This window comes from Pseudomonas sp. DCA-1 (genome assembly GCF_046523955.1).
Taxonomy (GTDB): domain Bacteria; phylum Pseudomonadota; class Gammaproteobacteria; order Pseudomonadales; family Pseudomonadaceae; genus Aquipseudomonas; species Aquipseudomonas putida_Y.
The window spans coordinates 225,243-278,511 of the sequence record NZ_CP169881.1 but is presented as its reverse complement, the minus strand read 5'-3'; the positions used below and the strand labels follow the sequence as shown (position 1 = coordinate 278,511).

At 55.4% G+C, this 53,269-nt stretch carries 64 protein-coding genes and 1 pseudogene (2 of these 65 only partly in view); 44 read left to right on the top strand and 21 right to left on the bottom strand.

The annotated features are described in order from the left end of the window. From ACE4QZ_RS01405 to ACE4QZ_RS01395, 3 genes are all read left to right on the top strand, one after another. A protein-coding gene (locus ACE4QZ_RS01405; RefSeq protein ID WP_410480469.1) for a heavy metal translocating P-type ATPase crosses the window boundary here: on the top strand, positions 1-1,632 show its 3' portion. 630 nt of this gene lie to the left of the window's left edge; only the last 1,632 of its 2,262 coding nucleotides appear in the window; the start codon falls outside the window, past its left edge; it ends in the stop codon at positions 1,630-1,632. A 113-nt stretch (positions 1,633-1,745) separates the two neighbouring features. Then, positions 1,746-2,015, top strand: a complete 270-nt coding sequence (locus ACE4QZ_RS01400) for a heavy-metal-associated domain-containing protein (RefSeq protein ID WP_410480334.1) — start codon at positions 1,746-1,748, stop codon at positions 2,013-2,015. Positions 2,016-2,029: 14 nt separating this feature from the next. Then, the gene (locus ACE4QZ_RS01395) at positions 2,030-2,473 is read left to right on the top strand and encodes a DUF411 domain-containing protein (protein WP_410480333.1); all 444 of its coding nucleotides are present in this window, start codon (positions 2,030-2,032) and stop codon (positions 2,471-2,473) included. A gap of 84 nt (positions 2,474-2,557) precedes the next feature. On the opposite strand, the gene ACE4QZ_RS01390 is transcribed toward ACE4QZ_RS01395, so the two are convergent. Both ACE4QZ_RS01390 and ACE4QZ_RS01385 read right to left on the bottom strand, forming a co-directional pair. After that, complete coding sequence (locus ACE4QZ_RS01390) at positions 2,558-3,931, bottom strand: heavy metal sensor histidine kinase (RefSeq protein WP_410480332.1); 1,374 nt, start codon at positions 3,929-3,931, stop codon at positions 2,558-2,560. Continuing rightward, positions 3,928-4,611 (bottom strand): heavy metal response regulator transcription factor, encoded by a 684-nt coding sequence (locus ACE4QZ_RS01385; RefSeq protein WP_410480331.1) that lies wholly within the window; start codon positions 4,609-4,611, stop codon positions 3,928-3,930. The genes ACE4QZ_RS01390 and ACE4QZ_RS01385 overlap by 4 nt, the downstream gene beginning before the upstream one ends. A gap of 349 nt (positions 4,612-4,960) precedes the next feature. On the opposite strand from ACE4QZ_RS01385, the gene ACE4QZ_RS01380 reads away from it, so the two are divergent. The 5 genes from ACE4QZ_RS01380 (at position 4,961) to copD (ending at position 9,917) form a co-directional block, all read left to right on the top strand. Next, a complete protein-coding gene (locus tag ACE4QZ_RS01380) occupies positions 4,961-5,491 on the top strand; it encodes a plastocyanin/azurin family copper-binding protein (RefSeq protein WP_410480330.1) in 531 nt (176 codons plus the stop codon). Between the two features lie 289 nt (positions 5,492-5,780). Beyond that, positions 5,781-7,604, top strand: a complete 1,824-nt coding sequence (locus ACE4QZ_RS01375) for a copper resistance system multicopper oxidase (protein WP_410480329.1) — start codon at positions 5,781-5,783, stop codon at positions 7,602-7,604. A 9-nt stretch (positions 7,605-7,613) separates the two neighbouring features. Beyond that, a complete protein-coding gene (locus ACE4QZ_RS01370; protein ID WP_410480328.1) occupies positions 7,614-8,525 on the top strand; it encodes a copper resistance protein B in 912 nt (303 codons plus the stop codon). 63 nt (positions 8,526-8,588) lie between these two features. Next, complete coding sequence (gene copC / locus ACE4QZ_RS01365; RefSeq protein ID WP_410480327.1) at positions 8,589-8,975, top strand: copper homeostasis periplasmic binding protein CopC; 387 nt, start codon at positions 8,589-8,591, stop codon at positions 8,973-8,975. Between the two features lie 3 nt (positions 8,976-8,978). Continuing rightward, positions 8,979-9,917: a copper homeostasis membrane protein CopD gene (gene copD, locus ACE4QZ_RS01360; protein WP_410480326.1), complete on the top strand. Its 939-nt coding sequence runs from the start codon at positions 8,979-8,981 to the stop codon at positions 9,915-9,917. 28 nt (positions 9,918-9,945) lie between these two features. Here the strand turns inward: copD and ACE4QZ_RS01355 are convergent, their stop codons facing one another. The 10 genes and pseudogenes from ACE4QZ_RS01355 to ACE4QZ_RS01310 all read right to left on the bottom strand — a co-directional run. Next, positions 9,946-10,263, bottom strand: coding sequence for a DUF2933 domain-containing protein (locus tag ACE4QZ_RS01355; RefSeq protein ID WP_410480325.1), 318 nt, complete (start codon positions 10,261-10,263; stop codon positions 9,946-9,948). A 98-nt stretch (positions 10,264-10,361) separates the two neighbouring features. Next, entirely contained in the window at positions 10,362-10,580 is a 219-nt protein-coding gene (locus tag ACE4QZ_RS01350; protein ID WP_410480324.1) for a hypothetical protein, read from the bottom strand. Next, a complete protein-coding gene (locus ACE4QZ_RS01345; RefSeq protein WP_410480323.1) occupies positions 10,577-12,760 on the bottom strand; it encodes a heavy metal translocating P-type ATPase in 2,184 nt (727 codons plus the stop codon). Before ACE4QZ_RS01345 ends, ACE4QZ_RS01350 begins: the two co-directional genes overlap by 4 nt. 25 nt (positions 12,761-12,785) lie before the next feature. After that, the gene (locus tag ACE4QZ_RS01340) at positions 12,786-13,055 is read right to left on the bottom strand and encodes a DUF5676 family membrane protein (RefSeq protein ID WP_410480322.1); all 270 of its coding nucleotides are present in this window, start codon (positions 13,053-13,055) and stop codon (positions 12,786-12,788) included. Next, entirely contained in the window at positions 13,052-13,735 is a 684-nt protein-coding gene (locus ACE4QZ_RS01335) for a methyltransferase family protein (RefSeq protein ID WP_410480321.1), read from the bottom strand. The genes ACE4QZ_RS01340 and ACE4QZ_RS01335 overlap by 4 nt, the downstream gene beginning before the upstream one ends. Before the next feature lie 312 nt (positions 13,736-14,047). Next, entirely contained in the window at positions 14,048-14,185 is a 138-nt protein-coding gene (locus ACE4QZ_RS01330) for a hypothetical protein (RefSeq protein WP_410480320.1), read from the bottom strand. Positions 14,186-14,357: 172 nt separating this feature from the next. Continuing rightward, complete coding sequence (locus tag ACE4QZ_RS01325) at positions 14,358-14,753, bottom strand: hypothetical protein (protein WP_410480319.1); 396 nt, start codon at positions 14,751-14,753, stop codon at positions 14,358-14,360. Between the two features lie 758 nt (positions 14,754-15,511). Next, on the bottom strand, positions 15,512-16,006 hold the full coding sequence (locus ACE4QZ_RS01320; RefSeq protein ID WP_410480318.1) for a hypothetical protein: 495 nt from the start codon (positions 16,004-16,006) through the stop codon (positions 15,512-15,514). 374 nt (positions 16,007-16,380) lie between these two features. Further along, complete coding sequence (locus ACE4QZ_RS01315) at positions 16,381-16,809, bottom strand: TetR family transcriptional regulator (RefSeq protein WP_410480317.1); 429 nt, start codon at positions 16,807-16,809, stop codon at positions 16,381-16,383. Further along, positions 16,806-17,228 (bottom strand): annotated as a pseudogene (locus ACE4QZ_RS01310) (integrase); the annotation flags it as partial. The pseudogene ACE4QZ_RS01310 and the gene ACE4QZ_RS01315, both read right to left, overlap by 4 nt. 55 nt (positions 17,229-17,283) lie before the next feature. On the opposite strand from ACE4QZ_RS01310, the gene ACE4QZ_RS01305 reads away from it, so the two are divergent. Further along, complete coding sequence (locus tag ACE4QZ_RS01305; protein WP_011911495.1) at positions 17,284-18,312, top strand: IS30-like element ISPsp7 family transposase; 1,029 nt, start codon at positions 17,284-17,286, stop codon at positions 18,310-18,312. An 11-nt stretch (positions 18,313-18,323) separates the two neighbouring features. Here the strand turns inward: ACE4QZ_RS01305 and ACE4QZ_RS01300 are convergent, their stop codons facing one another. The 3 genes from ACE4QZ_RS01300 to ACE4QZ_RS01290 are packed head-to-tail and all read right to left on the bottom strand — an operon-like array spanning position 18,324 to position 22,647. Continuing rightward, complete coding sequence (locus ACE4QZ_RS01300) at positions 18,324-19,820, bottom strand: integrase (RefSeq protein WP_410480316.1); 1,497 nt, start codon at positions 19,818-19,820, stop codon at positions 18,324-18,326. Further along, positions 19,817-21,499, bottom strand: coding sequence for a hypothetical protein (locus ACE4QZ_RS01295; protein ID WP_410480315.1), 1,683 nt, complete (start codon positions 21,497-21,499; stop codon positions 19,817-19,819). Before ACE4QZ_RS01295 ends, ACE4QZ_RS01300 begins: the two co-directional genes overlap by 4 nt. Next, positions 21,499-22,647, bottom strand: coding sequence for a tyrosine-type recombinase/integrase (locus tag ACE4QZ_RS01290; RefSeq protein WP_410480314.1), 1,149 nt, complete (start codon positions 22,645-22,647; stop codon positions 21,499-21,501). Before ACE4QZ_RS01290 ends, ACE4QZ_RS01295 begins: the two co-directional genes overlap by 1 nt. Positions 22,648-22,811: 164 nt before the next feature. Between ACE4QZ_RS01290 and ACE4QZ_RS01285 the strand changes: the two genes are divergently transcribed. The 18 genes from ACE4QZ_RS01285 (at position 22,812) to ACE4QZ_RS01200 (ending at position 34,066) form a co-directional block, all read left to right on the top strand. Next, positions 22,812-23,837 (top strand): DNA cytosine methyltransferase, encoded by a 1,026-nt coding sequence (locus tag ACE4QZ_RS01285; protein WP_410480313.1) that lies wholly within the window; start codon positions 22,812-22,814, stop codon positions 23,835-23,837. 153 nt (positions 23,838-23,990) lie between these two features. Continuing rightward, positions 23,991-24,149 carry a hypothetical protein gene (locus ACE4QZ_RS01280; protein WP_410480312.1) on the top strand — a complete coding sequence of 53 codons (159 nt, stop codon included), beginning with the start codon at positions 23,991-23,993 and terminating at the stop codon, positions 24,147-24,149. A gap of 102 nt (positions 24,150-24,251) precedes the next feature. After that, positions 24,252-24,575 carry a hypothetical protein gene (locus ACE4QZ_RS01275; RefSeq protein WP_041925835.1) on the top strand — a complete coding sequence of 108 codons (324 nt, stop codon included), beginning with the start codon at positions 24,252-24,254 and terminating at the stop codon, positions 24,573-24,575. 149 nt (positions 24,576-24,724) lie between these two features. Further along, positions 24,725-24,997 (top strand): hypothetical protein, encoded by a 273-nt coding sequence (locus ACE4QZ_RS01270; protein ID WP_064492235.1) that lies wholly within the window; start codon positions 24,725-24,727, stop codon positions 24,995-24,997. A 382-nt stretch (positions 24,998-25,379) separates the two neighbouring features. Next, positions 25,380-25,856 carry a hypothetical protein gene (locus ACE4QZ_RS01265; RefSeq protein ID WP_410480311.1) on the top strand — a complete coding sequence of 159 codons (477 nt, stop codon included), beginning with the start codon at positions 25,380-25,382 and terminating at the stop codon, positions 25,854-25,856. A 320-nt stretch (positions 25,857-26,176) separates the two neighbouring features. After that, complete coding sequence (locus ACE4QZ_RS01260) at positions 26,177-26,425, top strand: hypothetical protein (protein ID WP_137162096.1); 249 nt, start codon at positions 26,177-26,179, stop codon at positions 26,423-26,425. A 148-nt stretch (positions 26,426-26,573) separates the two neighbouring features. Then, entirely contained in the window at positions 26,574-26,813 is a 240-nt protein-coding gene (locus ACE4QZ_RS01255; RefSeq protein WP_410480310.1) for a hypothetical protein, read from the top strand. Between the two features lie 8 nt (positions 26,814-26,821). Next, positions 26,822-27,562, top strand: a complete 741-nt coding sequence (locus ACE4QZ_RS01250) for a hypothetical protein (RefSeq protein ID WP_410480309.1) — start codon at positions 26,822-26,824, stop codon at positions 27,560-27,562. Between the two features lie 2 nt (positions 27,563-27,564). Further along, positions 27,565-27,825, top strand: a complete 261-nt coding sequence (locus ACE4QZ_RS01245) for a hypothetical protein (protein WP_410480308.1) — start codon at positions 27,565-27,567, stop codon at positions 27,823-27,825. Then, complete coding sequence (gene lepB / locus ACE4QZ_RS01240) at positions 27,822-28,763, top strand: signal peptidase I (RefSeq protein WP_410480307.1); 942 nt, start codon at positions 27,822-27,824, stop codon at positions 28,761-28,763. Before ACE4QZ_RS01245 ends, lepB begins: the two co-directional genes overlap by 4 nt. A gap of 115 nt (positions 28,764-28,878) precedes the next feature. Then, positions 28,879-29,409, top strand: a complete 531-nt coding sequence (locus ACE4QZ_RS01235; protein ID WP_410480306.1) for a hypothetical protein — start codon at positions 28,879-28,881, stop codon at positions 29,407-29,409. Between the two features lie 141 nt (positions 29,410-29,550). After that, positions 29,551-29,796: a hypothetical protein gene (locus ACE4QZ_RS01230; protein WP_135002420.1), complete on the top strand. Its 246-nt coding sequence runs from the start codon at positions 29,551-29,553 to the stop codon at positions 29,794-29,796. Continuing rightward, entirely contained in the window at positions 29,797-30,417 is a 621-nt protein-coding gene (locus ACE4QZ_RS01225) for a hypothetical protein (RefSeq protein ID WP_410480305.1), read from the top strand. Between the two features lie 111 nt (positions 30,418-30,528). Then, complete coding sequence (locus tag ACE4QZ_RS01220; RefSeq protein WP_410480304.1) at positions 30,529-31,161, top strand: hypothetical protein; 633 nt, start codon at positions 30,529-30,531, stop codon at positions 31,159-31,161. Between the two features lie 263 nt (positions 31,162-31,424). Continuing rightward, positions 31,425-31,859 carry a hypothetical protein gene (locus ACE4QZ_RS01215; RefSeq protein WP_410480303.1) on the top strand — a complete coding sequence of 145 codons (435 nt, stop codon included), beginning with the start codon at positions 31,425-31,427 and terminating at the stop codon, positions 31,857-31,859. A 10-nt stretch (positions 31,860-31,869) separates the two neighbouring features. Next, positions 31,870-32,274: a hypothetical protein gene (locus ACE4QZ_RS01210; RefSeq protein WP_410480302.1), complete on the top strand. Its 405-nt coding sequence runs from the start codon at positions 31,870-31,872 to the stop codon at positions 32,272-32,274. A gap of 350 nt (positions 32,275-32,624) precedes the next feature. Further along, on the top strand, positions 32,625-33,419 hold the full coding sequence (locus tag ACE4QZ_RS01205; RefSeq protein ID WP_410480301.1) for a hypothetical protein: 795 nt from the start codon (positions 32,625-32,627) through the stop codon (positions 33,417-33,419). A 5-nt stretch (positions 33,420-33,424) separates the two neighbouring features. Beyond that, on the top strand, positions 33,425-34,066 hold the full coding sequence (locus ACE4QZ_RS01200; RefSeq protein ID WP_023383727.1) for a helix-turn-helix domain-containing protein: 642 nt from the start codon (positions 33,425-33,427) through the stop codon (positions 34,064-34,066). A gap of 416 nt (positions 34,067-34,482) precedes the next feature. On the opposite strand, the gene ACE4QZ_RS01195 is transcribed toward ACE4QZ_RS01200, so the two are convergent. The 4 genes from ACE4QZ_RS01195 to ACE4QZ_RS01180 form a co-directional block, all read right to left on the bottom strand. Then, positions 34,483-35,469: a ParB/RepB/Spo0J family partition protein gene (locus ACE4QZ_RS01195; RefSeq protein ID WP_023383728.1), complete on the bottom strand. Its 987-nt coding sequence runs from the start codon at positions 35,467-35,469 to the stop codon at positions 34,483-34,485. A 152-nt stretch (positions 35,470-35,621) separates the two neighbouring features. Next, positions 35,622-36,434: a hypothetical protein gene (locus ACE4QZ_RS01190; RefSeq protein ID WP_023383729.1), complete on the bottom strand. Its 813-nt coding sequence runs from the start codon at positions 36,432-36,434 to the stop codon at positions 35,622-35,624. A gap of 123 nt (positions 36,435-36,557) precedes the next feature. Beyond that, complete coding sequence (locus ACE4QZ_RS01185; protein ID WP_023383730.1) at positions 36,558-36,971, bottom strand: hypothetical protein; 414 nt, start codon at positions 36,969-36,971, stop codon at positions 36,558-36,560. A 59-nt stretch (positions 36,972-37,030) separates the two neighbouring features. After that, the gene (locus tag ACE4QZ_RS01180; protein WP_224459413.1) at positions 37,031-37,582 is read right to left on the bottom strand and encodes a site-2 protease family protein; all 552 of its coding nucleotides are present in this window, start codon (positions 37,580-37,582) and stop codon (positions 37,031-37,033) included. 154 nt (positions 37,583-37,736) lie between these two features. Between ACE4QZ_RS01180 and ACE4QZ_RS01175 the strand changes: the two genes are divergently transcribed. Both ACE4QZ_RS01175 and ACE4QZ_RS01170 read left to right on the top strand, forming a co-directional pair. Continuing rightward, complete coding sequence (locus ACE4QZ_RS01175) at positions 37,737-37,985, top strand: hypothetical protein (protein WP_122227892.1); 249 nt, start codon at positions 37,737-37,739, stop codon at positions 37,983-37,985. A gap of 25 nt (positions 37,986-38,010) precedes the next feature. After that, positions 38,011-38,667, top strand: coding sequence for a hypothetical protein (locus ACE4QZ_RS01170; protein WP_060495349.1), 657 nt, complete (start codon positions 38,011-38,013; stop codon positions 38,665-38,667). Positions 38,668-38,779: 112 nt separating this feature from the next. Here ACE4QZ_RS01170 and ACE4QZ_RS01165 read toward each other — a convergent pair whose 3' ends face one another. After that, the gene (locus tag ACE4QZ_RS01165) at positions 38,780-41,122 is read right to left on the bottom strand and encodes an autotransporter domain-containing protein (protein ID WP_410480300.1); all 2,343 of its coding nucleotides are present in this window, start codon (positions 41,120-41,122) and stop codon (positions 38,780-38,782) included. Between the two features lie 210 nt (positions 41,123-41,332). Here ACE4QZ_RS01165 and ACE4QZ_RS01160 point away from each other — a divergent pair, with 210 nt between their 5' ends. The 7 genes from ACE4QZ_RS01160 (at position 41,333) to ltrA (ending at position 46,976) form a co-directional block, all read left to right on the top strand. Then, the gene (locus ACE4QZ_RS01160; RefSeq protein ID WP_023383735.1) at positions 41,333-41,731 is read left to right on the top strand and encodes a hypothetical protein; all 399 of its coding nucleotides are present in this window, start codon (positions 41,333-41,335) and stop codon (positions 41,729-41,731) included. A gap of 13 nt (positions 41,732-41,744) precedes the next feature. Then, positions 41,745-42,044, top strand: coding sequence for a hypothetical protein (locus tag ACE4QZ_RS01155; protein WP_023383736.1), 300 nt, complete (start codon positions 41,745-41,747; stop codon positions 42,042-42,044). A 105-nt stretch (positions 42,045-42,149) separates the two neighbouring features. Continuing rightward, positions 42,150-43,004 (top strand): hypothetical protein, encoded by an 855-nt coding sequence (locus tag ACE4QZ_RS01150; RefSeq protein ID WP_023383737.1) that lies wholly within the window; start codon positions 42,150-42,152, stop codon positions 43,002-43,004. Positions 43,005-43,119: 115 nt separating this feature from the next. Next, entirely contained in the window at positions 43,120-43,812 is a 693-nt protein-coding gene (locus tag ACE4QZ_RS01145) for an N-6 DNA methylase (protein ID WP_023383738.1), read from the top strand. After that, entirely contained in the window at positions 43,809-44,297 is a 489-nt protein-coding gene (locus ACE4QZ_RS01140) for a hypothetical protein (protein ID WP_023383739.1), read from the top strand. Before ACE4QZ_RS01145 ends, ACE4QZ_RS01140 begins: the two co-directional genes overlap by 4 nt. 157 nt (positions 44,298-44,454) lie before the next feature. After that, positions 44,455-45,084 carry a hypothetical protein gene (locus ACE4QZ_RS01135; RefSeq protein ID WP_224459415.1) on the top strand — a complete coding sequence of 210 codons (630 nt, stop codon included), beginning with the start codon at positions 44,455-44,457 and terminating at the stop codon, positions 45,082-45,084. Positions 45,085-45,716: 632 nt separating this feature from the next. Further along, complete coding sequence (gene ltrA / locus ACE4QZ_RS01130; RefSeq protein ID WP_020190400.1) at positions 45,717-46,976, top strand: group II intron reverse transcriptase/maturase; 1,260 nt, start codon at positions 45,717-45,719, stop codon at positions 46,974-46,976. A gap of 117 nt (positions 46,977-47,093) precedes the next feature. Here ltrA and ACE4QZ_RS01125 read toward each other — a convergent pair whose 3' ends face one another. Then, positions 47,094-47,531 (bottom strand): hypothetical protein, encoded by a 438-nt coding sequence (locus tag ACE4QZ_RS01125; RefSeq protein WP_410480299.1) that lies wholly within the window; start codon positions 47,529-47,531, stop codon positions 47,094-47,096. Positions 47,532-47,949: 418 nt separating this feature from the next. On the opposite strand from ACE4QZ_RS01125, the gene ACE4QZ_RS01120 reads away from it, so the two are divergent. From ACE4QZ_RS01120 to ACE4QZ_RS01085, 8 genes are all read left to right on the top strand, one after another. Further along, positions 47,950-48,225, top strand: a complete 276-nt coding sequence (locus tag ACE4QZ_RS01120; protein WP_137162064.1) for a hypothetical protein — start codon at positions 47,950-47,952, stop codon at positions 48,223-48,225. Between the two features lies 1 nt (position 48,226). Further along, entirely contained in the window at positions 48,227-48,493 is a 267-nt protein-coding gene (locus ACE4QZ_RS01115; RefSeq protein WP_410480298.1) for a hypothetical protein, read from the top strand. Positions 48,494-48,633: 140 nt separating this feature from the next. After that, entirely contained in the window at positions 48,634-49,215 is a 582-nt protein-coding gene (locus ACE4QZ_RS01110; protein ID WP_410480297.1) for a hypothetical protein, read from the top strand. A gap of 19 nt (positions 49,216-49,234) precedes the next feature. After that, positions 49,235-49,417 (top strand): hypothetical protein, encoded by a 183-nt coding sequence (locus ACE4QZ_RS01105; RefSeq protein ID WP_410480296.1) that lies wholly within the window; start codon positions 49,235-49,237, stop codon positions 49,415-49,417. Positions 49,418-50,473: 1,056 nt separating this feature from the next. Beyond that, positions 50,474-51,166 (top strand): hypothetical protein, encoded by a 693-nt coding sequence (locus tag ACE4QZ_RS01100; protein ID WP_410480295.1) that lies wholly within the window; start codon positions 50,474-50,476, stop codon positions 51,164-51,166. 33 nt (positions 51,167-51,199) lie between these two features. Beyond that, positions 51,200-51,607, top strand: coding sequence for a hypothetical protein (locus ACE4QZ_RS01095; protein WP_410480294.1), 408 nt, complete (start codon positions 51,200-51,202; stop codon positions 51,605-51,607). A gap of 608 nt (positions 51,608-52,215) precedes the next feature. Next, complete coding sequence (locus ACE4QZ_RS01090; protein ID WP_410480293.1) at positions 52,216-52,725, top strand: hypothetical protein; 510 nt, start codon at positions 52,216-52,218, stop codon at positions 52,723-52,725. Between the two features lie 84 nt (positions 52,726-52,809). After that, positions 52,810-53,269: the 5' portion of a hypothetical protein gene (locus ACE4QZ_RS01085; RefSeq protein ID WP_410480292.1), read on the top strand. The gene runs 335 nt beyond the window's last position; 460 of the gene's 795 nt are visible here — the first part of the coding sequence; the start codon lies at positions 52,810-52,812; its stop codon lies off the right edge, out of view.

The following is a 53,269-nucleotide window of genomic DNA, read 5'->3' as shown; positions in this document are numbered from 1 at the left end:
CTGACCTTGTTGGGGCAGATGCTCGAACTCAAGGCGCGCTCGCAGACTTCGGCGGCTATCAAGTCGCTGCTGGGTTTAGCACCGAAGACGGCCCGGCGGATCAATACCGATGATAGCGAAGAGGACATCGAGCTCAGCCACGTGCATCTAGGTGACCGGCTACGCGTACGCCCCGGTGAGAAGGTCCCGGTCGATGGTCTGGTCGTCCGGGGCGAAAGCGCCGTCGATGAGTCCATGCTGACTGGTGAACCCTTGCCGGTGCTGAAGCGGGTGGGCGACACGCTCATCGGTGCAACCTTGAATACCCACGGTAGCCTGATTATGCAGGCGCAGAAGGTTGGATCGGAAACCATGCTTGCGCAGATTGTGCAGATGGTTGTGCAAGCGCAGCGCTCGAAGGCGCCGATGCAGCGCTTGGCTGACGTGATTGCTGGCTACTTCGTGATGGTAGTCATTGCGATCGCCTTGCTAACTCTGATTGGCTGGGGAATCTGGGGGCCGCAGCCCAGTTGGGTGTTCGGCCTGATAAATGCTGTGGCAGTGCTAATCATCGCCTGCCCCTGCGCCCTCGGCCTGGCGACCCCGATGTCGGTGATGGTCGCCACGGGCAAGGCCGCTGGCAGCGGAGTACTGTTCCGCGATGCGGCGGCTATAGAAAGTTTGCGCAAGATCGATACGCTGATCGTTGACAAAACCGGCACCCTTACCGAGGGGCGCCCGGCATTCCAGAGTGTCGAGGCAGTGGTCGGCTTCAGCGCTGAAGAGGTTCTGCGGCTGGCCGCCAGTCTAGACCAAGGCAGCGAGCATCCACTGGCTCAGGCCATCGTCGAGCAGGCGCGAGCGAAGAAGCTCACGTTCAGTACAGCGGATAACTTCGAAAGTGCGTCGGGAATTGGCGTTCGCGGCCAAGTCGACGGGTATCAGTTACTGCTGGGTAATACTGTGCTGCTTGCCGATGCTGGGGTGGACTACGCTGCCTTACAGGCCAGAGCCGAGCAGCTTCGCAGCGACGGCGCAAGCATCATGTATCTAGCGGTGGACGGCGCCCTAGCTGGTTTGCTGGCGGTCGCAGACCCAATCAAGCCTACCTCCAAACAGGCAGTGCAATACCTGCAGGACGTTGGTGTTAGGGTTATCATGGCCACTGGTGACGGTCTGACTACAGCTCGCTCGGTGGCCCGGCAGTTGGGCATCGAGGAAGTACACGGCGAGGTCAAGCCTCAGGATAAGGAGCGCTTGGCTGCCGATCTGCAAGCTGCAGGACACCATGTGGCAATGGCCGGCGACGGCATCAACGATGCGCCCGCCCTAGCGCGTGCCGATGTCGGTATCGCTATGGGTACCGGAACCGACGTAGCGATGAATAGTGCCCAAGTCACCTTGGTCAAAGGCGATCTGCTAGGCATTCTCCGCGCTCGCAATCTGTCAATGGCAGCGGTGCGAAACATGCACCAGAACCTGGCTTTCGCCTTCGCCTACAACGCTATGGGCATACCACTGGCAGCTGGGTTGTTCTATCCGCTGACCGGGCATCTACTTTCCCCGATTATTGCTGCTTTGGCTATGAGCGTGAGTTCGGCATCGGTCGTCTTCAATGCCTTACGCCTGCGCAATGTCTCGCTCGATAGCTAGATTTGACAGGCTTGACCTTGCCACTATGTCAAGGTCGAACATGGTTCCAGGCCCCAGCCGCTTTTAGTCGGCATCCTGGGCAGAGAAGGTTTCCTTACTGAGGAGTCACCACGATGAAAAGCATCGATCTGCGAGTTAAAGGTATGAACTGCGCTTCCTGTGTCCGACACGTGAATGCCGCATTGGCGCTGGTTGCTGGGGTTGCCGAAGTGTCTTTAGACCTCGCGGCAGGCCGGGTGCGCGTCAGCGGTGACGCCGATGCCCAGGCGCTGATAGCTGCCCTGCAGGACGCCGGCTATCCGGCGAAGGTTGAGGGCCCGGCCCTGATGCCGGAAGGCGGCAAGGCGCCTGGTTGTGGCGGTAGCTCCTGTTGCTGCCACTGAGAGAGGGATGCGCCATGCACAAGGTACTTCGTCTGACCGCTCTCGTTGGCGTGCTCATGGCATCCATCGCACAGGCCGCCACCCCCATCAACGTCTACCGCGATCCCAACTGTGGTTGCTGTAAGAGCTGGATCAAGTATCTGGAGACCAACGGCTTCAGTGTGAACGATCACGTCGAGCCGAACATGAGCGCACTCAAGGAGCGCTTGGGCGTGGCACCACGACTGTCTTCTTGTCACACCGCCGTGATTGGCGGAAAGTTCGTCGAGGGGCATGTTCCAGTGGAGCAGATTCGCGAGTTGGTGCAGCATCCGGAGCTGGTCGGCATAGCGACTCCAGGCATGCCCGCTGGCTCGCCGGGCATGGAAATGGGCCGGGCCCGGCAGACCTACCAGGTGATTGGCCTTACCCATGATGGAGTCGATGAGGTTGTCGCCGACTATCCAACGACCCAATAGCTGGGCGAATTGTCTGGCAGGCTGCTTTCCAGTGGCGCGCCTTGAGTTCAACGAGACACGCCGTTTTGATCGTGCCGCGCACCATCAAGTACGCAGTGGAAACTCCAAGTGGAACGCTGTCACTCCGTTTGTTGAGGTGCACCAAATTCGCCCATGGTGTGCCTCGACAATTGAACGCGAAATCGCTAGGCCAAGGCCCGCATTATGTGATTCCCCCTCGCTTCGTGCGGGGTCGGCACGGTAAAAACGGTCGAATAACTTATTCAGGTGCTCGGGGGGAATTGTACCTCCGGGGTTGACAACGGAAAGTGTCACGGCATCAGTACGACTTTCAATAGTAACGTCGATTGTTGCACCCGCAGGGGTGTAGCGGACAGCGTTCGATAGCAAGTTGGAAATTGCCCGACGCAACATCAAGCTGTCGCCCTGAATACACGCTGCGCCGCTAAGGCGAAGGTCAATGCCGCGCTCTTCTGTGAGAAGGCTATAGTATTCGAAGAGCTTCAGCACAACCTCCTCAAGATTGATCCTGGTTGAATCAGGAGTGATAAGGCCATTGTCAGACTTTGCCAGGAAGAGCATGTCATCGATCATTCGTGACATGTGATTCAAGCTGTCGAGGTTGGAATAGAGGTTTTCCTCATAGTCTTCGATACAACGCTTTTTGCTGAGAATCACCTCTGTATGGGTGAGTAACGTTGTGATAGGGGTGCGGAGCTCATGGGCAATATCTGCCGAAAAATTGGAGAGGCGCACAAACGAATCGTCTAGTCTGGCCAGCATCTCATTGAAAGAATTTACCAGCTCTTGGAGTTCAGAGGGGACTGGGGCCAGTGGAATGCGCTCTTTTAAGGACTTTGCTGACATCGATGTGGCTACCGCAGTTACTTGGCGTATTGGTCGCAACCCATTCCTAACAACTACGACCCCCAATGCACCGCTTGTAATTGCGCTGATGGCTAGGCCTATCCAGAACCAACGCTCTAGCATCATGAAAAAATGTGAGTGGCTAGTAACATCCAATATCAGGGTGGCAGTTGCTGAGTGAGGCCCAGACTGTGGGCCAACCCTCGCAGTCATGCCCCTGTACAGCCGACCATTATGCTCCCACCTCCACATATCTGCATTTTCCTGAGAAAACGGTGTCGGTAAATTAGAAATGTGAGAGTTCGAAAAAAGAACAATACCCTCCGTTGTGGTGATGACCGCTTCAAGCTCATGGTGTGCACCAAGTAAAGCATTCAGTTCCAGGCGAACGTGGCTGCTCTCCAGATTGGAATTTGAGGCCATAAGAATTTGTTGAATAGAATCGAGCTTCTCGGTGATCGTCTGCTGGTCCTGCATCCAGAAATGTCGGCGACTGAGTTCACTGAAGCTCACTCCGGCAACGGTCAAAACCGACACTACAGCGAGCATGAACATCAGGCTCATGCGAGCGGTTAAAGATAAACGTGTCATTGCTGCTCGGGCTCTTCGAGCATGTACCCCATGCCCCTAACCGTATGGATCAGCTTGGGCTCAAAATCATCGTCGATCTTGGCCCGAAGCCGCCGCACCGCTACCTCGATAACGTTAGTATCGCTATCAAAGTTCATGTCCCATACCTGGGACGCAATCAGCGATTTCGGAAGAACCTCCCCGCGCTTCCGCATCAACAGTTCAAGCAGCGAGAACTCCTTTGCCGTCAGGTCAATGCGTACGCCACCCCGCGTAGCCCGGCGCTTGAGAAGGTCCACTTCGAGATTCGCGATTTTCAGGGTCACTTGGGCTGGGGCTCCTGTCGCACGCCGTAACAGTGTGCGGACACGCGCTAAGAGCTCGGCAAAGGCGAAAGGCTTAACCAGATAATCATCTGCTCCCAACTCAAGTCCCTTGACGCGATCATCCACACCGTCGCGAGCAGTGAGGAACAGCACCGGAACATCCTTGCCAGCGGCCCGTACCATGCGTAGCACCTCCCATCCAGTGAGGCCAGGCATCATGACGTCTAGGATTAGCAGGTCATACGACTCGCTGAGTGCATGCTGGAGCGCGTCAGTACCTGAATTGACCAAGTCAACATTGAAGCTTGCTTCGCGCAGTCCTTGCTGCAAGTACAAGCCAATTTTTGGTTCGTCTTCCGCGACAAGCAGTCTCATTTTTCTTACTCAATAGCTGAACAATACTGAGAGTGTGCCGCTACTAATCATCACCAACCAGATACTGACAAAAATGTAATCTGAGCATAAGCCAAGGGTAAGGAAGGTATAGCTAAGGTTGAGATGGATTTCTAGGGCTGGTGCATTGCTTGTGGCTATCTGAGCACGCGAGGTGCACGACTGGCATGATCCCCTTAAGGGCCACCACCAATGCTCCTTTGGCCAAACGGCTCCGCTTTGGAGCCGTTTTTTTAGCAATCAGCATAGCCGTTCAAGTGCTAATGCCAATTTCATGATTTATATTCTATTGAGCTGCCTTTGAAATGACTATTGGTTTGCGAGGTGTTTTATGGGAACTAAAATTCCAAGTTTATTAGTTGGTCTGCTTTTGTCGGCTCTATCAGCAGCCTCGATGGCTAGCGAAGAGACTGTGAGTTTCGACTTTGGGCATCGTGAAGTACCGGAAAAAGCAGATCGAACGATTGAGGTTAAAATTGGAGACCTCTACTTTGAACCGTCTCGTATAGATGTAAGGAATGGCGAGACCGTTCGATTTATTTTGAAAAATGAAGGTTTGGTGCTTCACGAATTCAACTTGGGCACGTCAATCGCACACCTAGAGCACCAGAAGGAAATGGTTGAAATGTTCAAGAGCGGCTATCTCACGGCGATGAAAGTGAACGATGCCGGCCATGGCATGACTGGCATGGAGGGTAACATGCATGGCATGAACCATAGTGATACCAACAGTGTTCTGATTGAGCCAGGTCAGACCAAGGAACTGGTCTGGACTTTTAGCAGTGCATCGGGAATACAATTTGCGTGCAACATTCCTGGGCATTACCAGAAAGGGATGGTGGGGCAGATTGCCATAAAGTAACTGATAGCAGCGTCTCCCGCTGCATTAGAGCGATAGGTTTGCGGTTGCTGTGGCGGCTGACAGCGATGATAGCTGCGGGTGTGCGTCGCCCCACAATCCAGACAAGCCGCGGCGAGGTCGAATTCTTACAGAAATGTAATCACTATTGATGCCTAAATATGGCAAATTTTCAATTACGTCCGAGCTGTTGGTCGTCAGTGGCAGCATAAAGCCATTATTAAAAGTAGCTCGCAAATCGTTCTATAAATTGGATCATAAGATCTCTCTCTCCTAGCAGGGTCGTAGCGGAATGCAAAACAAAACGTCAAGACGGACTTTCGTTAAGGGGCTTGCCGCAACAGGTATTCTCGGCGGACTCGGTTTGTGGCGCACTCCAGTTTGGGCCGCGGCCAGTCCGACTCAACCGACGGTGCTTGCTGGTACGGATTTCGATTTATTCATTGGTGAAACTCCTGTCAACCTGACGGGAGCAGTTCGTACAGCGATGACTATCAACGGATCACTTCCGGGGCCAACGTTGCGTTGGCGCGAAGGTGACACCATTACGATCCGCGTTCGTAATCGCCTGAAGGAAGAGACCTCCATTCATTGGCATGGAATAATCCTCCCAACCAACATGGATGGCGTTCCGGGCCTGAGCTTTCAGGGAATCGCACCCGATGGTATGTATGAATACAAATTTACAGTCAAGCAGCATGGTACCTACTGGTATCATAGCCACTCGGGCTTCCAAGAGCAGGTTGGCGTTTACGGCCCCTTGATTATCGATCCAAAAGAGCCAGAGATATTCTCTTCTGATCGCGACTATGTCGTAATGCTGAGCGACTGGTCAGATGAGAGCCCCAGTCGCGTCCTTGCCAAGCTGAAGAAAAACTCTGGTTTTTATAACTTCCATAAGCGCACTGTCGGGGATTTCATTGATGATGTAAGCGAGAAGGGTTGGTCGAAAACTATTGCTGATCGAAAGATGTGGGCTGAAATGAAGATGAGCCCCACTGATCTCGCCGATGTCAGCGGCTATACTTATACCTATCTTGTCAACGGCCACGCTCCCGATACTAATTGGACTGGTCTCTTTAAGCCCGGCGAAAAGGTTCGATTACGTTTCATCAATGCCTCGGCGATGACCTACTTTGATGTTCGAATTCCTGGGCTGAAGCTGACGGTCGTGGCTGCAGATGGTCAGCCAATCCAGCCGATTAGTGTCGATGAGTTCCGCATTGCCGTTGCTGAAACCTATGACGTCATTGTCGAGCCGACAGACCAGGCCGCTTACACCATCTTTGCCCAATCCATGGATCGTACTGGCTACGCCCGAGGCACCCTTGCCGTAAAAGAAGGAGTAAGTGCCTCTGTGCCTGCACTGGATCCGCGCCCGCAAATCACCATGGACGATATGGGAATGGGGGGCATGGACCATAGCAGCATGGCCGGCATGGATATGGTCGGAATGGACCATAGCAGCATGGCCGGCATGGATATGGGCGGCATGGACCATAGCAGCATGGCCGGCATGGATATGGGCGGCATGGACCATGACAGCATGGCCGGCATGGACCAAAACCAGATGCAAGGAATGGGCGCAAAAATGCAATCTCATCCTGCATCCGAAGCAAACAACCCCTTGGTCGATATGCAAACCATGAGCCCTATGGCGAAGCTCAGTGACCCAGGTATTGGCTTGCGTAACAATGGCCGACGCGTGCTGACCTATGCAGACCTCAAGAGCACCTTCGTCGATCCTGACGGTCGTGATCCTTCCCGCACCATCGAGTTACACCTGACCGGACACATGGAGAAGTTCTCCTGGTCGTTCGATGGCATTGAATTCGCCGACGCCAAACCGCTACTCCTCAAATACGGTGAGCGAGTTCGTATCACCCTAGTGAACGACACCATGATGACGCACCCCATCCATTTGCATGGAATGTGGAGTGATTTGGAGGATGAACAGGGTAATTTCATGGTGAGAAAGCACACTATCGACATGCCGCCGGGGTCTAAGCGCAGCTATCGTGTGACGGCTGATGCCCTAGGCCGCTGGGCCTATCACTGTCATCTGATGTATCACATGGAACTGGGCATGTTCCGTGAAGTGCGAGTGCAGGAGTAGGAGAAAAGCATGGAATTCGAACAGACCCGCCGCCCCGTTCTGGCCAGCCTCGCGATCCTCGGGGTGAGCCTGCTACCTCTTGCAGGCGTGCGTGCAGATGAGCCGATGCAAGGCATGGACGGCTCCCAGATGCAGAGCATGGACCACTCGCAAATGCAGGGCATGGATTATTCCGATATGCAAGGAATGCAGCCCGCGGCACCATCGGAAAGCCGGACGCCAATCCCTGCGTTAACTGATGCTGACCGTGCTGCTGTGTATAGGGGCGGTATGGATCACCACATGGGCGGGAAAGCTCTTAACTCATTGTTCATCATTGATCAACTGGAGTGGCAGAATGCTGATCAAGGCAGCGCCCTCAGTTGGGAGGCTAACGGCTGGGTGGGTGGCAATGTTGATCGACTATGGCTGCGCTCCGAAGGAGAGCGGTTTAATGGTGCTACCGAGAAAGCAGAGCTGCAGGCCCTGTGGGGACACTCCATCGACCCGTGGTGGGATCTGGTTGGCGGCGTGCGGCAGGACTTCAAGCCTGGCTCGCCACAAACCTGGGCTGCATTCGGCATCCAAGGCTTGGCCCTGTATGACTTTGAAACTCAGGCAACTGCATTTTTGGGGGAAAATGGTCAAAGTGCTTTGAGGCTCAAAGGGGATTACGACATCCTCCTAACCAATCGCTTGATCCTTCAGCCGACAGCCGAAGTGAACCTTTATGGCCAGAATGACCCTCAACGCGGCACCGGATCCGGTATCTCGGACTCAGAGATCGGACTGCGGATTCGTTATGAGATCTACCGAGAGTTCGCGCCATACATAGGCGTCACCTGGAACCACCTCTACGGAAAAACGGCGGATTACGCCAGCGAAGAGGGGGCAGACTCCAGCGACACACGTCTTGTTGTCGGCGTGCGTATGTGGTTCTAACCGCCCCTTTATCCTTATTACTAAATAGACACACATTGCGGTATTAACCGCGAGGAATCTTGCATGCAAAGTCTTAGAAAACTCGCCGTCATGGCTGCGCTCGGAGCTGGAATGTTGCTGAGTGCAGCGGTCCAAGCGCACCCTAAACTGGTGTCCTCGTCACCTGCCGAGGGAAGCACTGTCGAGGCGCCGGCCAAGATTGAGCTACATTTTTCGGAGAAGCTGCTAACTCAGCTCTCTGGCGCCAAGCTTGTCATGACTGAAATGCCTGGTATGTCTCATTCGTCCCCCATGGGCGTGAAGGCTGCTGTCTCTGGCAGTGTCGATCCGAATGTGATGCTCATCACGCCGACAGCTCCGCTGACCACTGGGACTTATCAAGTCCAATGGCGAGCTATTTCTTCCGATACGCATCCGATTACTGGCGCTGTAACCTTCAAGGTGAAGTAAGCCATGGGCGACCCCATCACAATCACTCTACGTTTCGCCCTGTATATCGACTTGATTATGCTTTTTGGTCTCGCATTGTTCGGGCTTTACAGCCTCAAGGGACAAGAGAGGATCAGCGGGGCTGTGTTCAATTTTGAGGCGATATTGCTGTGGGCCGCCTTTATCGGCATCTTGCTTTCTGTGGTAGCAATGCTGCAGATGGCGAAGGTGATGAGTGGTGTTTCCAGTTTTTCAGAGCTGCACCGCCATATTCTGCAAATGATCTTGACCGGCACCGATGTGGGCTTGACCTGGATGGTCAGAATAGCGGCACTGTCATTGGCCGCGATGGCTGCGATGCTCAGCAAGCGCGCCCCAACATTAAGCTTGGTTATGGCGTCAGCATTGGGTGCTATAGCCCTAGCTACCTTGGCATGGACAGGGCATGGAGCTATGGATGAAGGTATTCTGCGCTATGTGCATTTCACCAGTGACATTACGCATCTTCTCGGTGCGGGTGGCTGGCTCGGAGCATTGGTCGCATTCGTGCTGCTGCTCCGCTCTAAAAGGCTTGACGGGGAGCAACATCTTCGCCTGCTGTCGCGGACCTTGACTGGTTTCGAGTCTGCAGGGGCTTTGATCGTGATCAGCTTGGCCATTACCGGTATTGCAAACTACGTTCTTATTGTTGGCCCAGAGATCAGTGGCGTGATGAAGAGCACTTACGGCTCATTGCTAGCGCTCAAGATTGCACTTTTTGCAGGTATGTTGGTCCTTGCAGCAGCGAACCGCTTCCGCCTCAGTCCGTTGCTTGATCGTTCGTTAGAAACTGGTCGTTATGCTCCAGCCATCAGCGCCCTGCGTCGCAGTATCATTCTGGAATTTGCTGTGGCCGTTGCCATTATCAGCCTTGTTGCTTGGCTCGGTACACTGAGTCCTGAAATGAATATGGCGATCGAGTGATGGTATAGCAAAAAATACTGCCAATCTGTCATGCAGGGCGATCAGGATATTTCGTCTTGTTATCGTGTAGACCATCGTGCTCATGGCTATTGCGAGCGCTGGTGTGTTGATGGCCACAGCAACTGTCGTGTTCACCACTTTCATCGTGTTCATGCTCGCCATGCCTATGCCCACGATGCATGAAAAAATGCATCAGTGGGCAGGCCAGTACTAGCAGGAATGGCAGATACGGAATGACGTGGGCCCTGTGCTCGGTGAATAGGAAATAACCGATGATGGCAAGGAAGCCTAAAAAGTACCAGTTGGTACCCCTTGCGCGGTGCTGGGGTAAGTTATGTTGACTCATGATGGCACTCCTTGGAGGGAACGGGAGGGACGGCTATAAGCGCATCGGTTTATCTGTCCAGTGCGTCGGCAATTTAGGGTGGTAAGTCGGATTAGGTATCAAGGCAGTTTTTTCCTTTTCAGTTGCCGATGAGCCTCGGCCATGTCCTTGTCAAATTGGCGGACGCCGCGAAAAAGTTGCACCCCGACCAAGACCGGGCACAGCAGGAAAATTGCTGCCAGGACAAACGATTTTCCAGTCAGCCCCAACAGGTAAACCACTGTTGCGATACCCACAACACTCACCAGGAGGCAGATAATAAAAACCTCGCGCTTCATGATTTGGCCTCCTGACTTAAGCCAATACGGGCACGTTTCAGCAGCGCGGAGTTGGCGATTACCGACAGGGAGCTGAGTGCCATAGCAGCGGCAGCGATGATGGGGTTAAGCAGTCCAAAGGCCGCGATTGGAATGCCGATGCTGTTGTAGATGAACGCCCAGAACAGGTTTTGTTTAATCTTGACCATGGTCGCGCGCGACAGCTTGATCGCAGTGACCACATCACGTACATCGTTCTTGAGCAAGATGATGCCTCCGGTTTCCTTGGCTACATCCGAACCTGAGCCAATGGCGATGCCGATGTCTGCGGTGGCCAAGGCAGGCGCATCGTTGACACCATCGCCAACCATGGCCACGACCTGCCCTTCGCTTTGCAATTGACGGATCACTGCGGCTTTGTCGTCCGGCAATACCTCGGCAATCACTCGCTCGATGCCGACCTGCCGAGCGACCGCTTCGGCAGTACGGCGGTTGTCGCCGCTCAGTAGCACGACCTTGATGCCGCTTGCCTGCAATGCCGCAACGGCCTCAGCCGCTTCGGGTTTAATGGTATCGGCCACAGCAATGACCCCGAGCAAGCGATCACCGACACCGACCAGCATGGCGGTCTTGCCATCGGCTTCCAGGCTGATGAGGTGCTCCTCGGCAACCTCGGTCGAAATGCCTTGGCGGGCGAATAAACGCCGATTGCCCAACCAGATTTTGCGACCGTCGATACTGCCCTCGATGCCGTGACCGGCGATCCCATTGATGTCGGTCGCTTTCGGTAGGCTGATATCGCGATGCCGGGCGGCGCGAACTATCGCTGCGCCGAGCGGATGTTCTGAGCCGGATTCCACGGCGGCGGCGAGCATCAAAACCTCGTTTTCCAACGCTGTGCCGAACGGGATCACATCGGTTACGTTTGGTTCGCCTCGGGTAATAGTGCCGGTTTTGTCGAACACCACCGTACTCAGTTTTTCTGCCCGCTCTAATACTTCACCGCCACGGATAAGGATGCCATTATCGGCCCCCTTGCCGACACCGACCATTAGCGCGGCGGGCGTCGCCACGCCCAGTGCACAAGGGCAGGAAATGATCAGAACCGCGATAAAGGCCAATAACCCCTGTGGGAAATTCCCCGCAAGAGACCAACCGACCAAGGCCAACAGTGCGACGGTCACCACAGCCGGCACAAAGTAGCCAGTGACCTGATCGGCCAATCGCTGGATCTGTGCCGTGCTGGTCTGTGCCTCCTCGACCATTTTGATTATCTGCGCCAGTGCGGTATCGGCACCGATTCTGCTCGCCTTGAAAGTGATCACGCCACTGCCATTGAGCGTGCCTCCGATCACCGGACTACCCGGGTGTTTGTCGACCGGCATCGACTCACCGGTCAGCATGGACTCATCTACCGTTGACTGACCTTCACTGACATCACCATCGGTGGGGATTTTTTCGCCAGGTTTGACGACCAGGAACTCGCCGGCCATGACGCTCTCTGCGGGCAGGTCGACTTCTTGCCCATCACGAATCACATGTGCGATCGCGGGTTTGAGATCAAGTAAGCGCCGTACTGCGGCGGAGGACTTCTTCTTGATGATCTCCTCCATGTACCTACCAAGCAGTACGAAGGCGATTATGACCGCCGACACCTCGAAATAGACGTCGCGCTCGGCCACCTTGACAGGTAAGACGTCTGGGAAGAACAACACCGCGACGCTATAGAAATAAGCGACCGAAGTGCCTAGGGCGATCAGAAAATCCATGTTGATATTACGGGTGCGAATGGCGTTCCATGCCCCCTTATAGAAACTCCAACCACCGATGAACTGCACTGGTGTTACCAGCAGGAATAGCCATATACCCCACGTGAACCAAGGGAGCGCCGGGATCGGCACCCAAGTCAGCAGTGTGGCACCAGCAGCCAGTGCAATGAAGGCACCCGCACGCAGTAGCGCCAAGGCCAGTACTCCGGTCAGGGCAATAGTCACGCGAGTTTTCATCGCCTTCAGTTCGTTTTCTGGCGACTCGAAGGTTCGTAGGCAGGTATCGCTGCAAAAGTAATAGCGGCGCCCGCCACGTTCTCGTGACAGTGCTTTGGTCTTATCCACCATCATCCCGCAGATCGGATCTTTAGCCATTTTTCCTGAAGCTAGCGTCTGCTGATGCTGGCTGTGTTGCATGTGTGATTCGTTCATCACTGCCTCTTCATCGAATCAGCTATCAAGGCCTGCCATGCAGCTTGCCGGATAGCCAAGCAAACAAGGTTCCGACCACCGCTCCCCATACGCTCAAGACCAGCAGTGGCCCGACGAAGGTCGCCACACCGTAGTCTTGCGAAGATTGAAGGCGACCGAAGTCGAGTCCATGGAACAGGGCGCTGAGAAAGGCGATACCCTGCGCAGGCCATAGCGCATAGAGCAGTGCACAGATGGTGTAGGAAATGGCCATGGTCAAGGCCAGAGAAATGCCAGTTTTCCAGGGAGCGTTCATGGTTGTTTTCCCGAGCTTGGAGGGTCGTCAGTAGTGCTGGGACTGTGGGTGGTCGACCAAGGCAGGAACGCTGGAGTATTTTCGCAATAAAAGCGGTAGGCATCACCGAAGTGCGCAAGCATCTCCTGTTCTTCCCGCTTCGCCAGCTTGGCGTAGACCAGCAGGAGGATTGGGAACATTACCAAGGTGATCAATGTCGGCCACTGCAACAGAAAGCCAAACATGATCAGCACGAAACCGACGTACTGCGGGTGACGGATCCGTGCATAGGGACCGACTATCGCCAGTTGGCCAGTGCTTTGGGCCTTGTAGAGCACACGCCAGGCGGCCGCTAGTAACCAGAAGCCGCCAGCGATCAGCAGATTGCTGATAATGTGGAATGGGCCCCAGTGCGGATTGACCTTCCACCCCATAATGGTTTCGAGCAAATGCCCTGCGTCGTGCGAGAGGAAGTCGATACCAGGGAAGTTACGAGTGAGCCAGGGCATCAACAGGTAGATAGTCAGTGGAAAACCGTACATTTCGGTAAACAGAGCCACTAGGAACGCCGAGAACATGCCAAAGGAGCGCCAATCGCGGCTCGTCTTAGGCCGTGTGAAGCTGAAAGCGAACAAAATAAACACTAACGAGTTGATTATGACCAGCGACCAAAGACCATAGGCCGATTCAGTATGGTTCATGGTTGGTGCTCCTCACTTGCCTGGTGTGTTTTCTGTTCGTGCCTTTGCGGATGATCGCCGCGGTCGTCGGCCATAAATGCATAAGTGGGTCGGTTGCTAATTGCAGGTAGGGTAAGGCGTTCTGCACGTATGTTGGGTGATCAGTTGGCTGTAAGGAACTGTAAAAAATAGCGCCCATGGCCCAGAACATCCCACGACTCTGGCTGTTGTCCGCTTGTGGTTCGTGATCCATACCAACCTCCTACTGCCAAGGAGTCATCAGCGTCGGCTCAGTAAGTGACTTCGCCGTGCCGGATTCTTTAACAACGCACATCAGACGGGTGTGGTCAGCGCTAACCCAGCCAGCACCAGTGCTTTGTAATTTTCAGCCTGCATTTGGTCCATTTGCTCGATCATGGCTTTAGTCACGGCCGCCGACGCTGGGGCTGTGGTCTCGGTTGCGTCAGGCATCGGTGATGCGCATCCTCAGCCGAGGCCATGAGTGCACCGCTAGGTAGGACGGCAGCTAGGACGATTTTTAGAATGTTTATGCATGATGAACTCCTGAGATTGTGATGGGATAAGCAGGAGTAACTGATGCGCGAAAAAGCAGCGCAGCAAGATGGAGCAACCGGTGTAGGTGTTAATCGTTGAAACGGACGAAAGTCAGGCGGACTGGGCCTTCCGGCGGGGCGGGGCGCTTCAGGGCAAGAGCGGCAAAGGAGGATTTTTCCTCGGGATTAAGCACCATTACTACTGCAGCAGTTAACAGCAAAAGGGTGGCCCACTGGATGGGGTCTAATGCTGGAGTCTGCAATGCAGGCTTTATCGCCGTGGCAGTGTCCCCACAGTGTTGAAGGCAACCACTGGTGTGGAGAACATGGCCATCCACCACATACTGCTCGGCATGGTGTGGCGCGGCGATATTGTGATTCGGTTGCACCAAGCAACCCTGGATTGCCATCACGGCCACAGCTAGCACCCATACCACGAGGGCGAGGTGCAATAGGCTTTGGCGGTGACGGCGGAACCAGTACATGAGGTACAACCTCGACTTTTACGTCGTATTGGTTTTCAGTCTAGCTAACAAAGCAATGGAGAGGTTGATTGGAATAAAATTAATGGTTGACTCGATGATCGAGGTAACGGCTCGCCTTGAATCGTCCTTGGTCATGGGCTGAGTTCGAGATTGGCATCGATACCCTACAGCTGCGCCGAGTGCAGGTCGTCTGGTGTGAATTGATGTGCTTTAACTTGCCATGAGCTTAAGGCTGACAATGCTGTCAAGGCCAGATAATCCGGTCGCTTGTGAAGGCTTCCCAGCAGTGCTAGCAAGGGGATGAGAGTAATGTCAAGATGTATTACCCGACGCTTGCCCCTTGCCCCTCGACGCGCTGGATAATTGACGGAAAGCCGCTCCCCCAAGGTGCCCGATTACATCGGCCTCTTTTAATTTTGCGATGTTGTTTTCACCGATGTGGTGCGTGGTTTCGTCGTTGTCGGCTTGGGAAATTGCGCTCGGTGAGCCGAGGCGCTGTACGGTCACAACACGTTGCTGTGCTTGATCCTGGCGTGTGCCAAACGCTCCAAGGCTAATACCAGCATATGGGGTACAGGATTGGCTTTAAGCCAGTCTCCTTTAGGCGCTTCAGCCGACGGGTTCCGTCTTCATTGACGTTCTCCAGCCGAAAAAGAGTCTTCAGCTTCGAGCCTTCTTCCAGGATCGCAATGAACTTGCCAATCTCGCATCCCGAGGGTACGTACTGAGTTCAAAGTGAAAAATCAAAAAGGCAATGGTCAGCGCCTTTCCGGTGGCTGCATGTCGATTTGGTGTTGGCGCTGCATCAGCTGATCGATCATCATTTGTTGCATCCCCATGTACCGATCCATCATGTACTGGTGCTGCTTCATCTGCTCCGGGGTCATCGCTGAGTACCGGTCCCCCATATCCTTCCAGCCTACCATCCCGCTTTTCGTCATTTGACGCCCCATCATCCCTCTGCCCCACAAGTCCCCCATCATTTCCATGCCGCGTTGCATCATCGCTTGATGCTCCTGCAAGAGTTTCTGACGCTCCTTGGGATCCTTGGCTTGTTGGATCTCGGTCATAAGCTCCTCCATCTTCTTCAGATGCTCTTGAGCCTGCACCATGTGCTTATCAAATTCATCGACATCGACGGCTTGTTGCTGTGCTAGGGGCATGGCGCTTTCTTCAGTGGCTTGCGCGGCCAATACCCAAGCGGGGGTGAGAGATAGGCCTATCAGGAACGCAGCTAGCTTTGTCAATTTCATGTCATGTTTCCGTCAATGGGCACGCCTAACTTAACCGCTCTTTGCGAAGGAACAGCACAACTCAAAATATAGTCCAGAGATCGTCTCTCAGGGCGATCTTGATCAAGAAGTCCGGGCCAAATGGTTGGCCCGATTTGAGCGCACCAACGATGATGTGCAACGCCATGGCATTCTTGGCGTCCACCGAACGTTCGCTGATTGATGGGCTGGGATAGGCGCTGCATTGAGGACGACCATCGATAATAGGTGGCCTTTTGTCTGGATACGCGACTTTAACAGGGGCACGTCGCCGCTTTCGAGGGAGTTAAGCTGCGTTATTCCAACGCCCAGGCCTTTCGGAGTAGCTCTTGAGGATTTGGTATGGAGAAATCGTGCTATCCATGCGGCTTTCTTGCAGCTAGATCAATTACGTTGTGATCGTTCATCTTAGCCTTGAGCACTCGAAGCTCGTCCAGCAGAACCTCATTGATCGACCCAAGGGCGGCAACTTTTGCCTGCAATTCCTCGATATTTTGACGGTAAACAGAGTTTTTTTTCCGTTCTTCAATCAAGTCCTGGTGCTTGACATCTCGCGCAGCACGACAGGAGCGTCCAATAACCTCTCGAATAGTCTCGGCGATTCCAGGGTAGTGGTTGTGGATCAGTGCCGTCGATACACCTGCCTCGCGGGCTACTGCAGCAATCGAAACCTTAGTTTCCCCAGTGTGAGCGCGGCCTTGCTGGATACGGTAGAGCGCGAGCCGCAGATCTTTCTCTCGATCCTCAGCCGGCTTGTATTTGGCGGTTACTTTTCCAGGCTTCATGCGTAGGTCTCTGGATCAATACCCAACTGGGCGAGTACGTCACGGCAGCGATTCAGGTCGCGGTCCACCCGCTGACGGCCTCCCTCTCCAATGCCTGGACAATGCAGGAGCCCCTTTAGATCCTCGTAGCATCGCTGGTAGATGGCCGCATGGTGAGGACCGATCACGGCATTGCTGCAGTTACTGCATCGGGTGCGCTCAAGGGTATTGCCAACGCAACCGTCATCGTCGGCCGTACACCAAGCATGGCCGTTGCTGCGAATCGCGGTGCTCTCTGCGATGGACTTCAGCATTGTGGCGCGATCTTTGTAGATGAGTAGGTTCTTCGGTTCCCGATGCCACTGTTTGATAGAGCGGCCATAGCCGCCGGCTAGGGGGGCGTCACTCAGCCAGCTATCGACGACTCCGAGCTTAATGTCGGCGGCGGCAAAAACTGAGTGCAACACCTGACCTTTCCGGTACGGTGCTGCCCCTATGTCTTATACCGAACTCAGCGTTGAAGAGCGCGCCACCATTCAAATCGGTCGTACCCAAGGCTTCAGCCTGCGCAGGATTGCCTGCTTGATCAACCGATCCCCTTCGACCATCAGCCGTGAGCTGCGCCGTAACCGAGGTGCTTGCGGTGGCTACTCGGCCCGCCTGGCCCAGCAGCAAATGCAGGCCCGCCGCCAGGTTTGTCGACCGATGCGAAAACTGTTGCCGGGTAGCGAGCGCTTCGAACTGGTGACCCATATGCTGCGTGAGCGTTTGTCTCCCGAGCAGATTGCCGGCAAGCTGCGCAGCATGAACATACCCAACCTGCGAGATGCCTACGTCTGTCGCGAGACGATCTACAACGCGATCTATGCCCTGCCAGTGGGTGAGCTGCGTAAGGAGCTGATCATCTGTCTGCGCCAAGGCAAGACGACGCGCCGGCCGCGCTCTGGTGGCGTGGATCGGCGCGGCCAGATCCCCGAGATGGTCAGTATTCATGTGCGCCCGCCGGAGATTGAAGACAGGCTGATGCCGGGGCATTGGGAAGGCGACCTCATCAAGGGTAAGGCCAACGCCTCGTCCGTCGGTACGCTGGTGGAACGCACCAGTGGCTACCTGATGTTGGTGAAGATGAACGACGCGACGGCGACTTCGGCGCTGGAAGGCTTCAGCGCCGCGCTCAATAGCATGCCGCTGGAGATGCGCAAGAGCATGACTTACGACCAGGGCCGGGAGATGGCGCGACACGCCGAGATCACCCAAAGAACCGGCGTGGCGATCTACTTCTGCGACCCGCACAGCCCCTGGCAGCGCGGCAGCAACGAAAACATCAACGGCCTGATTCGCCAGTACTTGCCCAAGGGCACAGACCTGTCGGTACATAGCCAGGAGGAGCTGGACGCCATTGCGCTGCAACTGAACATGCGACCGCGCAAGCGCTTCGACTTCAAATGCCCCATCGAGGTGATGGGAGAGGTCATGCAAAATGCCATGGCAATGCGGCATGATGCTCCGGTTTCAATTCAATAACCGTGTTGCACTCAGCTCCTGCAACCGCCGTCTTTAAGTTCCGCCTGAGTCTCATCGAACAGTTCAAGATCCAGATGTTGCCCCCAATTCTCATCCATGGCATATAGCAAAGTCATGTCTATCGACCAGTGCGCGTAGTGCTCCTTGAGGTAGCGCAGGTCACCGAAACGACTGTGCGCAACGTAATTGGCGAACTTGCGCCGGAACTGGTGGCTGGTAAGATCCCAGCTTAGTCCGCAATTTTTAGCGAATGCCTTAAGCTCTTTATTCCAATTGGTGTTAGAGACCGTGCGAACCTCTTTGTCCTTCTTCGACACTATGCCGATAAAGAGGGCTTGACGGTGTTTGTATGCCTCAACGATTTCCGGATCGTGTGGATTGGTTCGGCGACGCTCCACGATCTCCTCGTCAATCATGGTCTGGTAGGGAGCGGCCCAACGTTCCATCAGGTGCAGGGCTTGCACGCCGGCCTCAGGGATCATCCAGTCATGGATGCCTACATCGGTTTTTTGCGATCGTGAGCGCATCCAGTGGTAGCTAGTGCCCTCATCGTCCTGGGTTTGGTGGTACGCTCCCTTCTGCACATAAGCCAGTTCATGGTTGCGGCAGCCAGAGGTGCTGGCCAGTACGATATAAGAGGATATACGTAGGTTGTTGACTGCCTTAAGGAATTCCCTCAGACCGTCTTTCCAACCAAGACTCTCCAGCTTGCGATTCTTGGCCAATCGAATAGCTTTGCGGCACTGGTACTTACACTGAGCCGAAAAAGCATTTAGCTCGTCGCGTATGTCAAGCAAATAGTTGCCACATTCAACCTGATGATAGGCTCGTTCGAACAATATGCAGAACACGTCATCTGGAATCAGCGGCGTCTTTCTACTTTGCAGATAGTAGTTAGCGCTTTGGGCCGTCAGACCAGCCATCGCTGTCGAGGAGGTCTCGGGCCAGGGATGCTCTGGTATGGGGTCATCAGTGTACTGACTGAGTTCATACAGCGCTTCAACTGCGCTGAAACGGAATTGCAGCGCCCCCTGCGCCAGTGGTTTACCTTGGTTGCGGCCTGTCTGCACGTGGGCTTTGCAGGCTGCTACATAAGTCGCACATACCATGGGTGTCACCGCGCCTAGATGGTCTAGGTTTAGAGCTTCAAGGTGGCGCAGGAATGGAAGCGCGGCGGTATAGCATTTAAGTACCCCTCCACCCTTGGGCCGACCGCCTCCACGGCGTCCACTGTGCAGGTAACGGTAAAGGATCGCCTTCATTACCGCCCTGAACGCCCGGGGCAAAGTATGAAACGCTAGCTGTTTTCTGTTGGTTTGTACGTTGCTATTTAAGCCGTCGAGTTCCCAGATGTCGTCTCCATAGCGGCTAATGATCACCCACTGCCCATCGACATGAGTAGCCTTAATGATGAGGGCGTCGCGCTCGGATTCAGGTAGACCACGTACCTCGCTAGGCTGGGCAGTGTGGGTGGACCAAGTTAACTCTCTCTGTGCGTAGCCGCTCATGTGAAAACCTCCAGGCTGTCGAGTAAGTCAACCGACCAGAACGGATGCGGCTGGGCACGCGCCCGCTCACGGGCAGCGTCTACGTCAGCGCTCTTGAAGGTGCCACGCCGCAACCCCTCGGTAACGATGTAGTGGTCAATCAGGCGGGGTATATGAGCGTAGTCCCGTGCCCAGCGCCGCTTGTCCATACGTGAGCGTTCGCTCAGCACGCGGTAGTAGTAACTGAACACCTTGTGTAAGTCTTCCGCAGTCACGGCGTAGTGTTTACAGCGCAAGCAGTTCATGAAGTTTGTACAAGTCGCGCCATTCCCATTTTTCGGGGCGTACTGGCCGTTTATTGGATCAGCGCATTGGCCTACCGGGGTGTCCTTGTAGCTCGCACCGATAGTTTGGGTGAGTAGCTCTCGAACCAGTAGCTCGCCCATGAACTGCCAGTTGTGCCGGGCATCGGAGTCTGGCGCCAGGTAGTTTTGGTCGGCGACCCGTAAGGTATTACCGAGGGCCGCTGCGGTGATTGCCAAGTTGCCGCCGGATAATTCGAAGATGCGGTTGGCGAAGGTCTTTCGCAGGCGCGAGACGTTGATACGCAGCGGCTCTCCTGCACTATCGCGCAGCCTATAATCGGTTACGAGGCGGCTCACCGCCTCATACAGCGCCCCTACACTCAGTGAGGTGACTTTACCCGCATCTTTTCCCCCACGGGGACGATACAACCATACGCGACCTTTTAAATCGTCAGGGGCTTCTGCATCTAGTGGTCTTGTCAGGGCTTCAACGCGTCGGATCAGACGTTCTACATTAGTGTGCACACACGGTGTGGATTCGAGAAGACGTTCTCCGCATGGATCGGAGCGCAGTGCCACTTTGATAGTGTTGTAACCGCGACGCTTCCACAGAACCAGAAAAACAGTGTTGTCCTTAGGGTGCGGGCGGAGGCAGTTGCGGTCCATTTCCAGCAAGGGCGTTGTATTGCTTCCCGTATGCAGCGCCACGACCAGCAGGGCGAAAGCTAGTAGATCGCTGGTTAAAATTACATCCTCGTTCCAAATCGGTTTGATTGCTTCCCTGAGTGCCACACTAAATGCTTGCCGTTCGTGCTTGGACAGGGCGGTCTCGCCTACGGCCTTGTGGTTAGAATACGGAAATGGGTTTGTCGGGAAGGTGGCTGCATCGCCGAAGTTGATCAGGTCAAAAAAACCACGCTGCCCTAGGGGGACAAGTACGCTTTTGGTGGCTGTGTAGCAGCACTTTTGACTAGTTTTCTTATAATCTAACCCAGCCAGATATATGAGATATCCGTCAATCAAGTCCCGGTTAATATTTTTCAGGGTGAGAACACTTGCCGCCGCCGTCGCGCGCAACGAGCAATAATCGAGAAAACTGCGTAGACCACTTAGGCAGTAACTAGTTATCGTCTGGATTGATACAACGCGATCCTGACCTGCGAGGAAGCGCTCGATCTGGCGTTGGCAGGCATGGGTAATGGTATCTATGCCAGCGCCGTACCAGCGGGAAAAGTTGAAACTCCGGCAGTTAGATGGGCTTCGCTCGAACTCTACCGTAGTACCCGATAGGGGAAAGGCATCAGGCAGAATAACCGTTTTCCCACCATCGTCGCGGCAGTGTTCAACTCCTGGAATGCCGATATCTGTTTTGGCAAAAATCTTGCGCTTACCCATTAACTCACTCCTGCCATTGTGCTCAGCTCGTCGTCATAGGCCAGTACCGCCTCGTCTGCCATTTCGTTAACCAGATGTAGGTATACCATGGTCGTCTGAATTGATGCGTGGCCGAGCTGTCGTTGAACGAAAACCAGCGGGTCCAGGCCGCTCGCTGGGGTGCGCTGTAAACTGACCAAGGTATGGGTGGCATAGGTATGCCGGAGCAAGTGCGTATGGGCCTTGATCCCCACCCGCTCACCGGCGCTCCTGATGATCCGATTAAGGCTTTTCCCTTCCTCCCCGTAGGTTTCTCCGGAACGGTTGAGAAATAGCGCCTTCTGCGGGGTCTTGCTCAGTGAAGCGCGCTCGCCACGCACTTTCGTCTGATAATTATAGAGTTCTGTCATGAGTTGACAGCTGACGTAAATTGCTCGCGGCTTGCTGCCTTTGGTCACCATGCCACTGCCGTCGAACGGATCCAGATAAATGCGGATGTTGCGTTCGGTCCTTCCTGCCTTTTCTGGACTGAATACGTAGGCCAACGGGAAGGCGGCGATCTCCTCGCGGCGTAGGCCAGTATGTAGTGCAAAGCGCATCATCATTCGGTGATGGGGATTATCTGCTGAAGCCAGAAGTGCCTTAACCTCAGCCATGCTCAGATACTTGGGTAGAGCTTTAGATTTACGCGGCATCACATCATTTGCACTGGCCTTGCCGCCACTCGTGTCGAGATGCGCGAGTAGGCCTTTGTCACGATTCACGGTGCGCTCTTCGTAATTGAATGGGAGGCGGCTTACCCATCCATTCTTATGCGCGAATTCATAGAACTTGCAGATGTAATGTAGGCGCTGACGAATGGTGTTCGGCGACAACTCACAGGCAATCAAGCAGTAATCCCGATAGGCCGCCGTTAGGCATTTAGCCTCGCCACGATCAACATCGCGCCAGTCCAGGTCATGAGCCTGGAGGAAGCTAAAGAAGTCGTACATGGCGCGCCCGGTACTGGGCCAAGATCGCTTAGAGCCAATGGCCCCGCGTAGCAGGTAGCTGCGAAGGAATAGATTGGCCGGGACGCAGCTCTCCATCGTGTCGCAGAGGAGGATGGGAAACCCTGCATATGGTCGCCCAGCGATGACGAAGTCTTCGGTCGCCCACAAAAGCTCCATCCTCCGTTCCCCCTCTGACCAGGCACCCAATCCCTATGCCTGCTCTGACAGAGCTAGGGAATCAGACCGACCCTCAAGGACCATCTCCAAGGATGGCTCGTGATGATCTGTATCTAATGTAGCCGAGATCTAACCTTTGCAAGGTGCCGGAACACTCGGGGTTGATGCGTTCGGGTGTTGGGTCATTCATTCAAGTTGGTGTTGAGATTGAGGGTGAGTATCTTGACTGCTCAATGCGAAATAATACTGAGCTATGGACTGAAGACTCAATCGCAATTGAATCTGACGTTCGTGATGTATGGTTGGGAGATAATACCCCTCAGTGTGATGTACTCATCGCCGGAGTGCCCTGCCTGGGAGCGAGTAGAGCGGGCCGCAGCCGGTTGAAGCTTGAGCATGCCGAATGCCATGACGGTGCTGGCGCACTATTCGTGGACTATCTGAATTGGTTGCGGCACGTAAATCCATGCGTTGCAATCCTTGAAAATGTTGGAGAGTACGCGAATACAGCATCAATGGCCGTGATACGCAGCGTGTTTAGCCACCTAGGGTATAAAGTTCATGAGGCTATTCTTGATGGCTGGGACTTTGGAACGCTAGAGCGTCGTAAGCGTTTGGTTGTAGTGGCGATGACCCCGGGCATTGGCGATAGTTTCTCATTCGAAAATCTTAAGCAAAACAGAGTTCGTGAATCCTGTATCAACGACATTCTGGATGAGGTTCCGCTCGATGATCCATCCTGGAAGGACTATGAGTATCTTGCCAAGAAGGAAGCGCGTGATATTGCACATGGCAAGGGGTTCATACGTCAACTTTTGACAGGCGAAGAAGATGGTTGCGGGGTTCTCAGTCGCGGCTACAAGCGCGGCCGTTCAACTGAGCCATACCTGCTACATCCAGAGAATCCGGCGCTGAGCAGGTTATTCACCAAGGCCGAGCATGAAAGACTAAAAGGAATGCCAGCCGGAATTACCGATGGTGTTTCGGAAACTACTGGCCATCAGATTTGCGGCCAAAGCGTCAGCTTTCCGAAATTTGTCTCAGTTGGCGAGGAAGTGGGTAGGTCTCTGATGGCATCACGCAATAATATAGTCAACTTCCCCATTCGGTCTACTCATGCCCGCAAGGATGAGTCGGCAGGTGCGGATTTAGACAAACTCCAAACTGGATCATTGGCTTTGCTGATCTGATCGGTTAATTTTTCGCTTCAAATGCAACACGTACCCGGTTCGCTTATGCGAATCGGGTTTTTCTTTGCTCGCTGAAATTGTTTCAGTCGCTTGATGGCGCTCAGCTAATTTGCTATACATGAGTTACTAGTTTTCCCAGAGAGGGGCAAGCACATGAAAGCTATCACCTTCACTTCTGAATTTCTGAGCGCTGCTAAGCAGGCACCTCGCATCTATTTTGCGCCTGTGATTGGTGCCTATAAGGCCATCAAGGCTGAAATGGCTAAGGCCGGCGGCGGCGACCGCTCATCCAAGACCAATCCCAAGCACTGATCTTCACATTGAACCCGCCGATCGAGCGGGTTTTTTGTGCCTGTGGATTACTGGTTTCTGTGGAGCATCCCCTTGGAGCAAGTTAACTTTAAGGGGGCCATCATGCTTCTCGCAATCAACGATCCTGCTGTTCAATCCGCTTTGATAAATGCATTTGCTGCTGTAACCAGTACCGTCCTGGCTGCGGCCTCGGCCGCTCTGATCGGAAAGAAATTTTCGGACCGAAAAAAACTGGAGCAGTCCTTGGAGCTGTGTCAGAAGGACGTCGAATTCTTACTCCAGGTGGAGGCAGAGCATGTCGAGCTCCACAAGGAGCGGGGTGACAAATCTAACAAGCTGAAGGTCCGCGAGCGCGTGAGGGATCTTGGCTTCTCGTTCTCAGGCAAATTCACACCAGGTCGGCTGCGGCAGGCCCGGCAGAGCTGATCGAGATGTTCCACCCAGCCAGGTTATGCCTGGCTTTTTCGTGCCTGCCGATTACACCCCCGCGTTACGCATCTCCAGGGGCTAGGTCTACCGCAAGAAGGCCTATGGGATTTCTCAACGACCGCCCCAGGTCCTTTCAGGAGTAACAGATGTCGAAAACGCACAACAAAAAACCTTGGTGGAACCCGATCGCACACTTCGCAGCTCATGGCTTCGTCGGTACTGTCATATTTTTCATCATCATGGTGCCAGCAGTTCTGCTCAACCATTTGGTCCACTACCTTGCTGATTTTGGTATTAGCAAGTTCACGCTGGATATATTGACGCTACTTGAACAAGCCCTTGTTTTGGCTGACGCAAGTCTCTTCTTTATATTTATCTGCATTGGCGCATATCGCGCAGTCAAGGAGTTTGCTGAATGAATCAAACATTTGGGTCTGAGTTCGCTAATGCTGCAAGGCAAGCACCACGTATCTTCTTCGCACCCTTGATGGGAGCTGTAGCTGCCATCAAAAGTGAGTTCAGACGCGTAAAGTACGGTGCAAACCAAACCAGCAAGCCGCTGCAATCCAAATAAACGCTCAGCAGAGCTACCTATAAAGTAACGCTAAATCCGACCCACCATCCTAGATGGTGGGTCTTTTTTTGGTTCTGATTTTCGGTGCCGCCGTGTCCTCCCAGGCGCTGCTTGCGGGCAATGGGCGGCAAGAGGCTGGCAGATTTGCATCGACTCTATAGCCGTATGCGTACGCGTTATGTATTCTTGTGCCTGGTAATTTCTTGGAACCGATAGGAGCGTTCAATTTGGCCAACACACTCGAATTCGAGGTCGGCGCCGGCTACGAGGTGGCCAACCCACCCAAGCTTGCTGTTGGTGACGATCAGCCCCACCAGCTCTCTCGTTTTTTCACTGTGCTGGCCACCGACGAGCACGGGGTGTCGGTGTATGACGGCTGGTACGGTGAGGGCTTTTCGAGCTTGCATCTCCCGCATGATGTCCTTGCGCAGCTTGACGTGACGAGGCTGCCGTCCCGAGGTGAGGCCGGAGCTGCGGACTTGGCCAACGCTATCGCTACCTCAGCCGCCGCCGCCATCGAGCGCCGTGACCAGGTGAAGGAGCACGGTGCTGCTGAGCAAAGCGTGCACGCCTCGCAACGATTCTTCGTGCAGTTCTTCTCCGGCCAGATCAGGGGGCTCGCCTCCAAAGGGCTGATAAACCCGGACCTAGCAGTTCAGATGATCAGCCTGTCGACCGGGGTGGAGCTTGCTGTAGGTGAATAGTCGAGGGCGATTCTTCTCTCTGCGCATCGCTATAGCTGCCGTTGCCACTATCTGCGCTGTTGCTGCTGTCGGCCTGATCCTGTTCAAACCTTGGGCCCAGCGTGGCTTCGAGATAGCAGCAGCTAAACCGGTGGGTCGGTACTGCCTGATCAAGCCAGGTGAGCACCGGACCCATTGCGAGGGCGAGGATACCGGCCCCAGGGACCCAGTATTAGCAGCCATCAAAACCATGTCTCAACAAGGGGGGCGGCCGTGATGCCACCTCTCGCTAGTAACATCGTACTACCTGTTCTGTATCCAACCCAACCTGAGGAACCGCTATGACAATCACTACCGACATGCTCGCTCGTATCGCCGTTGTGGTGCTGGCCGTGATCATTTCGATCGCTATCAAGCGCCGCAAAGCTCTTTTCACTGTGAAAAACGCCTCTGGCCCTGAGCAGGTCCAGGCCATTCAGGGCTTTGCTGACCGCTCGCTGCGCGATGTCAATATCCTGATCTGGCTGTGCTCGGCCCTCTGCGCAGCCGCACTGGCCGTGTGTTTCTACTCGATCTTCATCCCGCTGTAAGCCAATCCTTGTCGATGGCCAAGGCCTCGGTTCATATCTGTGAACTGAGGCCTTTTTTGTGGCGGCATCATGACATCGAATGGCTAGCAGTATCTCGATTCCTCTAGTATTATGCGTACGTGTTATCAATTAAATCTAGGAGCTTGAGATGCAGCAAATCCAATTCTGGGCCATGCGGACATTGAACATTGTTGGCCAAGTGCCGGCAGCCATGGCACTCGCGGCATTCGTGTTTGTGTGGGCAAAGATTGGCCACATCACCCCCACACTCGCTTTCGTGCTGATCGCGGTCCTGGTGATGGCAGTGCTCTTCGTACAGCTGATGAAAATGGCCGATCGTAAAAAAGCCAAAGCTGAGCAGGCTCGTGCTGGCACCGGTCTGCGCTGAGCTGCACCATGTCTGCCAGCCTGACGCAAATCACTCGGTGCCGTCCGTATGTGCGAAGCCTGATCGATACCGGCTTCTACAGCGAGATTCCGATGCATCGCGGGGGGGTTGAGCGCGTGGAGCTCGCAAGTGGCTATACCGTGGAGCTGAGCCTTTCAGGGGATGTATTTAGTGGCTCTGCGGTGTGTGAAGGGCGACTGGTTACAGCCTGGCTCCTATTGAAGTCAGAGGCTGTACCGGTCGCTATCCTAGACGGGGTTTTGTTGTCCAGTGGAGAGGGGCAGCGATACTCCTTGGCTGATGCTTGCGATCTTGTCAGCGAGGCCGTCCATGCGCTGGTTCAGGAGCTGGTCAGGACCTGCCATCAGGACTTCGCGGCTGTGCTGGAAGCTGGCAGCGTATTTGTTATAACCCGTCTTGAAGTTCGCGATAAATTTAGGTCGTCAGAACTGAGTCAGTCTATCGTCGAAGTTTCATGTACCTGGCTTCGTTCGAAATGCCGGTTGGCGCTTCTTACCCTGCAGCCGTTTCCTCTCCAATACGAAAATACTGCACCCGTTCTAGGCAGCCGGCATTACGAGCCATACTGGCGAGCCCTTAGTGCGGACGTGGAAAAGCTCTCTTCATATTACAGCTATCACTTTGATTGTATCGCTGCGTCACTTGAGTCAACTCTGTTGATCAAGCCGCTGAGCGGATACAAATGCGCGTTAAGCCGGGCAGGGTGGTCGTTCATAGCCGCGGAGTAGTTATGCTCGCTAGACAGAAGCAGCCTCAAGGCGTGAAGTACAATATCCAACTCCTCATGAACGGATGGGTGGTTGCAGCGCTCTTGTGGACGGTTGGATCCTTAATTGAATTCTTCCTTGGGAAGTTCGAAGTCATCCCTGCCTACAGCTACGGCCTCTGGGTCAAGGTGGTTGGCTGGGCAGTGGGCGGTATATTTTTTGCTCTGTTCTTAAGCCGCTTGGCTATCTATCGTTACCATAAAAAGAAGGGCAAATACTTATGAGCCTGTTTTTGATCGGAGTTGGCTTGACGGTAGCTGCTCCGGCGCTCTGTCTCAAAAAGTATCAGGCCCATGGGCCAGCCTGGATTTACTCCCTAGGGTGCGCCGCCGCGGTGCTTGGCCCATACATTTTGCTTTGCACATTTCTGGACATGGCGACATTGCTCGCGACTGCAGCAGTCCTTGGCCTGCCGTTCTGGATCTATGAACGGTATCGGGGAGCTAGAGGCCGGCATCACTACACGCAAGGCGTGGTGGCCTTTCTTGTGGAGTTGACGCCTGTTGCCGTTTTCCTGCTCCTATTCCGATCCTTTGTCGCCGAACCATACCTTGTTCCGTCGTCATCGATGCGCCCCACGCTTGGGGTGGGGAGTGTCGTTGTAGTCGATAAGTTCACCTACGGGATGAGATTGCCATTCGTTCCGAAGCCAATCACGCGAGGTCGACCCCCGAAATTTGGCGATGTTCTGGTTTTCCGATTCCCACTCGATCCGTCTAAGCCTTACATCAAGCGTGTGATGGGGGTCCCAGGCGACCACATCACTTATCAAGGCGGTGTATTGGCCATTAATAATGCACCGGCGGTACATGGGGGCGAGAAGCCATATGCTTACGAAGATGAAGCTAGCGGGAAGCTCAAGCAGGTCGTTTATGCGCTGGAGAATATTCACGACTTACAAATCGGCACGATCAAAGACCCTGGTATCAGTGACTTCGGTGTAAGTTCTGATTTTCCTGCTATTCCCGGTTGTGAGAGAAATGTGTCAGGCTTGGCATGTACTGTTCCTGCCGGTTCTTATTTCGTACTGGGTGACAATCGACCCAATAGCTTGGACAGCCGTTACTGGGGATTTGTCGCGGAAAAGGAAATCATAGGTCGTGCCATTCTTGATCTTGATTTCACTAGCGGCAAATTGGATATAAGCCGAGTAACTCGCTGATTCGCAACCAAGGAGCGCCTGTCATGGACCGACGCAAGAATACAACGCCGTGTTTCTCATTACCTGCTTGTAAGGCAACGCAAGGCCTTGCACCCACCTTTCAGGAGAGAAACGCATGAACTTCCATGACACAGCAATCAAATACGCCCAACTCGCAGCAGCTGCAGTCGATTCCCGCGGTCACCTTCTGCACCAGGTAGGGTCGTACCCTGCAGGAACGGTACGTGACGCTGAGCTCGCTGAGCTTGAGCAAGCGTATCGATCGACAGTCATCGCCGAGGTGGTGAGCTCCAGTGAACTGAAGGCCACGGCCCACGTAGTGTTGTCCCAGGACGACGACGAGTCTGGTGCGGATGCAGAGGTGATCGGTATCTGCTTTGACTCCGCTTCGGCAGAAGGTCTTGCCGACGAGGCTGCATCCGAAATGGCTGAACGCATCAATCAGTTGCTGGCCAATGACATGGGCGCCGATTTCGAACCTGTATCGGTCACGCAGACTGGCCAGGAGCGTATCGTCTCCAATTCCAATGTCGGTATTCTGGGTGCTATACGCATCAAGACTGCTTCGGTAAGCATCGCGGGGAACGGTTTCGGACTGCATACCGTTACCTCGCCAATCATCCCGCATGGGATGGCCAGTTTGTAAACCAGCTGTATACCCGGGCCAAGTGCCCGGGTTTTTTTTCGCTCGGAAGTATGGGTTCCATGGGGGGCGCACGTGCCGTTGTGCTGATCTATGCTCTTCCAGTATTATCAGTACACGTTACGTATCGATAGGGCACTAGTTATGGATAGCCGTTCCTCACACTCTCTGATCATTCGCGTCGTGGTTGCTCTTGTCGTCGTGGTCATGGGCCTGCTGGCTACCATGGCTGTTGGCGCCGGCCTGGTGGAGATCTCCCCCAAGCTGATTTTCAAGGGCGTATTCCTTTGCCTTGTCGGTGGAGCACTGCTCCTCATCATTCGCGCCTATGTGGCCGCTCCTGTGGAGCTGGATGACCAGGCTGCTGCAGATGCTAACGGAAGCAAATAGATGTTCGACCTTCATGAAGGGGGCAGCAGTCCCGAGGCGTCATCCAATATGAGCTCTCGCAATCTCTTTTTCGAATCGGCGGATAGGGGTTTGAGCAATGTTGCCTGGGCCCAGCTGATGGACCAGTTCCGCGACGAGCAGGGCTGGGCGGATACCCGGCTTAGCAAAGAAATTGGCATCAGCATCTCCATGATCCGCCAATGCCGAGTGCACATGCGCCCCTTGCCGCCTCCAGCGCGCATACGCACGCTGGGCGCGATGGGTGTGGAGGTGACCTTGTCGACTCTGCTCGCAGCATTGCCAGAGCCAATTCGAGAGGCAGTGGAGGCGGCCAATCAACAGTCACAGGTGGTCCGCGAGACATTGGTGTACGGTTTCTTCGATCGCCTGGACGCCGGCGGATCACCAGACCTGGTCAGTGGCTTCTTCGATGGTTTGGCAGCGATATCGGGGCTGAGTGATAGTGAGCAAGCGTCCCGTATCGGCCTGTCCCTGGAGGATTTCATTCTGATCCGCACAGGGCGTAGACCCATCCCGTTTCGTGTCAAGATGGCTATCTCTGGTGCCTACACGACCAAGGAGCTTGGTCCCCTGATCCTATCGCTGCTGCCCGCGGCCTAGTAAAGGGCGAATATTTACAGAATCCTCTAACGCCAAAATTATACATACGTGTTATGCTTCAGAACGATTCTGGCGTTTGTCGCCAGGCCGGTGCATTTTCTGGAGGTGTCCATGGCGGCTCACATTACTGCTCCAACCAAGTTCCTTTGTGGGCATCTTGATCTGTTCAGCTTTTCCTCTCCAGGGATGGGCCGGCGTAGGCAGGATCGCCTCTACGCCAACAGCACTCTCTGCGGGGATTGCAGCGCCCATATCCGCGACCTGGTGAAGCCCCAAGCAAAGGGCTTCTATCAGATCAGCTTGCCCCAGCTGGTGGGCCACACTCGTGCAGTTTCCTGGGCCAATTCGCTCCGCCTGAGCCATATACGCTCTCTCGGTCCGATCATGGCTCACCTGAAGGGCAGTACTGATCCAGTGGCAGTTGCGGCGTTGGCCGTCTTCGTGATGCTCTTCAAGATCACTGACGCTCAATACTGGATCGGTAGCAAGGAGCATCCCTTTGGCGCTGGCCACTGGGTGGTTTCGGAGATCGAGCATTTGATGCGCAAGCGAGACCTTTCCATGCACGAGAACTCCCGATCGGCCTATTGCTACTGGAAGGCAATCAATCCCGCAGTCATCCACCAAGCCCGGCAGGAAGCGTCTGCGCTTTTGTCCTCGACTCCAGTGTCGACGCGGGAATCGCCGGCAGTTCAGCCATCCCAAGCACAATCCACAGCGAGCAGCACTTCGGTGTTCCTCTGATCGGTGTCTCAGGTGAATTCGTGCAAGTAGAGAACTCAATAGCGCACGAAGACGCAGCTGAGCTTCCTGTGCCAGCTCCAGCCGACATCCCTTGCTGCGCGGTAATAAAGGGGGCGGTTCAATGCGCTGGATATGGTTTCCTGGCGAGCGAGGGCGCCATCGTTGGCCATAACGAGATGACCCCTTGCCCTGCGTGCAATACGGTGTTGTTTCTGGCCAACGCGAAGAACCAGGCCTCCGCGCCAGGCGCAGCCGGGAGCGACATGGCAACAGAACAGATCTGGCTGGATGCGCTCCGCGTGGCTCATCGGGAGAACCCCGGTGGCGTGCACGCGGCCTTGGAAGAGGTCGGTGAGGTGCATGTCAGGGTACTGGGGCCTGATCGATCGACCACCGTCGTTCGTACTTACAACGCTCCCTACCAGCTCAGTGAGACAGAGCTCGATGATGCGGCCGTCGACGCCATCGCGCTCAGCATGAAGGTGAAGATGGCCAGGAGCCGGGCGAAAGGCCGTGCTGGCTGGAATGAAGGCGATACATGCCCCGCTGATTTCCTATCGAGAGAACTGCGCGAGCACGTCGAGAAAGGAGACCCGCTCGATGTCGCTATCTACGCGATGATGTTGCACCTACGCGGGGAGGTCATCTCTCCAGCAGATTGTGCCACTCACGCATCAACCCAAAACGACCCTGTTTGAGTAAGCCCCCATGATTAGACTGACAAAACTGGCCATCCTCGCCATCGCGGCGTTCAGCGCGTGCAGTGCCTCTGCTGTCGAGCTTGTGCTTTCTTCCAATGCCAATGAAATCCCTCAGGATCTGGTCAAGAAGACGATTTCATCGCACTTGCCAGAGCAGATTGTGAAGTTGGATGGCGGCTACAAGCTTTACGCCTACCTGGAAACGGCCGACTATCAACCAGGTGAGCGGCTTTTCAGCTATTCGGTGCAGCTCCACAAGCGCGTGGTGGAGGCGGGCACAGGCAAGGTCTACTGGGTTAGCACAGGCGGCGTCAGAGGCCACGGTGTAGCCGTTTCTCAGGATACGATCCTCGGCAACCTAGGAAGTGACCTCGTGGCTGGCGCCAGTTCTTTCAAGCTCGATCAGATGTAATGCCCGGTTTACGTTCACAAAATAGATGACATATCAGGCCCCGTATGATCGGCGCCTGGTCATTTTTTTTGTGAAGCGGGGCGGCGTTTCACAGAAAAGTTGCACTCCTACCCATCGCCCACAGCTGTTGACGATCCTTGCGAGAGCCTGGGTGTCCATGGGCTTCCGCTGCCGGCCGTTTCAGCGGTACTCCAGCTGCACCCCGAAAATAGGCCAGCCCCAGCCGTAGGGGAAACCCTGGCAGCTCATTCATTCAGCGTGACAATTAAATCCAAGGCGATACTATGCGTGTACGCGTACGCGTTATGTATCAAAAAAGCCTAATGAAGCTGTCAGCGTTGGAGCCCGATATGACTGCGAAACGACCATTGCTTTTGTCTCTGTCAGGGGTGTTCTCACTGTCCCTGGTCTCTGCTGACTCGTTCAGTTTCAATCTTGTGCCAGACCCGCCTTCGAGCGAACTGCCTACGTACCTGGCTGCATCTGCGGGGGCCCTTTTCCTCCTCGGCGCTTGGTACTGGTTCAACCGGTCCAGAACCACGGCACAAGTGGCAGAACTGCGGATCCAGCGCCAGCTTCAGGCGCTTGAGAAACTGGAGACCCAGGTTGGCCGAGCGGAACAAGTACTGTCCTTGAAGTGTGAATACATGACGCACCAGGTGCGCACTGAGCTTCAAGATGCCCTGTACGCCATCACTACAGACACCATCCGGAACATGGGTGGGCTGCGCCGGCGGGAACTCATGACCGACAAGCAGTTCCGCAAATTGATGGCGCGGTCTGATGAGTTTTTCAAAAGCCTGGAGAAAGCGCAGGCCAGTGAGGTCACGATAAATCTGGACGATGATGTGCCACTACTCATGCCAGATCGGGGCAATCCTCTACCAAAGCCGGTACCTCAAAAGCGTCCTGATGCCCCCCTGACACTTCAAGCTCCTACGGCAACTGCGGCAGCGAGTATCCCGATTCCGGTGAAGCCGCGGCCGAAGGGCGCCAATGCTGACGCAGGGGAGTCGGATGGGGTGCCGGCACTGGCGGTTACGTCAGCTCTCGTTCTGGGTGGTGGTCTGCTCTCCAGCAATGGGCTGTTCCTGGGTGATGATGATGCCCAAGAGTCAGATCAGAACGACTCCCTGGATGATTGAGGCTTATGGATACCTCCACGTCCGCACCTGGCATCGAAGTATCGGCTGTCAGGCGCATCGCTGACTCCAGCATGCAGGGCATTACCCGGGACAACCGCCCATCGAAGCCTTCTGATGCCGGCTGGCGCGTTCGACTGATGAAGGATGGGAAGTTTGTCGCCGATCGCCATTTTCGCGACTTGGCCTACCACGGCCGTTCCCGCGCAAAGCGAGCAGCGCAATGCTATCGCGACGACATGGCCACTGAGCACCAGATCCAGTTCACCCAAACCGTGCACACTGATCTTGCCCTCCAGCGCCATGCAGCAGGCCTGACTCAGGCAGCTATAGCCTCGATGCTGTCCGTGTCACCCGGGCTGGTATCGAAATGGGAGAAAGGGGGCCATATACCGGCTGCAGCTCGATCGCTCTTCCAGGCTGCAGTGCAAGGTGAGCTGGTCGGCGACGCACCGAGCCTGGCCGGTGCAGACATCAGGCGCATCAGGGCCGAGGTTCTAGGGTGGACACAAACACAACTGGCCGATGCACTGGGATGGGCGTACGCCGCAGTAGGCTATTGGGAAAGAGGGCAGCGGCGGATTCCAGGTTGGGTCCAGGTGTACATGCAGGCGATCGATGAGGGCCGTGTCAGTGGCAAGCAGTATTGAGGTTGGTAGCACTTCAACAATTGACGGAGCGATCAGCCGGTGGCGGCAGGTGAGGCCTTTGCACCTTCGCCTCCCGATCGTCTTTTCAGATGGTACTCAATTGGCCCGCTTCGCAGTCGACTGCGGCCAATGCCGGCGTAGTTTGAACGGAGAGTTGGTGAGGGGGGAGGTCACACCTCAGCCGGGCGATCGCTTCGAGCTGGCTGGGCTTGCTGCCTGTGAGGCATGCGCATCGTTCACTCGATTCACGATCATGTGCACGGGCTCATCCGGTTCGGTGCAGCTTGAGTGGTCAGCTTTCGGGGAAATGAAGCGGCACGAGGTGCATACAACTTGGAGGACGAGGTTGAAGGCCATTTTCCGGTAGGCAAAAAAAAGCCCCTACATCGAGTGTAGGGGCAGCCTGGAAGGCATGGTTATTCCTCAGTGTCTTTGAGGTCGAGCTGTTGCTCAGTAGACGGGTTCACGTTCAGTTTTTCCTCTTCCTCTTCCGCCAGGCGGAATTGCTGCAGGATCTCCTCAAGCTTCTGTTGATTCTCCGGGCTCAACTGCGAATAGCCCTTATCCTGTCTAATGTTTTCGATGGCTGTTTTCATCGTTGGAGCTGCTTGGGTAATTGCCTTCTTGATGACCTTGCCTGGAACAAACCTTGGCCTGAGCTTTTCGGTTTTGCCGCCTGCAGCAGCTGAGCGGGCAAGGCCTTGCTCGATCACTTGCAGAGCTTTGGGGCCATGCTCTTGAAGGATCTGAACAGCCAGCGTGAAGGAAACCACTCCGTCGCGGACGTAGTTCCTGATCTCGATAGGTCCGTTGATCATCAAGAGGTAGTCCGAAACCTGGGCGGGCCAGAGATTCAGTTTTTTGGCGATCGCGGAATGGTCATCGGGATGGAAGCGGGTCATGCGTTTGCAAACAACTGCTGTTGCATATGGGCTAAGCGGTGAACCATTGTTGCTGAGCACAAGGTCTGCAGTCATGTCCTCTTCGGAACAATCATCTGCAGCAATGATGCAAGGGACGGTCGGGATGCTTTCACCTTCGGCGACCAATTCCATCGTGGCTTCAAGACGCTGATGGCCACGCTTCAGACAAATTGACTGCTCTCCATTCTCATCGCGACGGATGATGACCGAGAGAGCCGAGTCTTTCTTGAATCCGTTGTCCTTGATGGATTGCTTCAGTTTCTGAACGTTGGCCAAGTAGTCAGCATTTCGCTCTCTTACGTTGTACCCCGGGATGACCTGGATAGTACCTGGCGCTATGTTCCAGAGGTCGCCTGCGGTGAACCGCTTCTTGCCATCACCCTTTTCCATCGCTTTTTTGATGTTGCCAGTGGTGATGATCATGCGGAAATCCAGATCCAACTGGTGTTCGCTGCTGCTGTTTTCGACGGTTGTGGTCATGGCGGTGCCCTCCTGAAGGGTCAGAAATCGTTGAACTTGCTAAGAGAGATGACTGACACCTGCGCATAACCCAGATTTGCCGACACCAGCCATTCGGACAGGGTATCTATCTGTCCGGCGCGGCAATATTACATAACGCGTACGCATACGCGCTAGGTATTATTTAGTGTATTTTGTCCTTCGACTACCCAGATTGTCGAGCGCTGCCCAGCATCGAGGTGCCCCGAGGCAGTGACTCCGTCGACGAGGGATAGCTTGATGCCGACTGAGCTGCGGACGGCTGCTTCCAGTTGGTCAAAGCCGGGCTCAGCCTGGTAGGGTGACATGGCCACCGCGATTGCCCCCGTCACCATCAACAACTCGCAACCAGCACTACGGGTGTTTGCTCCGACGCGTGTAATAGTCAGGTCTCGAATTCCACCATCGGTAATCGCGAGCCCCAGAGCTTCAGGACCTTGCTCGATGACGCACAGAGCCGCAGTGACCAAGCCTCCCAGTTCAGCGGTTGACCGGCTAGCGTCGACCGAAATGATTTTCCGGAATGTAGCGGTGAACCCTGGCCAGGTGTCAGGAGGGGACATCTTCCCGTGTTTTGATGACCAGACTGGATGATGGCTGACCAAGACCCTTGTCACGTCATGGTCGAGGCTGTCCGCAAACGACCAGTGCTGGTCGGCGCCCTCACGAACCTTCGCAACTTGCCACTGGGAGCGGAACGCCCACAGCTCAAGGGAGGACGATTCGTCGATCTGGTAGAAATCACATTTGCTTTGAGCGTGGGTCAGCGCTGGCGCCATCACGGCATCACCATGCCATTCGAACTGATCGAGGTTTTTCAGTCTCTGATTCCCGTGCCAATACGAAAGCTCGACAGTGACCTGGGAGAACCACTTAACCGCTGAGGTGCTGCCGGCCGGCAGGTGGGCGGGAGAAGAAATGCCTTGCTGGGGCTGGCTCGTGAGCATGGTTGATCCTTCATGGTTTTAGCGCGTGAATAATACATGAACACATACGCCGTCTGTATCTAAAAGCAATAACTGCATTTGATCGACGAAAAAAAACCGCCTCGAAAGGCGGTTTGGGTGTGTTCAGCTTGTAGCAGCGGGTGCTGCTGGCGGTGGCAAGAGCTCCTCAACGGTTGCCCCCGCCAGAGCAGCTTTCACCATGCTGTTGATGACGTCGGCGGTAGTGCCTGGCTCTGCTCGTTGGATGCAGGTGCTGTATGAGAACAGCAGTTGCTCACCGATCAGGGGGATGCCGTTCTCGACGGGTTCTTTCTCGTGATCGAAGGTCCCGCAACCATCACCGATCTTCAGCTTAAGGGCTGCAGAGTTTGCACAATAGGCCGGGTCGCAGATGCCGCGAACGTCAAAGCGGATGCAGAAAGCTTCTGCAAATGCGCGGATTCTCGGCGGTACGTTGTAGCTCTGGAAGGCCTCCTCGAAGAAGCCTGGGCGCACAGCTGGGAGCCGTGAGGTGCAGTCGAGGGAAGTAGTGGTCATGAGTCATCTCCTGGTGGGTTGAACTTGCACCAGGAGATGAAGAGCAGAGTTCTGTAATTCTAGAGGGCGAGGGTGATAGCAATTATGGTCGCCAACCCTACGCCCATGAGGAGCCGCCTGTTCCTGTCATCAAAGTAGATACCGCGGCGGTTCAAGAAATACTCGACGATCGTCCACCCGTCCATTGGAGGCAGGGGGATGATGTTAGTCGCCGCCAGGAGGATCGAGCCCTGGGCCGCGACAAGCGTCGGCCAGTTCGGCGTGACGTAGTTAATCCCGAAGAACAGCAGGCCGGTCGCCAGTGAGATGAGAGGGCCGCCCGCAGCGATGATCGCCCGGCGGTCTGAGGGCGCCTTTTCATAGTCGGAGCTGACCACATATGCCCACAGCGGAATCAGACCAATTTCATGAATGATCCCGGATTTTCGGAACGAGAAAAGCTTGTATCCACCAATAATGAGTTTGTCTGGCTTGATACCAAACCGCTGCATCGGTATTAGATGCCCGGCTTCGTGGATCAAGAGCAAGAACACCAGCATCAGCCAAATGACGAAAAAGGCGATGGCGAACATCCCGATGGTTACCAGTGCGTCAGGCAGCATGGTTTTCATTCCTAGAACATGATGCAGTAATTCTTTAGCAAAGCTTCAAAACCTTCAAGTCAATATCCGGATATTTGTCCTGGCCTGTGTACTGCGCAGTACAACTACAATACAGGTCCGTGTGCGTCATTACAGATAGTTATGAAACTACTGTGGTGAACGTATGAATACCTGTTTTCAGCTTGCGGCTTACGCTCGATCTCAATGGGCGTTAGCCGTACTACTCATGAAATCGCCGGAAACCACTCAACTAGCAGCCAATGCATTTCAAGATGCAAAGGATGCTGCCTGGGGATATGGCTGGGGGGCGTCTGAAACCCCTCATGCACTCCTGTCTGATATCCCGGAACTCTTAAACGCTTTCAATGAAGGCAAAACTGCGCTTCAGCAAGATATGAAGCTCGCTGGCTAACTCTAATTAATCAAGGAAACTAAACATGAGCGACACCAAAGTAAGAGTTAATCAACCTGCCGTTGACCTTTACGCTGTTACTCTGAACTGGGTTCAGGAGGATGAAGGTACCTACAGTGATTATGTGCATGCTACCAGCCACGCTGAAGCCTGCGTCAAAGTAGCTGAGGCTATGGCTGATCAGCGTGGTTACGTTGATGAAAATGAAACGCCTGTGCAAAAGCGAGAATGGATCAATTGTCGTGCCTGGGACCAGGTAGACTGCCACTTGGTAAAAGAGAGTTTGGAGGCAGATTTGGTCGCTTTGTTTGGCGACGAACTGTTCCCTGATGGAGTTAAGCGCTCCCTCAACTTGGAAGCCTTGCGTGTGCTGCTCGTTGAGCATCGCAACAGCCTGCTCCCTCCCGCTGAAGTTCCAGCAGTTGAACAGCTGGCCTTCCACTCCGTTGACTCGGGTTTCTGCCGGGTCTATTACAAACGGCCGAAGGGCACTCTGTGCTGCTTCCAGCTCGATACACGTAACACCTTCAAGCTCTACCACTGTTCACGTGATGGTGAGCCAGAGCATGCAATCAGTCTCCAGAACAAGGCGGTAATCGCCTTGCCTGAGGACAATGGCTGCTCTCTGGTAACCAGCTTCCGCGCTTGGTGGGAGCAACAGAACAAGCAGCCTGCTGCCTAACACCAATGATCCCCGGCCACTCTTCGGAGTGGCTTTTTTTTGCCTGCCGATAACCGCCCACAAACAAAAACGCCCCACTACTGAGTGGGGCGCTTGGTGTACCAGTTTCCGATTAGAAACCGACCGACAGGGACAGCGTAGCGACGTCCGAGGCAACGGCTTTGTCGCTGCCGAAGCGGTGGCCGTAGGTGATGCCCACGCGGGAGGCCTTGAACGGGCCGGCAACCTGCAGGCCAACGCCCACTTCGTTCCAGCGCTCAGTGGTGTCTTGCTTCATGTCGAAGCGCGACACACCCATCACATCACCGGTCAGATCGTCTTGCGAGTTATTCAGGCGGCTGACGTGCTTGATGTTCGCCGAGACGATGGCCTTATTTGCCAGGTTCATGCTGGCATCCAGGCCCGCGGTACCGTAGATGTTTTCTTCGGTACGCTTATCGAAGTGCGCCGGGAAGGAGCCGCTGGTCTCGGTGTAGCTATCCAGCTTGGTGTTGAGGTAGTCCAAGCCCAGGAAAGGCATGACAGCGATGTTGTCCTGCAGGATGAAGACGTAGCCGACCTGGCCGGATACGGCACGCTGGCTGACATCGGCCTTGCCTTTCGACTCGACGTCGCCGGCACCGGTTTTGTAGGAGCGCTTGATGGTGGCATCGCCTTCGGAAACAGCCACGGCGCCCCGGGCGAATACGCCTTTGCGCAGGCGGTTACCGTACTCGACGAAGGCACCGATCGTGTTGGTATCGCCCTCGACACGGTCATCGTTGATCTTGAGCGAGGTGCTCGGGCCTTGGTAGCCGATACCGGCAACCAGGTCAGGAGTCAGTCGATATGCAGCGGTAACACCGCCGTACACGTTGTCACCCTGGACAGTGCCCGAGTGGTGAGTCATCTGGCTGCTGACGCTGACACAGATGCCGCTGGTGTCGAAGGTCGAGCAGGACAGTTGGTCCTGGACGAAGCCTTGCAGCTGATTCTGCATGGCTTGCGCGTACAGGGTCGCATTCTGCAACGAGTCACCGAGGTCCAGCAAACCGATCACGCCAGTCGGTGGAGTGGTGACCTCAGCGCCATCTGCGCCAGTGCCAGTTCCACCGGTACCACCAGTACCCGTGTCAGTGCCCCCAGTGCCACCGGTACCCGCACCGGTTTCGGTACCACCGGCGCCGGTGCCCGTGCCTGCATCGCTGCCGCCTGTAGAAGTGTCACCTGCATTGGAGGAGCCACCGGTGCTTGGCGGCGTTGGGTCAGTAATAGGCGGGGTGACGACGGGAGGGGTCACCTCTGGAGTGGTCTCTTCAGGCGGAGTGGTCACCACCGGTGGGGTAGTGACCACAGGCTCGGAGATTGGGCCGTAGGAACGCGCTACGAACGGCTGCGAGCGACCATTCAGGAAGCCCAGGCCGAAGACGGTGTTGCCATCTGCAGATACCGCAGTGGCGGAGTTCAGGGTGTTGTTGGCCAGGAGAGTGTAGGAAGGGTCGTTATCCTGCAGCCATTCGACCAGCGACTGCATGCCGGTCTCAGCGGTCCAGCGGAAGCCGGAGAAAACACTGCCAGTGGTGTCCGCGATACCGACGACCACGGCGCCGTTGGCGGAGACGCCTTCAGCCTTGGACAGGGTACCGTCGGCCAGCAAGCCCAAGCCCTTCATGCCGGACAGCTCGGACCAGATCATAGCTTCGCTCAGGGCGAGCGAAGAGTCACTCGCACCGACGATGTAAGTGCCATCGGCACTGGTCGCCGTGGCGATGGATTGCGTACCACCCTCCAAGGTGCCGAGGCTCTCGGCGCTACCGCCGCCCACCCATCGAGTGGCGATATCACCATTGCCGGCGCCGTTCTGTGCGTACCCCACCACCACCTTGCCGTCAGCGCTGATGCCCATGGCGTAGCTGTAGGTGCCGTCGTTCAGGTAGCCCAGCTGAGTCACAGCGCCAGCCAGGTCCCAGGTTACTGCCGATCGGTTGCCGGTCAGACCGTCGTCGGCAGAACCGGCGATGACGCTGCCATCAGCCGAAACGGCGCGTGCTTCAGCTTCGGCACCGCCGTTCAGGAAGTCCAGCTTGTGAATGCCGGCGTTGTTCCAGTACACGGCGGTTTCGTTGTCCGTGACGCTGTCGACAGAGCTACCGACGATGACGTCAGCTTCGTTCGACACAGCGTAGGCGGCGGCATTGGTCCCAAGGCTGGCCAGCAGTTGCTTGCCACCCAGCAAGGTCCACTTGAAGGCCTCGGTAGTTTCGGTGCTCGGGTTGAACTGGGCGCCAACCAGGGTGGAGCCATCACCAGAGCCGCCGATGTGCGAATCATAGGTGGTACTGGAGGAGCCCAGCGTTGGTGCGTAGACATCAATGCCGGCGTAAGCGGCATGCGCAGTGCCAGCGTTCATGGCCAGTGCGATGGAGGCGACAAGCAGGGAGAGACGTGGCTTGAAGGGGGTTGCATTGTTGTGCATGGGCTGATTCGTCCTGACCTTGTTAGGTGATATCAATTGGATGGCCGGATAATACTGTCAGGATTGAAAGCAAATCAATAGAAATACACATACGTGTTATGGATTGTTGAGTGCTCTTGGAAAGAGCCGCGATTGTTTTGCATGCCTGTGTTGCGCATCTCCCGTCACCAGGTCTTCGCAAGAGACCGTCATTCCCTGTGGAGAAACGTCATGCTGCAAATCCCTAAAGCGCTGCTCGAAAAACGCATCACCAAAGAAACCCTTCACCGCTCTGGCAAGCGATTGCTCAAAGAGATCGCCGGCCGTTTGAAGCTTCCAGAAACGAGCTACGAAATTCGGTCGTGTAAAGGCGGGAACGCAGTCATGGGGGAGGTGATCCTGCACAGCGATCATCTCTATCTGATGGTTCATCTAGGTTCAGATCGAGTGCTCAAAGTGCTCTACCGATCCTGTGAGGGCCGAAAGGACTATTCAGGCGGAATGAACCGTTATGAGTCGGTCTCTGAGTTGGCCAGCACCACTGCGGCTGAGCGATTCATCGCAAAACTGGACACCCTTAATGAGCTGGGCAAGCGCCAGCAACAGCAACAGCACAACCAAGCCGCTTGATCGAGAGGTTCCTATGTCTTCAGTTCTGAAGGAATTCCCGGAAGCCTTTGCCACCCGCATCAACAAGATTCTGGAAATGCCTGATCCGGTTCCTGGAAATCGCGAGAATGGCTGGTTCGCTGGATACGGGTGCCGATGGTGCAAGTTTTCGAAAGCTTGGTTCACCGTCTTGCCGTTTGAAATGCAGCCGGTAGCCGAAACTGTGGCGAGTATGTTCAAGAATGCAGGACTGCAAGATGTGACCATCACTCTTGAAGCCGGCGTGACGCAGGCTGAAGGAGGCAAGGGTTACCAGGTCTCTGCTCGAATCTAAACCGCTGTACCGCCGCTCCCTATGGGGCGGCTTTTTTTTGCCTGTCGTTACAGCTGGCTGTGCTTCATCTCAGACCAAGATGACTACCCAAAGAGGCGCAGCACCATGGACGTAATTGCAAACAACGCAGCTGATACCAAAGAAATGGTCATGACCGAGGTCCTGCCGAATGGCGAGGAACTCAAGCGGCCGTATTCACCGTCGGAGATGGCTTTCATGTTCAACGACGTGGAGATTCGCAACCCCTACTTTTCACCGTGCGGAACAACTGTTGTTGACCCCGTACAGGCGTATGGCTTCGAGGTTTATCACACCGGAGGCGGTTGCATGGCTTTGCGGAAGGAGTTCTGCAACGGTCAATACCTGCTTCTTTCGATCGAGGTGTCCATCGCTGAACCTGAGGAGTGGGATGAGTGCACATTGGGCCTGTATGACGCCGATGGCGATGAGAAAGCCTACTGTGAGCTCCGTGATGTTCCATATGCACAAGTCGACCTGACCGGGCATCTTGATGCCCCAGTGCGCTTGTTGTGCCCGTGCTGTGGTGCTCGTACCACAGGTCGGCAATGGGGCAATCAAGATGCTGGTCACGGTCTGTGCAGTGATTGCATCGAGAAGGTGCTGGCCAAGATGACGGCAGAAGAGTTTTCCAAACGCTACGGGCTCCAGGGAGTTCACTTCGGTCTGTCGCAGTGCGCTCCCTCTGCTCAGTTGCTCGATGAGCTCGCTCAAAAGAAACTGCTGGCGCAAGAAGAGCCGGATCAGCAGGCAGTGGACTCGAACGCTCTCAAGGACCGGTACCGTTCATGGGCGCTGGACAACATCGCCAATGATGATCTGCAGGTCAATGAAGATGCCCAGGTAACGCTGTGTGAAGATGGCGCATTTGTCGCAACCTGGACATGGGTGCCGCGTGATTCCATTCCGGACGTTGCTGATCCGGAAGAGTCCGCTGATTAACGCTACGCAACCGCTCCCTAACCGGAGCGGTTTTTTTATGCCCAGGCGCCGGCCGGCGTTGTAGGTCGCTGTGATGCATCCCAATGCATACGACCAACCTCTCTGGAGATTGCCCATGGCAAGCAAACTAGCACGCGCGGTACCACCCACCATCAAGCCACTGGCAGAAGCACTGTGTGATGGCCACCGGTATCCGCCGGCGGAGATGTTTCGATTTTTCCTAGGGGCAGTGATGGAGCTTTGGGGGTTTCAGCCCTGGTATCCCATACCTGATGATGTCCGCGGTAAAATAGGACGAGTTATCACGCTGTACGATCAGGCGGTGGCCAATGAAGAACCGTTCAAGGACATTTTAGGCCCACTCTACGAAGAGCTGGCCAGCCATGGCGGCAAGCAAATGCTGGGGCAGTTCTTCACGCCCTGGTCATTGGCAAGCCTGATGGTCAGGATGAGCGATGGTGACATCGACCTGCCTCGCGCCGGTGATCTCAAAGCTTACTCAGATCCGGCTTGTGGCAGTGGAGTTATGCTGTTGGCAAAAGCAAACTACCTGCTCGAAACGAAAGGTCCTGGGGAGCTCCAGCAATGGCTTTTTCACGCATGCGATATCGATGGCATTTGCGCTCGCATGGTTGCGATTCAGCTGGCCGCGAATTGTGCCATTCATAGAGTCGAAATCGGGGAGATCATAGTGCTCCTTGGTGATACGCTCAGCTCGGACCCCAAGCAGCAGATCTTGCACGCAACCTCTCCGACGCTGATGCGTTCACGTCAAAATTCAATTCCGAAACTTGAGGTCGCCTCATGAAACGCTGGTACACGATCGCCGCGGCTTTAGCCTTCCAGGTGCTACCGCATGCGGCAAGTGCTTCGGAGGCTTCAGATGCTGTTCTGTCGGTTGCTGCCTCAAAAATGTCCACCGTAGCTCGCATCAACGGCGCCACACGGCCGGTCATCTACGTGGGTAAATTTGAAGGCTGCGACTCGGTCTCGATTCAAAATGCCCCCGGGCGCTTTGAGCACTTCCGTGTATGCGGTAACCAGGTCAGTGCTCGCAACACCGTGTCACCCAGTTGGACCGAAGACGATGGCGCCGGGGATGTTCTCCGCGCAGTGGTCGATAATGCGGTTCTGTTCGGCGCTGCATCGCAAGTGGACCCCAACGGTTACCTGATCGCAGCACGTGCTCTGGGACCTTCCCAGCGCTCGTGCAGCAACGTGGAGGTCATCTTGAGTTACGAAGGTGACCTGGTCGACAGGGCCTTGAAGAGCATCTGCTCTCATCGCCGTTAACCCCCATCAAACCCCGTCCTAGCGACGGGGTTTTCTTTTTGGCGTCATTCAGTGGGGCAACGCCGCATTGCGGGGCGCCTCAGTCCTTGGGGGCCTCGGTTCATGTTGGCTGTGATGCATCTCTCTTCACTAGACCAACACACCTGAGGGTATCGCTATGAATTCGTCCAGCACTGCAAAGGCCTATATCGTTGAAACCCGCGCCACCAACGGCGCAGAAGATACGCCAGAATTTGCATCCTTCAGCATCGATCTGGCTGCAACTCAACGCATCATCAATCTAGCTCGACTGGTTAAAGAGAATGGGCTTCACAAAGTGGAGACGTTTGACAGCACTGCTTCATTCCATCAGTACGCTCCTGGCACTGAAGAGGCGGAGGAGATCGGCTGCGACAACGATGTGTTACTGAAGGCCGGCTGTCTAAATGTGGATGCGTCCAGCTTCTGGTTCTCGGGATTCATCAGACATTCTGACGTCGAGGTTGTCAGCGCACGTCAGCCGATCGCTGAACTGCAGAGTCACTTCCACTTGGCCGGAGGCACAACTGAACTTGAAGCTGGCGGTGAACGGCAGTATCTCGTTACTTGGAGTGCTGATGTTGAGGTTGAGGGGGATCACCATGCGGCAGCCCAGGCCGTCGCAGACCGGTACTTCCGCAGCCACATTGCCGCCGGTGAACAGGACAGCGCGTGCACCTTCGTGGTGACCGCAAAATCTGACCAAAAGCCAGTAGAGATCGATCTCTCGACTTGTCACTCCGGTGAACAAATCTTGGAGTCGGCATGACTGCTGCACTTCAGGCTTTAGCGCCAGCTTGATGCTCGCGCTCCAAACGCTGCACATGACCCGGTCACTAGACCGGGTTTTTTTTTCGGTGCGCCCGGCAGGGCGCGCTCACTCAGGGGTGGAAGTCCCCCGCACACCCGGCAAGGGGAAGTGCTAGCTAGAGGCAAGGGTTTCGCGGGCGACTGCGAGTCTGAAGGAAGCCCGAGGCAAATCGCTGGCCTGACGAACAGGAAGCGGATACGAGGCGGCATGGCGGGGTAAGCAGTCCGAAATCTGCGAAACCCAATACTTGCACAGAACGCCATGACGTAGATCCGACAGGCATAAGCGTGAAAGTGGGTGCGCAATACCCGGGGAGATCTGCACGGTTGCCCGTCAGGGCTACCGGCACCGCGAGGTGCTGGAATGACTGTGCAGAAGTCAGCAGAGGGCATAGTAGGTCGCGAGACTGAAGGCCTGAACGATTAATACCGAGAGTAGAACAGCTGATCTCGACAACCCACGATGACGCAGAAGCTCCCGACACGGGAGGCCTGCCTGCCATGGCCGGACGGAATCCGGAAAGAAGCCCGCAAGGTGCTGAGGGGGTTGCGGCGACGGCTGGGCGAACGAAATCGGAGGACTACCGGCTCATGGAGCAGGTGGTCGAACCCAGCAACATGCGACGAGCGTACAAGCGCGTCCTGAAGAACCGAGGCGCGCCAGGCGTTGATCGCTTGACGGTTGAGGAACTGAAGGACTGGCTGTTGGTGCACTGGCCAAGTGTGAAGGCGGCACTGCTGGAGGATCGGTACCTGCCACGGGCGGTGCGCCGAGTGGACATTCCCAAGCCTAATGGCGGGGTTAGAACACTCGGCGTACCCACGGTGGTGGATCGGCTTATCCAGCAGGCGCTCCATCAAGTACTGCAACCGATCTTCGAGCCAACCTTCTCCGATGGCAGCTACGGCTTTCGTCCGCAGAGAAGTGCGCTCGATGCGGTCGTCAAGGCGAAAGAGTATGTGGCCGAAGGAAAGCACTGGGTAGTGGACATCGACCTGGAGAAATTCTTCGACCGGGTCAACCACGACGTGTTGATGGCTCGACTCGCCTATCGAGTGAGGGATGGTCGCGTACTCAAGCTGATCCGGCGCTTCTTAGAGGCGGGGATGATGGCTAATGGCGTGATTCAACCCCGCAGCGAGGGTACGCCTCAGGGTGGGCCGCTGTCCCCATTACTGTCGAATATCCTGCTGACCGATCTTGATCGAGAGCTGGAAAGGCGGCAGTTGAAGTTCTGCCGATATGCTGACGACTGCAATATCTACATCGGCAGTGAAGGCGCAGGGCAACGGGCGATGGCGAACATCAGAGCCTTCCTGGAGGGTCATCTGAAGCTACGTATCAACGAGCAGAAAAGCGCAGTAGCACGGCCTTGGAAGCGAAAGTTTCTGGGCTACGCGATTACGATCTATCGCCAAGAGACACGGGTGCGACCTGCCCCCGAAAGCCTGCGAAGACTGATGGATCGAGTTCGTGAGTTGCTGCGCAAGGGGCGAGGACGGTCCTTGTCTCACACTATAGAGATGCTAAATCCCGTGTTGCGGGGTTGGGCAAACTACTTTCGGCTTACCGCGAACATGCGGATGCTGGAGGAACTCGATTGGTGGCTGCGTCGAAAACTACGTTGCCTGCTCTGGCGACAGTGGAAAACCCCGAAGACCCGCGAACGACGACTCATCTTGCTTGGGCTTAGGCCTGAGCGGGCGTGGAAGTCGAGTGTAAACGGGCGAGGGCCTTGGTGGAACTCGGCATCCAAACACATGAATCAGGCAGTACCGACGTTGTACTTCGCCAAAATGGGGCTGGTCTCGCTGCGCAGCACTGTGCAGGGACTCCAGCGTATTAGTTGAACCGCCGTATGCGGAACCGCACGTACGGTGGTGTGAGAGGGCTGAGGGAAAAAAAAAATCCCTCACCCTACTCGATCCTGGGACCAGTGGATGTGGACCGTACCGGGACCTGCCTGTTCAGATCTGTGATTTAGCGGCGGCATAACCATCGAGTGGATATTCAGGCCAGCCGCTGGGAGGACAGAAGCCCTGCCGACGTTCCTGCTCGGCGAACTTGGCGTGCCACTCGTTGCCCTGATCGAAGACCCAACCTGTAAGCCCGGTATCTGGGAATTGATAATAGGTGAGGTCGATAATGAACCCGTCGACCTCGAACCAGGCATGGGACTGCTCCCTTTTTAGGTTCGGATGGTCTTCAGCCCACACATACACACCATCAGCACCGAGTTGTTCTTTGATGAGCCGACCTAGAATGTCCGAGGCTGCGCCGCAGGCACCTCGCGGAAAACCATTGAAGGTAGAACCGGGTTTGTCGACAAGAAGCAGCAGACCGCGGCGGGTTGATTCGGCTATTGCCTCAAGAGCTGTGCGGTCGATCTTTGCATTTGCTTGCATGGGTTGAGTCTCGGGGGCAGTGTTCGAGGCCCCATTTTTAGGTCATGGTGATACGTCTGAGGTGCACCGCCGGCAGTCAGGCTGCGCATGATAGGATTGTGCCATCCATAGGGTGCGGGCACGGTTGTCGTTTGATGAGTGGGTTGTATCAGAAATTCAGGAGAGCAATCTGCAGATTGCGCGGCCATCCAGGGCTTATCGTGACACGGGAGTTTTCTGGCGAGGTGGTGAGGATCGCCAAGCGATGCCCCCTCTGCAACACAGAGAAGATCATCTACCGGTTTCAATGAGTCTGGCGCTCGTTCGCTAGCGTCGACCTCAACATCCCAAGCCATGGGATCTCCTCGATTGGTGCTGTTCCAGTTTCCTGTGATGCATATCCCAGAACTAGACCAACACCTATGGGGAACTCCACGCTATGAGTCTGATCATCGAAACTCTGCAGAATCGCGTCAACAACGCCACTGGCCCGGAGCGGGAAGAGCTTCAGGATGAGCTGGACATCGCGCTGATCAATCATGAAATGAGCGAGCTCCGTCGACTAGAGGGTGGCACACGCTATTGCCTCCATACTCGTGAGCATAAGCCTGCACTCAACATGCTTCGACGTGGAGTGCGGCGCTGCGACGTGGTCACCCACTACGCATACAAGGTGCCTGTTAAGCGCCAGAAAGCGGCCGGGAAGGGGTGCTGAAATGGCGGTATCCAAGACTGAACAGGAAATGCGGGAAACGGTGGCCAAGCGTGGCTTCTGGCATGTCACCGGTAAGAGAGCCTTCGACGTGACTAAGCGTTTGGAGGAGCTCGGCAAGCTCGACGGACTGACAGCCAGCTATGGTTGCCACAACGCCAACGGGGTCTTCTTCAAAAACCAGTGGAACTGCCCTCGGCCGAAGCTGGTTTACGAGGTGGTGGTCCGCGCTTGTGATCCTGCCATCGCTCCCAGGCCCTCTGTATCTTAACGCTACACCCAACCCGGCCACGTGCCGGGTTTTTTTATGGTGGCCCGGGCGCTGTGCCCGATCTGACAAAAAATGGTGAGCTTCGCGGTTCATGTGACTCATCCCCTTGGACTTGATCAACGTTCTAAGGGGATACACTCATGCTCGCAACACTTGAACTGACTGATGGAATGATGGTGATGGTCCAGACTGGTCGCCAGGGGCTGACCGGCATCCGGTGGTCGACCCCATTCGTTGACCGCCTGAACATCGAAACAGATCGTGAGGGTGCCACCTCTAGGCTTGCACTCAAGCACACCAGCTTCGCTGAGTTCGATCCGCGGTATCACCGTGATGGGCGGAACCAGTTTGTCGCGCAGGATCACGCGCTCCGGATCGTGAGCGCCAGACTGGAAGAACACCAGCAACGCTTCGACACCACGGTCGACAAGCTCGTAGCTGCGGGCACCTTGAAACAGGGTGAACTCCCTGCATTTGGGAATCTGCTCACGGCGATGACCGGCCTGGCAGCCTCAGAAGAGGTCTGCTTCGAACGGTTTATCGACTTTCACAGATACCGTCGGTTCTCCGACTTCCTGTGTGATTGGCAGGCGGAGAAAGCGAAAGCTGCAGGGGAGAGAGCATTGGATCTCGCCCACCAAAAGCCGGCCCTCGAAATCGCATTCAGCACGCTTGTTGAGTTCGGGATTTTTGGTGAGACGAAACCAGCTGGTCGACTGTGACCGCGAAGGGGATTCAAAAATGTCGACTTACCAGGAGCAGAAGGTTGCTGAACTGAAACGCTTGGGCTGGTCTGAAGTCGGAAAACGTCATCTGCCAGGCCCCGGCCGGACGCCAGCAAAGCAGGTGTATGAGCTGTCATGTCTGCAGGAAAAACTTCAGGTCTTCGTCTACCCGGCGGAACTGATCTACCAGACCGCTTAACGCTACACCCACGCCCGACCTAGTCGGGCTTTTTTTTGCCCGCGGCCAAACTGCTTGCGTGGTGATCGATGTGCGCCATCTCCACGCACTAGGTCAAAATCATAGGAGTAACCCCAATGACCACCGCAACAACGCAGCATTCAAGCCGACCGAAAGCACATGCCCTGTTCAAGTTGAATTTCTGCTTACGTATGGCAAAGGAGAACTCGTTCTCTGCTCGTACCGAACCACACCGCTATAGGCCCGAATACCGCCGTATGAGGAGGGAGTCGATGCAGGATGCCCGTTACTGGCGCGCCCTATGTAGCCGCTTAGATACCTGTTCAGAAGCTTGATCGCTATCACAGACAATGCCCAGGGGGCCACCATGCTTCAAACCCTTACTGCTGCCCACGGGGCTTCGGTGATCTCAACAGGATTCCACCTAGCACGTGTCGTAGGTGTGAAACCGAAGTTCAAATCTGACCCTGACATGCGTGAGGTCGTGTTCTACCAATGCTTCCTCTCCGAATGTCATGGAGCCAACGGTCTTGAGCCTTGCGAGTACCTGGCAGTGCGAAATCGTTACCTGTTGAGTGCAGCGAAATACATGGTCAATACCGGCCTATCCACGAGCCCAGTGATCCAAGAGCTGGTGAGGTCCGAGACCGAGGTCAAGTACCTGCCGGCTTAGGCTGGATCATCTCCAAACGCAGCACAGACCCGACCCTAGTGGTCGGGTTTTTCTTTAGCGAAAGGTGGGGCAGGTCAAGTTGCTCACTAGATTGCAATTCGGATATTATTTTGAGGTTCGACCGTTTCAGTACGCGCATGCCAGATGAGCCTCTCATCTCATTTGGCCTAAGAAAGCTGCCCATTCTCAGGCGGCTTTTTTTGTGCCTGCGATTCAGCCTTGTTCGGCCATATTCCTAGGGGTTGCTAAGGCCACACCGACGTTCTAGGGTTGCAGTGATGAAGCGAGGCCGAACCTGGCAGAGGAATGCATAGCCGCAGATCTGGCGGTGCAGAACCCCATCCACCACCAGCTTTGCAATCAACTGTTTCAGAGGACGAACGATGTTTGATGCAGCCCACTATCACGTGAAAGCCACAGAGCTGTTGACCGCCTTCGGCGTCCACCAAAGTGCACTGAGCACGTGGTCGCTGAGTGATGTGGGAACGGCCAGTCAGGGCTATATCCACCACTCGCAGAAGCCCGCAGCCCTCGCAGCATATGCTGCGGTTAACCCTACCTTCGCAGCCGGGCGCTTTCCTGGATATACGTTGGTGGACCTGGTCGACAAGATCCCGAGCCTGGACTATGCGGAATATGCTGCCCTGGCGATCGTGTGCGGGGCTGAGCTGCCTTCTTTCAAGGGTTCAGATGAGCGGGCACGCATTTTCGGCGAGGCTGTCTGGGCTATCGTTGAGAAGTATCAGCTGCATGGGTGCTTTGAACGCCACAACAAGCCGTTCCAGGCTATAGGCGATCATTACAGTCTCCGGCCCAAGGGGTGTGATTGGGCGAGGGACCATGCTGAGCTTCCGGAAAAGCTTACTGCCATGCGTAAGGCATATCGGTCCATGACTCTGCTTCAGCAGGTGATGACATTGACGGTGATGCACCTATACAACCAGGGCAAGGACAAGCTATTCCTCACCGGCGGCTGCCCAACGAAAATTCTCGCTGCCGAGGCGCTGACCATCCTGCGCGATAACTCGGCTCTCGCTGACTGGGGCCACCTGGTGTCGCACTACGCCGGTTGGTAATCGGCGATCCTACACCCTTCAGGACGTTTACAGATGACCGAATCACCTTTCGCCACCTTCCGCTCAGTGCTAGTCGACAGCGACTATGCGGCTGCGGTTTTTCTGCAGTCGTTCGCGATGTCCATGTATGCCGGCGCTGCCTTCCCACTGGACGCTAGTGGCCTGCGTAATCTGGATGACCGGCACATGCTGATCTTCCAAATGATGTCGGCATCCTACCGTCGCCATGGTGAAGGCGATCCCGACTTCATGGACGTGTGCAAGGCGATCAAGGCCAAGCGCGCAGCTCACGCTCTCAGGGTCAAGGGTATGCTCGACGAGCTCTTGAACAGCGATCCAGACCAGTACGACGGCGGCCGACATGAGCGTGCTAGAACCGTGAGTGCCTACGAGCGTGAGCATCAGCTGAACATTGAACGTCGCTGGTACGTACCTTCGTAAATCGAACCCGGCCAGCCTTCCTGGGATGCATCCGCGGAAACAGAAAGGCCACCTCTGCTTTACGCTCGGGTGGCCTTTTTACATCTCAACACTGGACGGGCGTTTAGACCGCATCACAGTGGTCACGCATGAATCCCCACACAGCCGACAAAAGCCGGTAGAGAGTCCAGACGTGGCTCAGAAAATTCAGCATACGCTTCATAATCGTTGACCTCCGTTTCAGGAAGGCCAATCTTCCAACGCCTAACCGGCACTTCAGCGCTTTCAGAACGCACGTGGTGCATTCCAGAAGAGGCCCAGGTGGCCCAACGAATGCAGCAAACCGGCACGGTCTAAACACCGTGTCGAAGGGGGTATCTCATCCTCGGAACATCGAGATTCTCGGGTTACCGAGCAGAGGACATAACCACCCAAGGGCCCCTTGAATTGCAGGTCCACATGCAAGCCGGCGCATCATACCTGTGCCCGGTTAAGAAAGCCTGAATAAAATTCAAACTATCGTGAAAATGATAAAGCCGCCCCGCCTGCCACCTTCCACACCCGTGTGACGCATTCCTGCGGTACCAGGTATTCGCAACACCTGGCTTACCTTTCAGGAGAGTCATGCAATGCAAACCCAATCCGTAAACGCCGTCACTCAGCTGGACACCAGTGATGATTTCAACCAGTCGAAGCTGCCGATCGACCGTGAGTCGATTCGCTCGCGACGTCTCTTGCGCCTGATCGAGCTGGTGGAAGTCCTTCGCGTCCCCGACAACGATCGCACCATCTGGCAGATGCTGCTCGATGCCGGCGCTAACCCCGACTTCATCCTGTTGCGTGACTGCGACGATGAATCTCGGCTCGCCCGCCGCCCTGCGCTGCAGGTGAATGTAAACACGAGCAAGCTGCATGGCTTTCTGGTGATTACCCACAACTCCGACGATACCGGCTACAAAATCCTGCTCCAGGACAAGGGCCACTCGGTACCGGTCAAAACGGTTGACAACGTCATCGTGCGTAAACTTGCCGCCACACTCGTTGAGCTGATCGATGATGGCACCAAGCGTGTCGAAATCCCTTCGCAGGGCCTGGCTACGAATGCTGTCATCGCAGGGGACTACCTGCTCAGTTCTTGAACGTTTCACCTGACCCACCGTACGCGGTGGGTTTTTTATTGGGTGCTGCAAAGCATTCCCTCAGACCAAGATGAGGGTAAACAGATGACCACCACCGTACAGTTCAACCACAGCTACAGGCCTCACGGCCGCATTGTGTTTCGCCTAACCGGAGGAGGGGAGACGGCACTTGCCGGCGTGCTCCACTTCGACCCTGCCTTTGAGATCGCCGAGGGGGCTAGTTACCTGGCGCGAATCGGCGCCGATGGGTTTGAGGTGTTCGACACTGTTGTCGACACTGATCTACCTGCGGACCTGGCGCCCTACAATATCGATTACCACCTGCGCGCTTGTATCTGGCGGAAGCCTGTTGCCGGCGGTACCCTGATGGTGAGATTTATCCGACAGTGGGCTGGCTGCGAGAGCTGGCTGGTCTATGGTTGCGCACCAACGTCACCGATCAGCGCGGTTGCTTATTCGGCGACCGGCCATGCTTGGTTCGATGTTACCGGGTTCGAACTCTCGCCCATCGCTGCACCGGCAGAAGAGGCGGGCCTAACCATGG

What these genes read in the sequence shown, in the direction of transcription:
- ACE4QZ_RS01400 (WP_410480334.1), top strand. Translation starts at nt 1,746, where the DNA reads ATGAAAAGCATCGATCTGCGAGTTAAAGGTATGAACTGCGCTTCCTGT.
- ACE4QZ_RS01395 (WP_410480333.1), top strand. Translation starts at nt 2,030, where the DNA reads ATGCACAAGGTACTTCGTCTGACCGCTCTCGTTGGCGTGCTCATGGCA.
- ACE4QZ_RS01390 (WP_410480332.1), bottom strand. Translation starts at nt 3,931, where the DNA reads ATGACACGTTTATCTTTAACCGCTCGCATGAGCCTGATGTTCATGCTC.
- ACE4QZ_RS01385 (WP_410480331.1), bottom strand. Translation starts at nt 4,611, where the DNA reads ATGAGACTGCTTGTCGCGGAAGACGAACCAAAAATTGGCTTGTACTTG.
- ACE4QZ_RS01380 (WP_410480330.1), top strand. Translation starts at nt 4,961, where the DNA reads ATGGGAACTAAAATTCCAAGTTTATTAGTTGGTCTGCTTTTGTCGGCT.
- ACE4QZ_RS01375 (WP_410480329.1), top strand. Translation starts at nt 5,781, where the DNA reads ATGCAAAACAAAACGTCAAGACGGACTTTCGTTAAGGGGCTTGCCGCA.
- ACE4QZ_RS01370 (WP_410480328.1), top strand. Translation starts at nt 7,614, where the DNA reads ATGGAATTCGAACAGACCCGCCGCCCCGTTCTGGCCAGCCTCGCGATC.
- copC (WP_410480327.1), top strand. Translation starts at nt 8,589, where the DNA reads ATGCAAAGTCTTAGAAAACTCGCCGTCATGGCTGCGCTCGGAGCTGGA.
- copD (WP_410480326.1), top strand. Translation starts at nt 8,979, where the DNA reads ATGGGCGACCCCATCACAATCACTCTACGTTTCGCCCTGTATATCGAC.
- ACE4QZ_RS01355 (WP_410480325.1), bottom strand. Translation starts at nt 10,263, where the DNA reads ATGAGTCAACATAACTTACCCCAGCACCGCGCAAGGGGTACCAACTGG.
- ACE4QZ_RS01350 (WP_410480324.1), bottom strand. Translation starts at nt 10,580, where the DNA reads ATGAAGCGCGAGGTTTTTATTATCTGCCTCCTGGTGAGTGTTGTGGGT.
- ACE4QZ_RS01345 (WP_410480323.1), bottom strand. Translation starts at nt 12,760, where the DNA reads ATGAACGAATCACACATGCAACACAGCCAGCATCAGCAGACGCTAGCT.
- ACE4QZ_RS01340 (WP_410480322.1), bottom strand. Translation starts at nt 13,055, where the DNA reads ATGAACGCTCCCTGGAAAACTGGCATTTCTCTGGCCTTGACCATGGCC.
- ACE4QZ_RS01335 (WP_410480321.1), bottom strand. Translation starts at nt 13,735, where the DNA reads ATGAACCATACTGAATCGGCCTATGGTCTTTGGTCGCTGGTCATAATC.
- ACE4QZ_RS01330 (WP_410480320.1), bottom strand. Translation starts at nt 14,185, where the DNA reads ATGCCTGACGCAACCGAGACCACAGCCCCAGCGTCGGCGGCCGTGACT.
- ACE4QZ_RS01325 (WP_410480319.1), bottom strand. Translation starts at nt 14,753, where the DNA reads ATGTACTGGTTCCGCCGTCACCGCCAAAGCCTATTGCACCTCGCCCTC.
- ACE4QZ_RS01320 (WP_410480318.1), bottom strand. Translation starts at nt 16,006, where the DNA reads ATGAAATTGACAAAGCTAGCTGCGTTCCTGATAGGCCTATCTCTCACC.
- ACE4QZ_RS01315 (WP_410480317.1), bottom strand. Translation starts at nt 16,809, where the DNA reads ATGAAGCCTGGAAAAGTAACCGCCAAATACAAGCCGGCTGAGGATCGA.
- ACE4QZ_RS01305 (WP_011911495.1), top strand. Translation starts at nt 17,284, where the DNA reads ATGTCTTATACCGAACTCAGCGTTGAAGAGCGCGCCACCATTCAAATC.
- ACE4QZ_RS01300 (WP_410480316.1), bottom strand. Translation starts at nt 19,820, where the DNA reads ATGAGCGGCTACGCACAGAGAGAGTTAACTTGGTCCACCCACACTGCC.
- ACE4QZ_RS01295 (WP_410480315.1), bottom strand. Translation starts at nt 21,499, where the DNA reads ATGGGTAAGCGCAAGATTTTTGCCAAAACAGATATCGGCATTCCAGGA.
- ACE4QZ_RS01290 (WP_410480314.1), bottom strand. Translation starts at nt 22,647, where the DNA reads ATGGAGCTTTTGTGGGCGACCGAAGACTTCGTCATCGCTGGGCGACCA.
- ACE4QZ_RS01285 (WP_410480313.1), top strand. Translation starts at nt 22,812, where the DNA reads ATGCGTTCGGGTGTTGGGTCATTCATTCAAGTTGGTGTTGAGATTGAG.
- ACE4QZ_RS01280 (WP_410480312.1), top strand. Translation starts at nt 23,991, where the DNA reads ATGAAAGCTATCACCTTCACTTCTGAATTTCTGAGCGCTGCTAAGCAG.
- ACE4QZ_RS01275 (WP_041925835.1), top strand. Translation starts at nt 24,252, where the DNA reads ATGCTTCTCGCAATCAACGATCCTGCTGTTCAATCCGCTTTGATAAAT.
- ACE4QZ_RS01270 (WP_064492235.1), top strand. Translation starts at nt 24,725, where the DNA reads ATGTCGAAAACGCACAACAAAAAACCTTGGTGGAACCCGATCGCACAC.
- ACE4QZ_RS01260 (WP_137162096.1), top strand. Translation starts at nt 26,177, where the DNA reads ATGACAATCACTACCGACATGCTCGCTCGTATCGCCGTTGTGGTGCTG.
- ACE4QZ_RS01255 (WP_410480310.1), top strand. Translation starts at nt 26,574, where the DNA reads ATGCAGCAAATCCAATTCTGGGCCATGCGGACATTGAACATTGTTGGC.
- ACE4QZ_RS01250 (WP_410480309.1), top strand. Translation starts at nt 26,822, where the DNA reads ATGTCTGCCAGCCTGACGCAAATCACTCGGTGCCGTCCGTATGTGCGA.
- ACE4QZ_RS01245 (WP_410480308.1), top strand. Translation starts at nt 27,565, where the DNA reads ATGCTCGCTAGACAGAAGCAGCCTCAAGGCGTGAAGTACAATATCCAA.
- lepB (WP_410480307.1), top strand. Translation starts at nt 27,822, where the DNA reads ATGAGCCTGTTTTTGATCGGAGTTGGCTTGACGGTAGCTGCTCCGGCG.
- ACE4QZ_RS01235 (WP_410480306.1), top strand. Translation starts at nt 28,879, where the DNA reads ATGAACTTCCATGACACAGCAATCAAATACGCCCAACTCGCAGCAGCT.
- ACE4QZ_RS01230 (WP_135002420.1), top strand. Translation starts at nt 29,551, where the DNA reads ATGGATAGCCGTTCCTCACACTCTCTGATCATTCGCGTCGTGGTTGCT.
- ACE4QZ_RS01225 (WP_410480305.1), top strand. Translation starts at nt 29,797, where the DNA reads ATGTTCGACCTTCATGAAGGGGGCAGCAGTCCCGAGGCGTCATCCAAT.
- ACE4QZ_RS01220 (WP_410480304.1), top strand. Translation starts at nt 30,529, where the DNA reads ATGGCGGCTCACATTACTGCTCCAACCAAGTTCCTTTGTGGGCATCTT.
- ACE4QZ_RS01215 (WP_410480303.1), top strand. Translation starts at nt 31,425, where the DNA reads ATGGCAACAGAACAGATCTGGCTGGATGCGCTCCGCGTGGCTCATCGG.
- ACE4QZ_RS01210 (WP_410480302.1), top strand. Translation starts at nt 31,870, where the DNA reads ATGATTAGACTGACAAAACTGGCCATCCTCGCCATCGCGGCGTTCAGC.
- ACE4QZ_RS01205 (WP_410480301.1), top strand. Translation starts at nt 32,625, where the DNA reads ATGACTGCGAAACGACCATTGCTTTTGTCTCTGTCAGGGGTGTTCTCA.
- ACE4QZ_RS01200 (WP_023383727.1), top strand. Translation starts at nt 33,425, where the DNA reads ATGGATACCTCCACGTCCGCACCTGGCATCGAAGTATCGGCTGTCAGG.
- ACE4QZ_RS01195 (WP_023383728.1), bottom strand. Translation starts at nt 35,469, where the DNA reads ATGACCACAACCGTCGAAAACAGCAGCAGCGAACACCAGTTGGATCTG.
- ACE4QZ_RS01190 (WP_023383729.1), bottom strand. Translation starts at nt 36,434, where the DNA reads ATGCTCACGAGCCAGCCCCAGCAAGGCATTTCTTCTCCCGCCCACCTG.
- ACE4QZ_RS01185 (WP_023383730.1), bottom strand. Translation starts at nt 36,971, where the DNA reads ATGACCACTACTTCCCTCGACTGCACCTCACGGCTCCCAGCTGTGCGC.
- ACE4QZ_RS01180 (WP_224459413.1), bottom strand. Translation starts at nt 37,582, where the DNA reads ATGAAAACCATGCTGCCTGACGCACTGGTAACCATCGGGATGTTCGCC.
- ACE4QZ_RS01175 (WP_122227892.1), top strand. Translation starts at nt 37,737, where the DNA reads ATGAATACCTGTTTTCAGCTTGCGGCTTACGCTCGATCTCAATGGGCG.
- ACE4QZ_RS01170 (WP_060495349.1), top strand. Translation starts at nt 38,011, where the DNA reads ATGAGCGACACCAAAGTAAGAGTTAATCAACCTGCCGTTGACCTTTAC.
- ACE4QZ_RS01165 (WP_410480300.1), bottom strand. Translation starts at nt 41,122, where the DNA reads ATGCACAACAATGCAACCCCCTTCAAGCCACGTCTCTCCCTGCTTGTC.
- ACE4QZ_RS01160 (WP_023383735.1), top strand. Translation starts at nt 41,333, where the DNA reads ATGCTGCAAATCCCTAAAGCGCTGCTCGAAAAACGCATCACCAAAGAA.
- ACE4QZ_RS01155 (WP_023383736.1), top strand. Translation starts at nt 41,745, where the DNA reads ATGTCTTCAGTTCTGAAGGAATTCCCGGAAGCCTTTGCCACCCGCATC.
- ACE4QZ_RS01150 (WP_023383737.1), top strand. Translation starts at nt 42,150, where the DNA reads ATGGACGTAATTGCAAACAACGCAGCTGATACCAAAGAAATGGTCATG.
- ACE4QZ_RS01145 (WP_023383738.1), top strand. Translation starts at nt 43,120, where the DNA reads ATGGCAAGCAAACTAGCACGCGCGGTACCACCCACCATCAAGCCACTG.
- ACE4QZ_RS01140 (WP_023383739.1), top strand. Translation starts at nt 43,809, where the DNA reads ATGAAACGCTGGTACACGATCGCCGCGGCTTTAGCCTTCCAGGTGCTA.
- ACE4QZ_RS01135 (WP_224459415.1), top strand. Translation starts at nt 44,455, where the DNA reads ATGAATTCGTCCAGCACTGCAAAGGCCTATATCGTTGAAACCCGCGCC.
- ltrA (WP_020190400.1), top strand. Translation starts at nt 45,717, where the DNA reads ATGGAGCAGGTGGTCGAACCCAGCAACATGCGACGAGCGTACAAGCGC.
- ACE4QZ_RS01125 (WP_410480299.1), bottom strand. Translation starts at nt 47,531, where the DNA reads ATGCAAGCAAATGCAAAGATCGACCGCACAGCTCTTGAGGCAATAGCC.
- ACE4QZ_RS01120 (WP_137162064.1), top strand. Translation starts at nt 47,950, where the DNA reads ATGAGTCTGATCATCGAAACTCTGCAGAATCGCGTCAACAACGCCACT.
- ACE4QZ_RS01115 (WP_410480298.1), top strand. Translation starts at nt 48,227, where the DNA reads ATGGCGGTATCCAAGACTGAACAGGAAATGCGGGAAACGGTGGCCAAG.
- ACE4QZ_RS01110 (WP_410480297.1), top strand. Translation starts at nt 48,634, where the DNA reads ATGCTCGCAACACTTGAACTGACTGATGGAATGATGGTGATGGTCCAG.
- ACE4QZ_RS01105 (WP_410480296.1), top strand. Translation starts at nt 49,235, where the DNA reads ATGTCGACTTACCAGGAGCAGAAGGTTGCTGAACTGAAACGCTTGGGC.
- ACE4QZ_RS01100 (WP_410480295.1), top strand. Translation starts at nt 50,474, where the DNA reads ATGTTTGATGCAGCCCACTATCACGTGAAAGCCACAGAGCTGTTGACC.
- ACE4QZ_RS01095 (WP_410480294.1), top strand. Translation starts at nt 51,200, where the DNA reads ATGACCGAATCACCTTTCGCCACCTTCCGCTCAGTGCTAGTCGACAGC.
- ACE4QZ_RS01090 (WP_410480293.1), top strand. Translation starts at nt 52,216, where the DNA reads ATGCAAACCCAATCCGTAAACGCCGTCACTCAGCTGGACACCAGTGAT.